General features: G+C 46.5%; 37 protein-coding genes (1 of these 37 cut by a window edge). 11 read left to right on the top strand and 26 right to left on the bottom strand.

Annotated elements, in window-relative coordinates:
• Nucleotides 1-123, bottom strand: the beginning of a protein-coding gene (locus DWW23_RS06135; protein ID WP_122352400.1) for a SusC/RagA family TonB-linked outer membrane protein. 3,060 nt of this gene lie to the left of the window's left edge; the window shows 123 of its 3,183 coding nt (coding positions 1-123); its start codon is at nt 121-123; its stop codon lies off the left edge, out of view.
• A gap of 98 nt (nt 124-221) precedes the next feature.
• Nucleotides 222-758, bottom strand: a complete 537-nt coding sequence (locus DWW23_RS06130) for a hypothetical protein (RefSeq protein WP_122352399.1) — start codon at nt 756-758, stop codon at nt 222-224.
• A gap of 569 nt (nt 759-1,327) precedes the next feature.
• Here DWW23_RS06130 and DWW23_RS06125 point away from each other — a divergent pair.
• Nucleotides 1,328-2,599 carry a Gfo/Idh/MocA family protein gene (locus DWW23_RS06125; protein ID WP_122352398.1) on the top strand — a complete coding sequence of 424 codons (1,272 nt, stop codon included), beginning with the start codon at nt 1,328-1,330 and terminating at the stop codon, nt 2,597-2,599.
• A gap of 10 nt (nt 2,600-2,609) precedes the next feature.
• On the opposite strand, the gene DWW23_RS06120 is transcribed toward DWW23_RS06125, so the two are convergent.
• Nucleotides 2,610-3,281 carry a response regulator transcription factor gene (locus DWW23_RS06120; RefSeq protein WP_122352397.1) on the bottom strand — a complete coding sequence of 224 codons (672 nt, stop codon included), beginning with the start codon at nt 3,279-3,281 and terminating at the stop codon, nt 2,610-2,612.
• A gap of 10 nt (nt 3,282-3,291) precedes the next feature.
• On the bottom strand, nt 3,292-4,752 hold the full coding sequence (locus tag DWW23_RS06115) for a HAMP domain-containing sensor histidine kinase (RefSeq protein WP_233564274.1): 1,461 nt from the start codon (nt 4,750-4,752) through the stop codon (nt 3,292-3,294).
• Nucleotides 4,753-4,926: 174 nt separating this feature from the next.
• On the opposite strand from DWW23_RS06115, the gene DWW23_RS06110 reads away from it, so the two are divergent.
• Nucleotides 4,927-7,071, top strand: a complete 2,145-nt coding sequence (locus tag DWW23_RS06110; RefSeq protein ID WP_122352395.1) for an outer membrane beta-barrel family protein — start codon at nt 4,927-4,929, stop codon at nt 7,069-7,071.
• A 639-nt stretch (nt 7,072-7,710) separates the two neighbouring features.
• Nucleotides 7,711-8,199, top strand: a complete 489-nt coding sequence (locus DWW23_RS06105; protein ID WP_122352394.1) for a DNA-binding protein — start codon at nt 7,711-7,713, stop codon at nt 8,197-8,199.
• Nucleotides 8,200-8,346: 147 nt separating this feature from the next.
• On the opposite strand, the gene DWW23_RS06100 is transcribed toward DWW23_RS06105, so the two are convergent.
• The 7 genes from DWW23_RS06100 to DWW23_RS06070 form a co-directional block, all read right to left on the bottom strand.
• Entirely contained in the window at nt 8,347-10,074 is a 1,728-nt protein-coding gene (locus tag DWW23_RS06100; RefSeq protein WP_122352393.1) for an endo-alpha-N-acetylgalactosaminidase family protein, read from the bottom strand.
• A gap of 233 nt (nt 10,075-10,307) precedes the next feature.
• Nucleotides 10,308-13,349 (bottom strand): glycoside hydrolase domain-containing protein, encoded by a 3,042-nt coding sequence (locus DWW23_RS06095; RefSeq protein WP_122352392.1) that lies wholly within the window; start codon nt 13,347-13,349, stop codon nt 10,308-10,310.
• A 20-nt stretch (nt 13,350-13,369) separates the two neighbouring features.
• Nucleotides 13,370-14,878: an endo-alpha-N-acetylgalactosaminidase family protein gene (locus tag DWW23_RS06090; protein WP_122352607.1), complete on the bottom strand. Its 1,509-nt coding sequence runs from the start codon at nt 14,876-14,878 to the stop codon at nt 13,370-13,372.
• A 94-nt stretch (nt 14,879-14,972) separates the two neighbouring features.
• A complete protein-coding gene (locus tag DWW23_RS06085; RefSeq protein WP_122352391.1) occupies nt 14,973-15,461 on the bottom strand; it encodes a hypothetical protein in 489 nt (162 codons plus the stop codon).
• Between the two features lie 30 nt (nt 15,462-15,491).
• Nucleotides 15,492-17,351: a RagB/SusD family nutrient uptake outer membrane protein gene (locus DWW23_RS06080; protein WP_122352390.1), complete on the bottom strand. Its 1,860-nt coding sequence runs from the start codon at nt 17,349-17,351 to the stop codon at nt 15,492-15,494.
• Between the two features lie 22 nt (nt 17,352-17,373).
• A complete protein-coding gene (locus DWW23_RS06075; RefSeq protein WP_233564273.1) occupies nt 17,374-20,742 on the bottom strand; it encodes a TonB-dependent receptor in 3,369 nt (1,122 codons plus the stop codon).
• Nucleotides 20,743-20,954: 212 nt separating this feature from the next.
• Nucleotides 20,955-21,839, bottom strand: coding sequence for a FecR family protein (locus tag DWW23_RS06070; RefSeq protein ID WP_122352388.1), 885 nt, complete (start codon nt 21,837-21,839; stop codon nt 20,955-20,957).
• A 661-nt stretch (nt 21,840-22,500) separates the two neighbouring features.
• Between DWW23_RS06070 and DWW23_RS06065 the strand changes: the two genes are divergently transcribed.
• Nucleotides 22,501-23,061: an RNA polymerase sigma factor gene (locus DWW23_RS06065; protein ID WP_183669466.1), complete on the top strand. Its 561-nt coding sequence runs from the start codon at nt 22,501-22,503 to the stop codon at nt 23,059-23,061.
• A gap of 651 nt (nt 23,062-23,712) precedes the next feature.
• Here DWW23_RS06065 and DWW23_RS06060 read toward each other — a convergent pair.
• From DWW23_RS06060 to DWW23_RS06030, 7 genes are all read right to left on the bottom strand, one after another.
• Nucleotides 23,713-25,368, bottom strand: coding sequence for a glycoside hydrolase family protein (locus tag DWW23_RS06060; RefSeq protein ID WP_122352387.1), 1,656 nt, complete (start codon nt 25,366-25,368; stop codon nt 23,713-23,715).
• A gap of 197 nt (nt 25,369-25,565) precedes the next feature.
• A complete protein-coding gene (locus tag DWW23_RS06055) occupies nt 25,566-27,425 on the bottom strand; it encodes an FAD-dependent oxidoreductase (protein WP_122352386.1) in 1,860 nt (619 codons plus the stop codon).
• A 16-nt stretch (nt 27,426-27,441) separates the two neighbouring features.
• Complete coding sequence (locus DWW23_RS06050; protein WP_122352605.1) at nt 27,442-29,349, bottom strand: FAD-dependent oxidoreductase; 1,908 nt, start codon at nt 29,347-29,349, stop codon at nt 27,442-27,444.
• A 38-nt stretch (nt 29,350-29,387) separates the two neighbouring features.
• Nucleotides 29,388-30,785, bottom strand: coding sequence for an FAD-dependent oxidoreductase (locus DWW23_RS06045; protein ID WP_122352385.1), 1,398 nt, complete (start codon nt 30,783-30,785; stop codon nt 29,388-29,390).
• Nucleotides 30,786-30,876: 91 nt separating this feature from the next.
• Complete coding sequence (locus tag DWW23_RS06040; RefSeq protein ID WP_122352384.1) at nt 30,877-32,577, bottom strand: RagB/SusD family nutrient uptake outer membrane protein; 1,701 nt, start codon at nt 32,575-32,577, stop codon at nt 30,877-30,879.
• 12 nt (nt 32,578-32,589) lie between these two features.
• Nucleotides 32,590-35,991 (bottom strand): TonB-dependent receptor, encoded by a 3,402-nt coding sequence (locus DWW23_RS06035; RefSeq protein WP_122352383.1) that lies wholly within the window; start codon nt 35,989-35,991, stop codon nt 32,590-32,592.
• A 160-nt stretch (nt 35,992-36,151) separates the two neighbouring features.
• On the bottom strand, nt 36,152-37,084 hold the full coding sequence (locus tag DWW23_RS06030; RefSeq protein ID WP_122352382.1) for a FecR family protein: 933 nt from the start codon (nt 37,082-37,084) through the stop codon (nt 36,152-36,154).
• A 141-nt stretch (nt 37,085-37,225) separates the two neighbouring features.
• On the opposite strand from DWW23_RS06030, the gene DWW23_RS06025 reads away from it, so the two are divergent.
• Nucleotides 37,226-37,819: an RNA polymerase sigma-70 factor gene (locus tag DWW23_RS06025; protein ID WP_122352604.1), complete on the top strand. Its 594-nt coding sequence runs from the start codon at nt 37,226-37,228 to the stop codon at nt 37,817-37,819.
• A 141-nt stretch (nt 37,820-37,960) separates the two neighbouring features.
• Here the strand turns inward: DWW23_RS06025 and DWW23_RS06020 are convergent, their stop codons facing one another.
• The 5 genes from DWW23_RS06020 to DWW23_RS06000 form a co-directional block, all read right to left on the bottom strand.
• Complete coding sequence (locus DWW23_RS06020) at nt 37,961-40,441, bottom strand: hypothetical protein (RefSeq protein WP_122352603.1); 2,481 nt, start codon at nt 40,439-40,441, stop codon at nt 37,961-37,963.
• 117 nt (nt 40,442-40,558) lie between these two features.
• Nucleotides 40,559-42,259, bottom strand: coding sequence for a RagB/SusD family nutrient uptake outer membrane protein (locus DWW23_RS06015; protein WP_122352381.1), 1,701 nt, complete (start codon nt 42,257-42,259; stop codon nt 40,559-40,561).
• Between the two features lie 12 nt (nt 42,260-42,271).
• Nucleotides 42,272-45,667: a TonB-dependent receptor gene (locus tag DWW23_RS06010; RefSeq protein ID WP_122352380.1), complete on the bottom strand. Its 3,396-nt coding sequence runs from the start codon at nt 45,665-45,667 to the stop codon at nt 42,272-42,274.
• Between the two features lie 169 nt (nt 45,668-45,836).
• On the bottom strand, nt 45,837-46,814 hold the full coding sequence (locus tag DWW23_RS06005; protein ID WP_122352379.1) for a FecR family protein: 978 nt from the start codon (nt 46,812-46,814) through the stop codon (nt 45,837-45,839).
• 105 nt (nt 46,815-46,919) lie between these two features.
• Entirely contained in the window at nt 46,920-47,462 is a 543-nt protein-coding gene (locus DWW23_RS06000) for an RNA polymerase sigma-70 factor (RefSeq protein ID WP_122352378.1), read from the bottom strand.
• A 151-nt stretch (nt 47,463-47,613) separates the two neighbouring features.
• Here DWW23_RS06000 and cysK point away from each other — a divergent pair, with 151 nt between their 5' ends.
• The 5 genes from cysK to DWW23_RS05975 all read left to right on the top strand — a co-directional run bounded on the left by cysK (nt 47,614) and on the right by DWW23_RS05975 (nt 53,399).
• A complete protein-coding gene (cysK, locus tag DWW23_RS05995) occupies nt 47,614-48,561 on the top strand; it encodes a cysteine synthase A (protein WP_122352377.1) in 948 nt (315 codons plus the stop codon).
• Between the two features lie 368 nt (nt 48,562-48,929).
• Nucleotides 48,930-49,370, top strand: coding sequence for a MarR family winged helix-turn-helix transcriptional regulator (locus DWW23_RS05990; protein WP_122352376.1), 441 nt, complete (start codon nt 48,930-48,932; stop codon nt 49,368-49,370).
• Nucleotides 49,348-50,658, top strand: a complete 1,311-nt coding sequence (locus DWW23_RS05985; RefSeq protein WP_122352375.1) for a TolC family protein — start codon at nt 49,348-49,350, stop codon at nt 50,656-50,658. The genes DWW23_RS05990 and DWW23_RS05985 overlap by 23 nt, the downstream gene beginning before the upstream one ends.
• A gap of 18 nt (nt 50,659-50,676) precedes the next feature.
• Nucleotides 50,677-51,747, top strand: a complete 1,071-nt coding sequence (locus tag DWW23_RS05980) for an HlyD family secretion protein (protein ID WP_122352374.1) — start codon at nt 50,677-50,679, stop codon at nt 51,745-51,747.
• Between the two features lie 47 nt (nt 51,748-51,794).
• Nucleotides 51,795-53,399: an MFS transporter gene (locus DWW23_RS05975; protein ID WP_122352373.1), complete on the top strand. Its 1,605-nt coding sequence runs from the start codon at nt 51,795-51,797 to the stop codon at nt 53,397-53,399.
• 32 nt (nt 53,400-53,431) lie between these two features.
• Here DWW23_RS05975 and DWW23_RS05970 read toward each other — a convergent pair whose 3' ends face one another.
• The 3 genes from DWW23_RS05970 to DWW23_RS05960 form a co-directional block, all read right to left on the bottom strand.
• Complete coding sequence (locus DWW23_RS05970) at nt 53,432-54,082, bottom strand: response regulator transcription factor (protein WP_122352372.1); 651 nt, start codon at nt 54,080-54,082, stop codon at nt 53,432-53,434.
• The gene (locus DWW23_RS05965; protein WP_122352371.1) at nt 54,082-55,323 is read right to left on the bottom strand and encodes a PLP-dependent transferase; all 1,242 of its coding nucleotides are present in this window, start codon (nt 55,321-55,323) and stop codon (nt 54,082-54,084) included. Before DWW23_RS05965 ends, DWW23_RS05970 begins: the two co-directional genes overlap by 1 nt.
• An 84-nt stretch (nt 55,324-55,407) precedes the next feature.
• Nucleotides 55,408-57,021 (bottom strand): carbohydrate-binding domain-containing protein, encoded by a 1,614-nt coding sequence (locus DWW23_RS05960; RefSeq protein WP_122352370.1) that lies wholly within the window; start codon nt 57,019-57,021, stop codon nt 55,408-55,410.
• Between the two features lie 283 nt (nt 57,022-57,304).
• Between DWW23_RS05960 and DWW23_RS26525 the strand changes: the two genes are divergently transcribed.
• Nucleotides 57,305-57,671, top strand: a 367-nt coding sequence (locus DWW23_RS26525; protein WP_199664126.1) for a transposase, incomplete at its 3' end; no start/stop codon positions are given.

Genomic DNA, 57,671 nt, shown 5'->3' with positions numbered 1-57,671 from the left:
TGCAGCTCCGATCACAGGACCCAGCTTGTCCGTTACCGTACCGGTCACTTTCACCGATTGTGCAAAAGCCATAAAGGTACAGATAAGGAGTCCGCAAATCATTAAGTAAAATTTGTTCTTCATATCTAAATTAATTGGTGTACATAGAAAGCCGGAGGCAGGAAACAGACCTGCCCTAAAACTTTATTTATCAACAAAACTTATCTGGGGAAAAGGAAGAATTAATAAAGGCTTTTCAGTTTGACGTTGTCGAATATGGCCAGTAGGCGAGATGAATCTTTTTTATTACCCTGGAGGGCTTCTTCAAAGGTGTTGGTATCGGAGTCGATAGCAGCCAGGGCGATCTTCAGGACATTCGCGAACTCGTCTGCTGCAGCTTCCTTCGTCATTTTATTGCTTTTCACATCCTTGTTCAACTGCTTTTCGATGGAACGGACCGCATTGTAGATACCCGGTTTGCGGATCACCGTGCGGCGGGCAGGATCACCCGGAACCACTTCCTCTTTCACCACATACATATCCATAAACGCATTATACAAGCATCCGACCTCCTTACCGAACTTATGATTGTTTGCGTTAGCCAGTTCTTCAGCAGTAGGTTCCTGTTGGGTGGAATAGAACTCCCATGTTTCGACAGGAGCAGCTTCCACATTTGTTTTGCCAGCCTTGTCATTATCTCCATCGGCAACTGTCACGGCATGCAACATGGAGAACGAAGTACCTAATAAAACAACTAATAACACTAAACTCTTTTTCATAACTGTTTTTCTTTTTCTATTAAATTACGCTGCAAATGTAGAGGAGGCATATTACAAAACAGATACAAAGAAATTAAGTTATATTTACCTTTCTATTACAAGGGGGTAGACAAGCCCTGAGTGGCAGCAGGTTGGGTTGTTATCAAAATGAGCTAATCAGCCAATATGCTGATGTGCCAATGAAAATAGCAATAAGTTCTGATCTTATCAATTTCGAGCTATCCCCCTTATCAAAGTGACTTAGCTATTACAGGTCTATTTGCCGTCAGTTTTAACTGACGGGTTACAAGTTTTCTCTCTTTTTTGGCTTCAGCCACATTTCTCGTCACATAAAGAGACTGTTAAAATGGGACTAAAGTCCAAAGAGAGAGAGCATTTACTAATCCGTTGGTTAAAACCAACGGCAAATGAACCTGTAACTAAGCATGTCTTATGTATGACTGATCGCTTGCTCGGATAGTTCAATTATTTCTAAATCACCCCCCTATTTAATGGGGTAGTCCTATAACCGGTTTGTAAAGAAATTATCCTATATTTGAAGAAAATTAATCTTTTATGCTTTTTATACTATGAATACAGAGAAAACTACTCCCGTCACCGCGATCGTACTGGGAGCCAGCGGACGAGGGAAATTGTACGGCGACTACTCACTGGAGCACCCGGACGACCTACGGATAACAGGTATAGCCGAATTAGTCGAACTGCGGCGTAACATATACGGCGACAAATACCATGTCCCTAAGGAGAACCGTGTCGCCACCTGGGAAGAGCTGCTCAGCCGTCCCAAGTTTGCCGACGCCGTGATCATTGCCACCCCCGACCATCTGCACTATGCCCCCTGCATGAGAGCACTCGACCTGGGATACGATATCCTGCTCGAAAAACCGATTGCACAGACCGACGAAGAGTGTCGCCGTCTGGTGGCTTATGCCAGGGAGAAAGGTAAGATCGTAGGTCTTACCCATGTACTCCGTTATTCGCCTTATTTCCTGATGCTGAAAGAAATGATCAGCAGCAAGGTGATCGGCGAGCTGGTCAGCATCCAGCATTTCGAGCCGGTAGAACATGTGCATATGTGCCATTCGTATGTACGCGGTAGCTGGCGCGATTCGGAAAAGAGCACGCCGCTGGTACTGGCGAAATCGAGCCACGACCTCGATATCCTTCATTGGATGATCGGCAAGCCCTGTAAGAAGGTAGTCGCCTTCGGTGAGCTGACGCACTTCAAAGCGGAGAATGCTCCGGAAGGTGCCCCGGCACGTTGTACCGACGGTTGTCCGGCAGAAGCAACCTGCCCCTACTCCGCTCTGAAGATCTATCACCGCGACCGTACCTGGCTGTATGTGTTTGACCTTCCGGAAGACCCGGACAAACAGGGCGATGTCATCCTGGAGAACCTGCAGACGGGCCCATACGGCAAATGCGTTTACCACTGCCAAAACAACCAGCCGGATCATTATATGATGTTGATGGAGTTTGAAGGAGGCGTGACGGTCAACTTCTCGATCGAGGCTTTCACCTCCTATGGCGGACGCCGCACCCGTATCATGGGGACACGGGGTGATATCGTCGGCGATATGGAAGAGTTCACCCATACCGATTTCGCCACCGGCCTGTCCAAAACATACAACGCGAACGCTGAAGATGCCCTCAACTACGAAGGTGTCGGCCACGGAGGAGGCGATACCGGCATGATCCGCGATTGGATAGAGGCCATCCGCCGCCAGGATGCCAGCCTGATGAGCACACCGCTCGACGAGTCGCTGGAAAGCCACCTGATAGCGTTTGCAGCCGAAAGAAGCAGGAAGAAGGGAAAAGTGGTAGCTCTCCCAAACCCTTAGGCAAAAGTCTCTAGCAGATCAATTTATATCCGATCCCCCGTACATTCAATAGTTTGATACGGGGGTCTTTTTCCAGTTTATGCCGGAGTTTGGTGATGAAGACATGCAAGCTGCGGGTATTGTAAAAACTGTCATTTCCCCACAGTTCCAGTAGAATATCCTTGGTATTGACCGGAAAATTCCCGCTCTCGCAAAGCAACCGAAGCAACTCCGACTCTTTGAAGGAAAGCTCGACTGATTCACCCCCTGCCTCCAAGGTCTGTGTAGACGGATAAAACGTGTACAACCCGATTTCGTGATACGCAACGGCGGCAGGTTCAGCCTTGCTTTTGACGATCAAGGCCTTCACACGGACAATCAATTCGCGCAGGCTGAAAGGCTTCCGCAGGTAGTCGTTCGCCCCCAATTCGAACCCTTGCACAATATCGTCTACCGATGAACGGGCACTGAGAAACAGGACAGGCACTTCCTTATCCATCCGGCGGATGCGGTGCACCATCTCGAAACCATCCACCTCCGGCATCATCACATCGGCAATGATTAGTGCCGGATGCTCTTTAAAATAATGCTCTATCCCATCCAGTCCGTCACGGGCTACCGTTACCTCGTAGCCTTCCTCCTCCAATGCGTCTTTGACAATCATGGCCAGGGAGATTTCGTCTTCTACTAATAAAATATCCATAAGCTTGGGGTTATTGCGGTAATGTAACTATAAAACAGGAACCCTGGCCGGACACGCTCTCTACGGTGACCGTCCCGCCATGCTTCTCCACCATTGTCTTCACGTAAAAGAGTCCGATGCCGTAGCCCTTCACCTGCGAATGGCGGCTGGAAGGCAACCGGTAGAACTTATCGAAGAGATGCCGGCGGTACTCTTCGGGAATACCGGGGCCGTTGTCCTGCACACGCAGCTGCACTTTTCCTCCGGCAGCCTCCGCCCGTATCGTTATCTCCGGTTCCTTGTCCGCATATTTGACGGCATTATCCACCAGGTTGCTGATGATACTGTACAAATGTACGCGGTCGGCTTTCAGGGTTATTTCCTCCGGGACAGACTCCACGCGGATGCGGAAAGGGCGTGACGACTTGATCTTCTGCTGTTCCAGAATCTTGCCGATCAGGGCATTCAACGAGATATCCTCCATCACCAGACGGATCTCTTTCCGTTTTTCCAGGCTAAGGGTCAGGATCTGTTCGACCATTCCGCCCAGCCGTTCCAGTTCCTCGTGGCAGAGGTGGAGGTATTTGTCGGCCTTCTCCTTATTTCCCAGGAGGTTATAATGGATGATCGACTCGATGGCGGCATAGGATATGGCGATGGGTGTCTTCAACTCGTGCGTCACGTTATGGGTGAAGTCGTCTTTCAGTTGCTCCACCGTCTTCTGGTGGAGCAGGAACCAGATCATGTAGGCAAACGACAATACCAGGATCAACAGGATCAGGAACGAAGAGACCAGGATACCCGTCATTCCAGCCAGCGAAGCCAGCCGAGTCGGTTCCACATAGACATAATAGGCTTTCGGATGATAGGTGGTATACTCCCAGGTATAACGGTCGTAATGCGCCGGGTCTTCCCCAGTGGGGACGGAAGAGGCGACCACCGTACTGTCGGTAAGCGACCGTATCTCCGTGAAATGGCGGAGGTGCAGGTTTTTCTCCCGGAGACCGGCCGTCAGCAGGCTGTCGAACTTCGCCAGGTCGACGGGAAAGATCGTATCGATCACCTCGTGGAGGCTGCGTTGCATCTGCAACCCCAGTCGACCCAGTGAACTAAAATCATCGCCTACCCTGACTTTGCCGCTTTCGAGTACTTTCTTCATCTCGGCATCCACCTCGGGCATAAGAGGGAGTCCGGCTTCTTTCTCGACGATCCGGACGGTCTCCGGCACCGAGTCCTTACTCCGGAAACGGGTGGTCAGGGCGATACCTCCCCGGTCGTCGGCCTGCGAGAAGGTTTCCCGCCGCTTGTTCGCCAACCGGCTGATGGTGTCGGCACGGCTGAACAGTTCGATATGGTCCGCATTGCGGATTGCTTCAATGATATATTCCCTGTTCTGCTGCTGATGGGAATGATACAGCCGGTTGATCCAGAACAACTGGTAGGCGAATATCCCGGATAACGACACGATTACCAGTGCAATGATATATTTCATGGATGATTTCATGCAAACAAATATAGGGATTCTCCGGCTTGCCGCCTGCCGCTTTAAACCAAAATAACACAGTTTCGGACGAATGTTATTTAGTCTTACCAAATGCAAGCGTTTTTTGGAACTGTTCAGGGCCCTTTCTACCTTTCGTATAAAAATCACGAAAAGCACAAGAACATGAAAAGAATCTATTACCTGTTATTGATAGTCAGCCTGCTTCCACTACCCGCCCGGTTATCGGCACAAAAACAGACTAACGGTAAAGGTACGATCCTGGTGAACGACAGCATCACACTGGAACTGCCGGAGATATTCGTCAAAGCCGAACGCCCGCTGGTGAAGATGACCGAAGGAAAACTCCAGTACGACATTCCCAACCTGATGAAAAGCAAACCGGTGGACAATGCGTTCGATGTCCTGGGCGAACTGCCGGGCGTAGAAAAGAAAGGCGACAATATCTCGCTGCTCGGCACATCGGGCACGACGATCATCATCAACGGCCGGAAAAGCAGCATGACGCCGGAACAGTTGGCCGATATGCTGAAGTCGACCTCTTCCGATAAGGTGAAAAAGGTGGAGGTGATGTACAGTACTCCGCCGCAATACGGTGTACAGGGTGCCTCCATCAACCTGGTCATCGAGAACGACAAGAGCCTGAAAGATATCCTGAAAGGGGAAGTGTCGCTGACGGGGGAACAGGGGTATTATTTCTCACCTTCGGGACGGATGAACCTGTCGTACACGGGAAAGAAATATACGACGGACTTCTCCTACTCGGCGGGCTACCGGCACAGCCGCTCGACGGAAGATATGCATGCGGAACCGACCGTCGACGGACAGAGGTACGATATCCTGCAAAAGAACTGGTCGGAGAACAAAAGCATCGCCCACAACCTGCGGGGTGCTTTCGAATATGACTTCGACAACAAGGACAAACTCTCGGCTTCCTACACGGGACGGTATGTACAGGACGGACCCGCTTCCCACCGGGGAGGACGGACGGAGTTCACAGGCATCGAAACGGTAAACACCGCCAACCGGACAACCGGACCGACCTCCCTCCACAGTGCACGTATCGATTACAACGGCCATAAGAACCTGAACGCGGGTATCGACTATACCTTCTACAAAGATAAATCGTTGCAGGAGCTGGTCAACAATTTTGAAGACAACACCGACCAGGACAGACGCAACGAAAGCCGCCAGCAGACGCAACGGGCCAATATCTACCTGAACCATTTCATCGTTACCGCGAACAAATGGAAACTGTCCTACGGGCTGGAGGCTTCGTTGTCGGGGACGGACAACAAGGCGGAAGCACTGCTCGACAACACGGAAGAACGCGAAGGGACATTCGACCTGACGCAGAGGGAACATTCGGTCGGCGCTTTCGGTGGTTTCTCGCGTTCGTTCGGAAAGAAGCTGACACTGGATGCTTCGCTGACCGTCCGGTATTACAAGGCTTCGATCGACTCGGCGGGAAAGAAAAGTACGTTATGGGACAGGGCGGACCTCTTCCCTGCCCTGTCGCTCGTTTACCGGATCGATCCTTCCAACATGTTGCAGTTCTCCTTATCGAGCAACCGGAAGTATCCTTCTTATTGGGCGACTACGCCGAATACTTATTATATGAATGTTTACAGCGTGATCAAAGGCAATCCGGAACTGAAACCGGAGTTGAACTATTCGATGCAACTGACCTATATCCTCAAAAACAAGTATGTGCTTGGGGCCTTCGCCAATTTCCAGCCGGATAAAATACAACAGATGTCGTACCAGTCGCCCGACCGCCTGCAATCGGTCTTCCATACGATCAACCTGGATACGCACAATATGTTCGGACTGATGGCGGTCGTTCCTTTCCGCGCCGGCGAGGTGCTTAGTTCGCGGCTGACACTGATGGGCTTCGGTATCCACGACAAAGGGACGCTGGTCGATGTCCGTTTCGACCGGAAGAAGCTCTTCGGGCGGGCCATGCTGACTAACACGATCTTCCTGACCCGCGACAAAAACCTCTCCCTCGACCTCACGGGCTATTACTGTACGAAGGTGATACAGGGCCTTTACGATATCGACCCGCTCTACAGCCTGGATGCCGCCCTGGTATGGACGCTTCCCAAACAGAAGCTCCGCCTGACCCTCAAAGGCAACGACCTGCTGAACAGCCAAAAGCCGCTCACCCACATCGACCAGCAGGGTCAGAAGAGCCGCATGGAACTGTTCCAGGACAACCGTTCGATCTTGCTGACAATCCGTTACAGCTTCGGCGGCTACAAGGAAAAGAAGGTAAAGGCGGTGGATACGTCACGGTTCGGAACATAGAAAAAGGTGAAACAAGTATTTAGGCACGGATTTCACGGTTTTAGAAATATTTGAGCCTATCCGCCTATAAGCTATCAGTCATAAATAAGGCCTGCTTAGTTACAGGTTCATTTGCCGTCAGTTTTAACTGACGAATTAGTAAATGATCTATCTCTTTGGACTTTAGTCCCATTTTGAAACAGTCTCTCTCTATATAAGAGAAATGTGGCTAAAGCCCAAAAAGGAAAAACAACTTGTAATCCGTCAGTTAAAACTGACGGCAAATAAACCTGCAATGGCTAAGTAACTTTGATGAGGGCATGCAAGGATGCATGCGGAATATACCCGCCATTTCATCCATGTGGAATATCTTTTGAAGCAAATGGGGAATGAGAAAAAAATTAATAAGTAACGGAAACACTTTCAGGGATGAAATATAATCCTACCTTTGTGAATAAACAGGCAAGATATTTCGCATGAAAATAACCAGATGCGCATCCGGGCAAAACGGGATGCGCATGTAGGCAAAATTAGATGCGCATCCATTTATAACCGGATGCGCATGTAGCCGAAAATAGATGCGCATCCGGTTATAAATGGATGCGCATCTGGTTGAAAAAGGATATTTTTCTCATTGTTTAATCTAAAAACACTAGTATTATGACAAAGTACAGATTAAGAAAAATCAAGAATCCCCAGAAGAAAGACGATCCGGGAAAATGGTATGGTGCCCCCATCACCGATAACCGTTTAAACACACGTGCCGTATGTAAGATCGTGACACGCAACACGACGATTGCTCCCACGGAACTCGAGTCGAGTTTCAACCTCGTTTGCGACGGTATCCCACCTTTGCTCCAGCAAGGCAATTCGGTACAATTAGGGAGCCTGGGTACCATTCGCCTTTCCTATGGTAGCCAGGGCGTAGAGAACATAGACGATTTCAATACCTCGATGATCAAAGACGTGCGCGTCATCTTCACCCCTTCCAAGGAGTTGATGAATGCGATCAAAGACGGGCTGACATTCGAGAATGCAGGCGTGGTAGCAAACAGTTTCACCTTCGCCAGCGTTCAGGATTACAAGAACTACGACGTGACCAAACACGAAGAAGGCGGCGGAGGCAGCGACAGACCGGAGATCGAATAGAAAAGATACACAAGCAGAACACGCAGAAAAACGCAGACTTTTTTATTAATAATCAATATAGTCTGCATTCTTCTGCGCTCCGTCTGCGTAGTCTGCGTTCCTTAATTTCGACTTTTGACATACCTTCAAGGCCGGGATGCAATCAGTTTATCTGGTAAGCGACTGTCCTGCCGGAACGATCGAAACAGCCTCTCCTTTCCCTAACGCCAGCTTGAGAAGTCCGTTGTTCACAGGTATTGCCGATAGTTTCCGTGCCGGTTCGTTCATGGAGATGGAATAAACATCTACGGCACCGACCTTCTCCCACCCTTCCGGCATCAGCCAGCTATGGCTTTCGTATCCGTCGCCGGAATAGGCGATGATCTCGTTGTCGTTCCAAAGTGCCGGAACGAACAGGTTGTCGTTCTCACGCAGGATGAAATCGCCTTTACGGATGATGTTCTTTCCGTCTTCCACACGGGCAACGACTCCCTCACTATAATACAGGGCCTCATCGACAAAGGCAACCCGCTCCAGGCGGCTCAGGTAATACCAGGGCAATGTCATGGTACAGAACTGGGACAGGAAGCCGGGTAGATTGGCCAGATCTTTCTGGAAAATCTCCTCTCCCTGCATGCTGGAACCGAAACGGAAATCGCCCTGCCCTTCCCGGTGGGTACGCCCCCTTGCCGACAAACGTTCGGGAATCTCCATCTGGAAGTTCTTACCATCCGGAAACCACCACGACATCGGTTGAAGACCGACAAAGCCTTCGCCGGCAGGATGAGCCCAGAAAATGCCCTCGCCCGTCACGTCGAAGCCCTTTTCCCGCCAGTATTTGAATATCTTCCGTTGTGTTTCCACCTCTTTGTAGATGTCGATGCCTCCGTTTTCGGGCTTGGCATGCCAGGGACTAAGCGGACGGTTCTCCGGTTGCCAGTACGCCATAAAGGCGTCGATATGGATGGTATGGCCGTCTTTCAGTTCGGGAATCATGTCGATCAGATGGTCGATACGGGGTTTGGCAAAGCCTTTCTCCCACTCTTTCGTATAGCTCAGATGATAAGCTTTATGGCCTTTGACGTATTCCCAGATAGATTTCAGGTTGCCGTTGGCATCGCGGGCGATAATATCGTTCTTGATGTAGGTATCCCACAGGGGGCTTTCCTCAAAAGCATCGACCATATTGATGTGCAGGCTGATCGTTGTGTTATAGGCACGCGCTTCACGGATCAGCCAGCGGAGGCTTTCAAGGGCGGTGGCATCTTCTTCCCGTTTCAGCTTGGGGTTGACGATACTCCAGTCAGGATAGAGATGGTCGTGACCACCCCGTTGCCAACCGACCAGGTAGATGATCTTGGGAATACCGCGTGTCAGATTATCCACTCGTTTCACGACATCGAGCGCGTGGCCGAATGTACAAAGGCGGGACGGGTCTTCATGCTGGAAAATCACGTTGTTCGGATCGGGTTCGTTCAGTTCGCCGTCGTACCCCATAAAGAGCTTCAATACCAGTGTCTGGTGATAGTCGCGGTAATACGGAGCGACAACGACTCTTTTCTTCGCCTGGTAAGTCGCGCCGTCTTTCTGGTAGACGGCAGTCACTTCTGCCAGTCCGCCGTCCTTCGGGATCAACTGATCGCCGGATAAAGCGATAACTTCGACATTTCCGCTGGCACTGACCGTACGTACGGACAAAGCAATATCGGACAAAGGAAGATCGGTGGTCTTTCCATTGGAATAACGACCGGTAACATGAAGAGTTCCCCGTTCACCCGGATTACGGACAGGGTTCAGGGTTTCCTTATCCAGCCGGATAGTAATCTCCTCCAGTTTGTTCTGCATACTACAGGACAGACAGAACAGGGTTGTTAGAATATAAAATAGTGTCTTCATAAAATAATTTGTTTACACAGAGTTATATAATAAAAGAGAAAGATATGAGCTATATATCCAGTTTGTATTAAAGAACGCAGATGACGCAGACGAGCGCAGATAAACGCAGATAATATATTGTTTTAAAGAAAATAAAAAGTCTGCGAGCATCTGCGTATTCTGCGTCCCCTAATGCGATCTGAATAGACTCACATCTGACAATATCTGAACCGATTGGCATTCCTATTGATACCTTATTCAGATACAATGATCAGCCATCCGTGTTTCGGATCGACCGGGATCAGATCGGCTGGCGTAAACTCCTGTGCTTCCTGAAAGTCGGTAACAGCCGGAGCCTGCATACGGACAGACGACGGATTCAGACCTAATTGCTTCCAGTCGATATTCAGTTTAACTTGCTTCTTTGCTCCGGAATAGTTACCGATCGAGAGAAGCGTTTTGCCTTTATTCACGTACGCCGTTACTTTCACCTCTTTATCCGAAGTGGTTACAGCTGGATTCTTTTCCCAGAAACCGATCATCTGTGCATCCATGATCCCGAAGTCATCCCATAACCTCCAGATATATTGAGGATCGCAGGATACCCCTTCCGTCAGCCAGGGTTGACGAACGGTCATGCCGTACTGCATGCCCAGCCATTTATTACCGCCGCCATGCAACATATCCCCCATCAGACCGAACGGGATACCGGAGACTTCCACCAGCCAGTTTGCCGGAGACATCTCGTCATACATAAAGCTTTCGCCGAACCAAACCTTATCCACATAAGGGAAATATTCCGCATACTGGGTAGCCGGTCCGCGTGAGAAACCTGTATTTGAATGCAGGTCGATGATACAACCCGGCTTCACTTCTTCCATCGCATGACGCATCCGTTTCAGCATATCTCGACCGAAAGCGACATCATCCAGGTACAGCCCGTCGATACCGGTATGCTCCACCAGCCAGGCTAGTCCTTCCACATAATAATTATACCAGCGGGAATCGCCCGTTGCTGTCAGGACGGAAGCATCGGCTGCCACGCCCAGCTGCTGGTCTTCCAGATGCTGATACCATTGAGGAGTATAATCGGTTACATAATGCTCCCGGCACCAGGGGAAACCGCCACCGTTACCACCTTGCAGTATCTCGTCTCCCAGACTGCGTAAGGCCCATATCTCAGGGACTACATTCGTCAGTTCACGGATCGTATAATAAAGTTTCACCTTACAACCTTTGCCGTGCCATTCATCCACAAAGTCTTTTATCTTGTCGGCCGTAATGAACGGATAGTTGATGAACGGGTTCAGCGCGTTGGCATGGTGTACGTTGATGATCTTAATACCGGCGTCGAGGTTCTCCTGTCCCGGGGTCGGTGCTCCGCCATTATGGTAATAACGGTCGATAAACTGGCCATGGCTATTCACTTTCTTTACCGGGGTGATCAATAAGGCAAAATCGAACGTCAGGTTCTCGCCGGCTTTGAGGGTACGCTCGCCGCTGTATGCAGTAGCCGTTGTCCGGTTTCCGCTACGGTTGATGCGGAAACCGCCCTTGCCGTTGTTATACCAGCTTTCGGGATAAGCAGGACGATAGAGGTTCAGCAAAGGGCCGGTATAACTCGCTCCGCGTAATTCGCAATGAATACCGGCTTTTTCGGAACCACACCAGAAACTGTCGAAAGGCCATAACCAGGAAGTATTTTTGGAGGTAGGGATAGATACGGCGTAATCATGTACCGTCTTTCCCTGTGTCTCCCAGCCTCCGGAATAGTTGGCAGGAGTCTCCTGTCCAGGTAGGCCCAATCCCATAAAATAAGGGGCTGCTTCGCTTTTCATCGGTATCTCCAGCCGGATATCTTCGATCTGTAAATCCTTTTTGGGAGTGACGGAATAAACGTAGTTGATCCAGCCGTCAAACTCCATCGTACCGTTGCAGATCAGTGTCAGATCATCGTCTTCAGCTTTCCAGCTACCCGACATTTTTCCTTCGGATTGTCCGGTCAGGTCGACGGTTCCGTTCAGTTTCTTTTCTCCCGAAGAAGTACGGATGATAAAGCGTACGGGAGAAGCCAGCAGTTCATGCCCCCAGGAGTCGACGGAGGTCGGCAGGGCGGTCTGCATATCGAGCGATACCGTACGCCCCAGACAGGAAATACGATTGTCGGACAGAGACATATCGGTATATCCCTCTGTCGGTTTGTCACTGATTCCTCGGGTAGAATTGAGCCAGCGCAGGCGGCTATGACGCCAGAGTTCGTTATCTCCGCGGTCTGCCAGCATTTTACCGGACACTTTCAACTCGATATCCACAGGGACGACATATCCTGTTTCGTCTGAAACAACAATAACGCCTTTATAAGTGCCGCCGGGTTGGTCTGCTTTCAGGTCCACCCCGAACCACAACGGCTGAACTGCATCGGGTGCTACGCTCACCTTTTTGGTAAAAGGTTTTCCCAACGGATTCACTCCGTTTATATTAAAACAGGTAATAGCTTCCGCCGGGATCACATTGTTTCCGCTTTTTAGGCCGGATGTTTCATAAGTAATGCTTTTCAGTTCCTGGTTTCCCGCCCATATACCCAACTGGAACGCATAATATTCGTTGGGCATGGCAGCTCCTTTAAACAAAGAACGGTCCTGACCTTGCAGCCATTTGTAAGGTACATTCGTTTTCATCCGCACAGGGAAAGAACGATCCTCCGGAAAGACCAGGAAACGGCCGGGATTGGCTTGCCTGTATTGCTCTTTCTCGCCTGCTGAGGCCGTTACTTCCATCGGGAAGAAGCTGTCGAACTGCGTACGCGATTCCACGCGGGCGATCGTAGCTTCCGGAAACTGTCCGTCAGAAGAGGCGGACGATGTAGCAGACAGCCATTGCCGGTCAGGTGCTTCTTCCTTCGGATAGTATCCCCGGTGATAGTTCCCCCAGCCTTCCTGTACGCGGTAAGGCAGATAATAGAAAAAATAGGTTCCCTTCTTGCTGACGGGACCGAACAAGAGTTCACATTGCTCGTTATCCACTTTCAGCCTCTGGATATTTGGGATCGTATCCCCTGTCTCCGCATCGATTATCAGAAAACAGCGATCCTCCACCTCTTTATCCGGACGCCGCCAGTCGAAAGAAAGTCTGACGGCATCGGCCGGGGCGGCAACAGTCAATACTGCACGGTGATTACCCAGAGCCTCGCTCCACGGAGTCTCTGCTACGGCATAAGAGTATGGAGCCTGAACGGTATTCCCACCACAGGAAAATCCGAGACAGGCAAATAAGATAGACAGTAATATATGTTTCATGTTATTAGAATTTTAATAGGCTAAAAACCTGATTTATGACATCCGGTAGAAGGAAACACAGAGACAGCCTCATCCGGTTCGAGCGACAGGCGGACAGATCCGTCGGTACAGACCTCGCTGGTTTTATAAAAGATACCGGAAGGCGTTATCTTATAAATATCCACGCTGTGTACGTCCGACCAGTCGGGTGGCAACTGCCAGGACTTACCGGAGTAGCCTTTTACGGAATAAGCCATATACTCACGACCGTCACGCCAGAGAACCGGCATAAAGAGATCGTCCTTATCCCTTAACAAACGTTTGTGATGAATGATAGTCGAATCTTTAAGCGAAGCGGTCAGGTCATCGTTATAATAAACGACACGATTCTCGCCTTTCCCTGTCAGTTTTTCCCGTTTGTAACGGTTCAGATAGACATAAGGTAACGTTCCCGTATAAAACTGGTAACGGTATTTGTCTATCCAGTTGACGTCAGGTAAAGAACCGTTTTCCAGATTACCGAAGCAATCTTCGCCGCGTCCGCTCATACCGAAGAGGAAGCCCAGTTGGAGCTGTTCTTTCGTCAGGTCCGGGAATTGTTTGGCAAAGAGATAAGATGCACCGCCGGTTGTCAGATAAGCTGGATATTTCATATAGTCTGCTTCGGTCGCTTCAAACCACAGATACCACGGGGTCAGCCCGATGAACAGGTCTTTGCCTTCCCGCAGGCGGTTAAAACTTTCGTGAGTGACGTCGATACCTTTTCCCCTGAAATAACGGAATATTCTTCGCTGATAGCTCTCTTCCTCTTCCCACGAGATCTTTTCATACGGGTTGTCCCGCACGAAGAAAGCATCGATCATGATCGAACCGGCCTCCCCGATACAAGGCAGTAATTCCAGTAAGACATCGATCCGCCTGACAGCATAGCCGCTCTCCCACTCGTTTTTATAACAGATCTGGTAGGCTTTACGGTTGTTCCATACCCCGATCTGCATCGGTGTCCCGTCGGTATTCCGGGAGATAAAACCCTTGGAGAGGTATTCATGCCAAAGCGGACTGTCATCGTAAGCGTCCGTCATATTCACATGGACACTGATACAGGTATTATATTTCTTTGCCTCTTCAGCCAGCCAAAGCAAAGATTCCCGCCCGGTAGCATCGCATTCCCTTTTCAGTGCGTTATTCACTTCAAACCAGGCCGGATATTTATCGTCGTGCCCGTTATATTGCCATCCTACCAGGTAGAGCGTCTTCGGGAGTCCCCGTGTGACAGCATCCATCTGTTTTACCAAGGACAGGACCTGTTCAAAGGTATAACAAATAACCGGATTGCCTTTCTCATCCGGATAAGACAGCATGATCTTCATTAGCTGCATCTGATGATAGGCATGCATATAAGGCTGTTCGGGACGCATCGTTTTCGTCCAATCATATTTCTCTCCGGAAATATTCCGCCACGATTCCGGGGAAGTGCCCTGGGAGAACAAAGAGTGCGTGGCCAACAAAAAGGCTAAACACAATAATCCGAAATGAGTTTTCTTCTTCATATTCATTTTACATTAGTTGATAGAGAAAAGGCTGTCCGTCCCCATACAGGTAGCGGACAGCCTCAGGATTTCAGATCTAAGGGTATAAATATAGTTACTTATTCAATGCAGTAACCTGGATTGTCCAATCTTTTTTCGTACCGTTGGCAGCTGTCACCAGATACCTGCGTGTGGCAGAAAAATCACCGGGTGTACCTAATGTCGGGGCACCGTCCTGCGGAGCAATAACTGCCGCAGTGGAAAGGTTGAACTTTCCGACCAGGTTAGTCAGGGTAACCGTGTTACGGATCGCTTCCGTAAAAGGACCGTCGGCTGGAGGTACCGTGACCGTACAGGTGATCGTACCGGTTTCGGCGTTGATAACCTTATCGGATACAGTCAGAGTGACTACTTTCACGATCGGTTCTCCGTTGATCCATTCATCTGTCGGATCTTTATAACGAAAGTCGAACTTCACATCCGTGATATTGGCCTCTTCAAAAGCAGGCAGATCATCCAGGTTGCCTTTCAGACAGGAAGAACATACCAGGACAAGCATTAACAACAGACTACTCTTCATCAGTTTTATCATATTCTTTTTCATACTTCATTTGTATTAATGATTAATCATCTATTACCAACCCGGATTCTGAGGACCTAAATTAGCGTTACGGTCGATCTGTCCTTGTGGGATAGGAAGGAGATAACGACGGTCTTCACGGAACTCGCGGATATCATTGTCACCATGAGTCACCTTACCAACATAGAATGATTTACGGTCATTCTTAATTTCAACATAAGTCGGTATTTCTGTAAATCCGGCAATCTTACCACCCGGTGCCACACCGTTATTGGCATATCCTCCGTGTTTACCCCAACGTAGCAGGGTCCAGTAATAATCGTTTTCCATCGTCAGCTCACAACGACGTTCCTGTTTGTAGAACTTCCAGGCCTCTTCCAGGCTATTCACCTGTTTAGCCGGTAATTTACCATGAACGGTACGGGTCTGGTTGCAGATAGCTACAGCATCGGCATAGTTGCCCTCTCCCATTCCTGCCAGCCACAAGATGGCCTCGGCTTTGTTCAGCAGGACGCGACCATAGCGGGTTACCACATAATGGTAATTAGTCGGGGTTCCGGCCAGAACACGAGGTTCCACATTATACACGCCTTTACGCCAGTAATAATTGGTCAATCCCATATGAGGCCCTAAACCACCGTTCACCTTACGCCACAAGTTACCATTCACAGTCAAATGAATATCTTCATTCCACCAGGTCGTCCCATCGTACACGAAAGTATCATAGAAACGGGCATCACGGTTGCTATACATAATCTCGTTGATAAGCTTATCACTTTTCGTATTTCCATAAAACAATACTTCTGCCTTTTCCTGATCGATCGCCCAATCAGGAGCTGAACCCTGAACAAGCGTCACATTATTTTTGAACTGGGTCGATTCGTTCCAAACCACCCCCTGTCCGGTCGCTTCATCAATAACATCATAGCCGTCCACCAAATTTTGTGTAGGAGCCCACCATAACCAACCGATAAAGGGCTGTCCGCCATTTGTCTGGAACAACGGACCGCAGCCGTTCTTTACAAGGTTGTCATTATTGGTATTAGGCATCACATTCTGTAGCGGTGCTATGGCATCCGTATTTGTATTAGCTTTATCCCGGTAGATAGCAAAAATGATCTCACTGGAATAAGGATCTTTTTCATTGAAGATATTTCCATAACTGGTTCCTAAAGAAGCACCTTCCACAGCATCAGCTGCAGCAATGGAGGCTTTCAGCCATTCCTTCTTTTTTGCAGCGTCTGCTTCGTAAGCGGCAGCCTGCAACGCTATTTCCGACTTAAAGGCATAAGCCATATTACGAGACAATTCCCCTGCTTTTACAGAAGTAGGTAAATCAGGAATAGCAGCATCCAGATCGTTCAAGATATAAGTATAACTTTCCGTTGTTGTTTTTGTAGTAGGCATCATCATTCCATTACTAGCCGTATCAGCCGGAGCCAATACGCGATCGACCCATACAAAACGTCCCATCGTACGAGCCTGACGGTAATAGAGCAATGCACGTAATAACTTGCCTTTCGCTATCAGATCTTTAGAATCTGCATCCGAAAGACCTTGCCCTATATATTCAGTCGCTTTCTCGATAATCAGATTGCAACGGCGAATATTCCCGAAGTCCCCTAATCCTCCATCACCACTGTACCGGTCCATCTGTTCACGAACGAAACCTATTCCTCCGTTGGAATGAACAGCATTACCTGTACGTTCTTCCCAAGTTGTCTGGTTTCCGTTCACATAACCATACATCACATTACTTATCGTTCCCGTAACAAAAGCATCGGCTGTCGATTTAGATCCCCATACGGTTGCTTCATCATACGTTTCAAAGGGTTGAGTATCCAACACATTACAAGAAGCAACTCCCAGTAAAAGCGATAAGGATGCCAATGATACTATATTCTTTAGTTTCATAAGTCTATTCTTTATTTAATGATTAAAATCCAAGGTTCAAACTAATGGCATATACACGTTGCATCGGATAATCATAGTTGTTTGTACTACCATTTTCCGGGTCAAAGCCATATTTCGTAGCAGGTGAAATCGTAAATAAATTCTGACCACTCAACACAACCTGACATTTATAAAGCCATTTGATGTTCTTCAACAATACTGAACGAAAATCATAACCCAACTGAAGCGATTTCAAACGGATATAACGTCCGTTGACCAACCAAAAGTCGGAGGTAACATAGTTATTATTTCCATTCACACTCGAGTTCATCGCTATTCTTGGAAATTTAGCATTCGTATTATCCGGCATCCAATAATCCATCTGATAAGGATACACCATAGTATAACCACCGGTTGATTGTCCGCGTACCACATCTTCAATATACATGTCACGTGAAGTTGCTCCCTGGAATAAGATATTGGCAGAAAATCCCTTCCAGGAAAGATTGGCATATATACCATAGTTGCCGCGCGGAAAACTATTTTTCCCGATACGCCACTGGTCGGCACCGTCAATGAATCCGTCACCATTCATATCTTTATAAATGATATCACCGGCAACCAGATTGGAAGAACCGTCGCGACGGGGTAAATTCAATGTCTGATCAGAGTTCTGGTAATATCCCTGGTTCGTATAACCCGTACCATAATATCCGGTCTGCTGAACAGCTCTCAGATAGGGATTCTTCTGATTTGCCAGGTCTTCGTCCCAGGCAACGGCTACCAACTGATCGAAATAAGTAAAGTTAGCACCTACCTCATAATTGAAATCACCCGCATGGTCTTTCCAGGAAAGATTAAATTCATAACCGGCACGGCGGTGTTCGCCATTAGACTTCACTTTCGGAAGAGATAATCCCAACGGATCTGCATAGCCGACATTAGAAGGTGATGTTAGAAAACCTGTCGTTTTCATATAAAAATAGTCAAAGCTACCAGACAGACGTTCTCCCAATGTATTAAAGTCGAAACCAATATCTGTAGAGTTAATCGTATACCAGGTTATATCGTCACTGATCAAAGCTCCCTCGCTGAAAGTCGGAACAATTTTACCATCCAATACATAACCGCGTTCTGTCAAACCATAAGATGTCAAATAGCTAAACCGGCTTACATCTGCCATCCCGACCTGGCCATAACTGGCACGAAGTTTCAGGAAATTCAATATATTACGTTCTTTCAACGGCCTGAAAAAATTCTCTTCCGATACAGCCCAGGCTGCAGATCCGGAAAAGAAATTACCCCAGCGGCGATCTTTCGGAAACAAGTCACTGCCATCATGGCGTAAAGAACCTTCTATATAATATTTTTTCTTATAATTATAAGAAGCCCTGGCCACCAAGCCGGCACTTCCTCTTTCCCATTCATTACCACCGTTTTCCATTGTATCAGAAGGTCCGGCCCCCATCTGGTCGATCATAAAAACATAATTTTTACGTTTGGCATCGAAACCTCGTCCAAAAGCGTAACTTTGCTCATATCCCAATGTGGCTGATACGTTATGCGTTTCGCCCAAAAAGGAACGATTGTAATCTACAAAGTACTGCATTGTCCACATACGATTGTTGGAAGTTGTATATTGCAAGCTAACAGGAAAATCCGGCCCTTTATTTCCCTCTAAATCATATTGGGGAGCAGTCTTGTTCCATTCTTTGGTATCATACATTCCAAAACGGTAATTACCTCCCACTTTTACCTTCAATCCTTCCACACCGTATACATTCCATTCGGCATTAAAAAGACCGGTAATCATCTTGTTATCAAACTTAAAATAACCGGATTCAGAAGAGACTTCAGCAACGGGATTGTCGTATCCTACATAGATCTGTCCGTCTTTATTATATGCTAATCCCATAGGTCCCTGATTCTGGATGTGTCCCCAGGTTTGCCAGTAGCCGGTTGAATATTGGGAACGTGGAGTTTGCATAGTCGAAATATAACCATCCAAACCAAACGTCAGTTTCAATCCCAGATCCTTAAACTCCGATACTTCATTCATTCTGACATTGTATCTTTTAAACCATTCCGTATCGGCTTTGTACATCGACTTCTGGTCGTATGCCTGAAAAGAAACATAATACTTATTAAATTCCGAACCACCACGTACAGCCAGCGAATGCTTAGTTTCCGGAGTTAAATTACGCAGCATGATCTTTTGCCAGTCCGTATTCGGATAATTATACGGATCAGATCCCGTACGGTATTTTTCGATTTCCTCATCTGTCCAGCGAGGTTCCAAACCATACAGATTACGTACAGTATTATCGAATGATGCCCGTTCGTATGAATCCAGTTTCTTTTCCAAATAAGTCGGTTCACTCCAACTCTGGTTAAAACTATAATCTACACGAAGACCTTTCAAACCATTCTTCGTCTTCACCACTAATACGCCATTTCCGGCACGTTGTCCGTATACGGCAGCAGCAGCGGCATCTTTCAAAATAGACATTGATTCGATATCGTCTGAGTTCAAATTAACAAAGTCATTATACTCTGAAACAAATCCGTCGATAACAACAATAGGCGTTCCGCCACCACGAATAGAAACCGTGGATTGTTTATTCAAACCACCACCGGCTGAAGTAACGATCAAACCTGTAGCACGCCCCGCCAACGCATCTGTTACGTTAGCAACCGGTACGTTTTTCATTTTCTCAGCATTCACAGTCGAAACCGCTGAAGTAAGATTACGTTTTGAGTTGGTACCGTAACCGATCACAACAACTTCTTCCAGTGCTTTCGAGTCTTCCTTTAGTGTGATATTCAATGTTGTTTTATTACCTACAACCACTTCCTGTGTCGTGTAACCGATAAAAGAAATGACTAAAACCGGAGACTTTAGATCTCTCAGATCCAGGGAGAATTTTCCGTTCATATCGGTCGTTGTACCTATACCTGCCTGATCTTTTACCAGGACATTGGCACCGATAACTGGCTCGCCGAAGTCGTCGAGAATCGTTCCGGTAACAATCGTATTAGGTTGTGACTGTTGCTTTACTTCTTCTTTCTTAAATAAAACGATATGTCTGTCCGTTATTTTGTATCCCAACGATTTGTTACGGAGCAGTACTTCCAATACTTCATCTATGGATTTGTTCTTCAGATCGACGGAGACTTTCTCATCCAGGTTCACCTCATTCAGTTTATACACGAAGGTAAACTCTGACTGGCTCTCTATGGAATTTAACACCTGAAGGATCGTTCCATTCATTTCAAGGTTCAATTTTGTTACCTGGGAATAGGATAAGGCGGCTGTGGCTTCCCATAAACAAACAAAGAGGAACAATAAGGCTAATTTCGTTACTTTTAAAACTTGATCGCGTGTCTTATGAGAAATATTTCCCTCATTCATAGAGCTTTTTGCCCCATGAAACACTCTAATTAAATGTTTATTCATACATTTGCAAAATCTAGTTGATTATTTATGGCAATTGGTAGTTGCCGTTTACTTAAATGATCTGCGCTTAGAGCATAAATTGGGGATGTTGGTAGCATTCCCAATTTTTTAAACTGTTTTACGTACTGTTCATGGTCTTCAATTAATTTTTAAGGTTCAACAATCGTTTATCTGATATACACATCCCTATCCTTTATCTCAAATTTATATCTCATCGAGATTTGAAGGATAGACAATATTTCCTCCAGCGACTCCTTATGCGTAAATTGTGCCGTCAGGAATACATCTTTCATTGATTCGTTTTTCAAATGAAACTTCACACTAAAAGAACGTTCCAGTACACTGAGGATCTCTCCGAATGTGATTTTTTCGAAAAAGAAGTCACCTGTCATCCACGAAGTATAGGAAGAGGTCCTTACCGGACGTACTTCGATACTTCCACTCTGCTTATCGAACAGTGCCTGTTCACCCGGAATCAAAATCTCATCGGGTGTCGGGGTACTGTTTGTATCAGTATATAATGCAACCGAGCCTTCAACCAGCGTCGTTTCGATCAAATCCGAATCCGGATCTGCCCAGATATTGAATTCTGTTCCCAGAACTCTCACATGCATGCCATCCAGGTTTACAATAAAAGGTTTCTCTTTATTCTCAGTTACATCAAAGAACGCTTCACCCGTCAACTCAATCTGCCTTGTTTTACTATCAAACACTTCAGGATACCGGATATGTGAATTTCCATTCAGCCAGACAACGGTACTATCCGGCAACAAAACCTGTGTCTTTGAACCTATCATGGAAGTAACCTCCAGATAAGCCAGCGGCCTCGGTTCCGTATACATCTTATATAAGAAAGAAGAAACGATCAGCAAAGCAACCGAAGCAGCGATCGATGCATATTTCCAGACGGAAGAAACACCCATTATGATCGTATCCGAATTCATTACCCGCTGCCATAGTCTATCGTAGACAACATCCGGTTCTGTTTTAACCGGTTTAAACCGAATGCGTCCTATAATCTCTTCGTCTCTTCTATTTTTTATATCCGACATCTTTTTTTATTATGATAATTATCCTGTTCACTTATATAGATGACAGCTTCCGGAAAAAACCCTAATAAAGAATTTCATTTTTAACATTTTAATGAAAGGGGCAGAAAATTATATATACGGATATACACCTTTCGGCTTTTTTATATATATTTGTTTCGTGCTTAAAAAGCAAAGCGTTGCGGCACATTCACATGTTAAAAACATAAGCGTTAATGATATTATCCTAAATACGAAATCTAGACAATTTCATAGTAACCGGGTAGTAGACAACAAACGCTCATGTTCTTTATCTTGTTATATACGTACGTATACCCATGGGTGTACCTATATATCAAATAAAGAGCGTGGGTATGTTGTTTGTATCGGTTACTAAGGTAGTCTAGAACCTCGTATTTAGGTACATTCAACAGTTCCCACGCTTTCTTTATGTTCAATCCGGACAGGGAATTTTCGGATAAGCAAATAAGGTCTACCTTATGAAAAGCAAACGTCCATCATTGATTCATCCTATATATCCATTTGATTTACAGGAATATTACTCTGCCATTTATTTTATTAAAAACACAGAGAACAAACTGCACGTAAAAGAAAAGCCGTATATTTACTCCTGTAAAAACTGCTTTTTCCTTTGTATCGAGATAAACCACTGAACGCAGTACGTATGAAATTCAAAATGAGCGGATACACGAAATCATCCTTGATTGATAAAATCACCAAGGGGGACGAAAAAGCCTTTCGTCTGCTTTTTGACATGTACTATCAGCAGTTGTTCCATCAAGCTTTTTACTACCTGTCATCCAAGGAACAAGCTGAAGAAGCGGTATCCGACGTATTCTTTATTATATGGAAGAAAAGAGAGACGCTGGATAAAATAGAAAATATTGAAAGCTACCTGTATACCTCCGTAAAACATCAGGCATTACATTATATCCGCCGGACGAACGAGCCGGAAAAAGCTCCGTTGGATCTGTACCATATCGAAGTAATACCGGACAACAATAATCCTGAATCCAAACTACTGGATGAGGAGCAACGGGAACTGATACAGAAAGCGATCAACTCTTTACCGGAAAAGTGCAGGGAAGTATTCAGATTGTTTCTTTCCGATAAACTTAAACAGAAAGAAATCGCCACTTTGCTGGAAATATCACAAAAAACGGTGGAAGCCCATATTGCTACCGGCTATAAGAAAATACATGCTTATCTGAAGAAAAGGTATTGACTTATGAAATATAATATACATACAACTCTCATTCATTCCGACAGGCAAAATGTCAAATGTGTCAAAATGCTATTTCAACCTATGTCTGGAACGATTATACCAGCAAAGGATGGAGCTGATGAATTTTACTGTATTCTCCGAGGGTTTAGGTTTATCAAACAGGATGCTTTATGACAAAACAACAGAACAGATAGATAACATTTACCCCTATATTATATCCATTTATTTTACAAATCAGATATTTCCATTACTTATAACACTCTATTTTCTAACTTTTTCACAGACACTCCAGAGATAAATACTGCTAGAAAACATACTATTCAAGCTAAAAAAAGCATCAGTCTATCCTTCGCGCAACTACTTTTAACACTTTTTTCGTCTTAAACGAATCACCTACTCATTTAAAATGAAAAAAAATTCGTTTTAAACGAACTGACTATTTTTCCAAAATTTGTTTAAGAAAACGATTCCGGGGAATATTTGTTAATTATTGTAACCGAAAAAATTCTAAAAGCATTCTTCCGGAAGATCACCCGTAACCCATTCAGCAATATATCTGACATATTAATACAGAAATAGGAAATACGAAATCATTTTGCCAAGATCAATTTTCAGTAAATAGAATAACCTATGGCTATATTCAAAATAAACTCATTCAACCGGGGTAGTCTGAAAAGTGAAAGTGGATACGACATCGTCCGACGTACGGATAGTCAGGACAAAATCGTATGCTTTTCCTTTCTCAAACTTTATTTTAGGGGTTAGTGTCACATTTGTTTTGCCATAAGGGGACAGAGAGGTCAGTTTTGTTTGCCCGATCTCCTTCCTGTTTCCATCCTGAAGCTGTTCCAGTTTCAGAACGGCAGGTCCGGAGGCTACCTGGCCAAAATTCTCCACAACTACATTTATATTTTGGCTGTCAGAAGCAAATACCGGTAGACGGGCAGAAAGGATCGGGTCGTTATAGCTGATCCAGGGCAAACGGGCATATCCGTAAAGTAATTTGCCGGAAGTCGTTTTTCCCAATAATTTAGGGGCGAACTCTTCGGCCGTTATGCCGTTACCCTTTGCATCGAAAGTGACGATCAGGTCTTTCCCGTCATTCTTCGTGCTCTGTACCCGGCAACCTCTGCCATGATTGACCTCGGTAGATGCACCGAAACGCAAAGAAGCCAGGTCGATATCCGTCTGCGGGTTAAAACCTTCCTCGGCAGTGATCTTTACACGGATCGTTTTTGTTTTATCCGTAATCGGTTTCGTATCGAGAACAGTCAGTAAGACACCCGGATTCAAGGGAATGCTGATATTCTTGGAACTGTGGTTATCGTTCGGCAGATCTTCGTTCTTCAATGTATCGATAACTGCAAAATTTGCCTGGATAGCACGGCCGTACTTATCCTGAAAAATTTTGATTCGTTCGTATTTGAACCAGTTCTCCACTTTTCCATCTTCATGGAAAGAGACTCCCGGCAGATAAGCTTCTCCCGGATCGGTTATCCAATTGACACCATCTTTCGAACGTTGATAAAAGGCGATACGGCCCAGCCAGTCGTTTACGATCAGGTGATACTGGATATGGTCGCGCCACACGACAGGATCTTCAAACTCACCCTTTACCGGAGGATATACTCGTTTATCCGTAATCTGGTTGTAAGGGGAAAGTCCGGTTTGGCTGATCCATACGCCCCCTCCCCGGCAAACCATCAGAAAAGAGCCGTCCTCACGCCGGGCGAATGTCAGGTTTGAAAGGCCCTCTATGATCCGGCGGTCGCGGTTGTCGAAATCAAACTTCTTACGGGTCCACGGACCGTTCAGGTCATCCGCCAGATAATAACCGTCGATGACATAGACGACCACACGCCCGTCTTTCAGGCGGAAGGCTTCCGGATTATGTCCCGGTCCGATCGTATCTTTGATGGTGAAAGGGCCTGTCGAATTGTCGCATACAGCATGATAGACTGTCGAGTTAGGCCAAAACATATGCCCTTTCGGCGAGTTCTCCGGCCATCCGCAGACATACAGATGGTATTTGTTATCCTTCTCTTTCAGGATATTACCACCCCAATAGGAACGAACATTGTCTTCAATCCCGTTATCCACATAACGCGGAACCACCTCTTTGGCTCCCCAGACATCGGCACTCAGTTTTCCGGCAGGCATGGGAAGAAAGCGGTCTATGAACCGGGCACCTTCCACCAGGTTATCCCATTCGGCAGGACGCGGCCTTTCGGTTATCTGCGCAGTCAGACTTTGCGTTCCGATACAGAGAGCGGCAGATGTACACAATAATAAAGAATAGAGTTTCATAGTATTAATTATTAAGCTTTTAATACCTCAAATGTATAACTTTTATATATTGTATACAGCCGGTTATATGAAAAAAAACTACGCAAAGGTTTGCGTAGTTCCTTCTCCCGGCAGACCTGAGACAGGTGAGCAGCATAACTAAGCCAGCCACCTGACAGAATTATATCAGGTGGCTGGGAATATATAGCTAAGAAATACTATTTGACAACCGGTTTCTCCTTCAATGTTCCTCCTTCATTATACGTTTGGTTATTAGGCAAACCTTTCTTTCCGGTACCGTCTTCCATCAGTTTCTTCAACTCGTCCAAATGGGATTGATAGACGTTTCTGGGCTTGACACCATATTTTTTGCAGATAGAGGTAGCCATTCCGACCACTTCCCCCATCATTCCCGTTGTACGCATAACACGGACAGTTCCCAAAGCAACATGAGTCACGCTTATATTACGGCCTGCCATAAACAGATTGTCGATATTCCGGGAATACAGGCAGCGGTAAGGAATCGGATACGGATAAATATTGATGTGTTTGGCAATCGATTTGAATTCCTGCCCCGGGAAGTTCTTCGTGTTAGCGGGGTCGGGATAGTGTAAATCGATACTCCAGGTCGTAGCGGCTGTCCCGTCTTCATGCATCACGTATTTACGGAGGTCGTCTTCCTTCAATATATAATCTCCCATCAGACGGCGGGACTCACGTTTGCCGGACACATAGGCGACCCAACCCAACTTACGGTTACGGTATTGGGAGTTATCCTTCATACGGTTTTTCAGGTAGTTCCAGTTGGAATATACGACCAATAATCCGTAGTCACGTATGCGTTCGAAATCTTTTATCTGGTCATAATTCATTCCTGTCTCCCAGGTCCATTCTCCCATCATCACCTTTTCGCAATTCTCTTCATTAAATTCCACACCGTAGTTGAAGTGAGAAAATGCAGAAGGCTTTTTATTATCGACCGAATACCATTGGACCGATGCACCCATTGTCATTTTATCCGGCTTCTCCGGTGCGGTATTTTCACCGAATTCTTCCCGGCTCTCACGGCCCATACGATAATCGGCACCTGCCAGGTAACCGATCGTTCCGTCACCTGTACAATCCGAGAATAAAGGAGCCTTAAATTCGAGTTCTGCGCCGCTTTCAATATGTTTGGCCACAACCGAAGTAATATTATTGCCATCCTTCGCGACACCGATAGCACGATAATTGAGGTAAAGAGTTATATTCTTTTCGTTTGCCAGCCAGTCCAGCTTCTTCCGGTCTTCGTAATAATCCGCCGGTTGTGCATTTCCTCCGCGAGTCGGTCCAAATTCTTTCTGCAGGTTTCCCAGTTCTTTGTAAGGACCTGCCTCGATACGGCCACCCAGATGTACACGTATCTCCGAACTGTTGTTACCTCCGACAACGGGACGGTCGTTGATCAACGCGACCTTGCATCCGAGTCGGGCAGCAGATACCGCCGCACTCATCCCGGCAATCCCGGCCCCTATGACAACCAGGTCATACTGTCCTGCGAGAGCCGGGGTATCAGGCAGACCCAATGCCTCGCGCCGGAAAGCTTCCAGCTCTTTTACATCTGAAGGCGGCACTTTCCCCTCTTCCGTCGTAAAATAGATTGCATCGCAACGGCCGTCGAAACCGGTCAGGTCCTGCAGCTTCAGGACAGTCTTCCGATCCTTGACGGATATTTTCCCGGCAACCTGCCACATCCAGGCTGAACCTTCGGCTCCCAGGGGAGAAATCAACTTTTTGTTTCCGACAGACAGGCAGAACTTGCCGGGGCCTTCCCCGTCTTTCCAGGGAGAAGTCCAGTTATACGTCCGGACATAAGCATAATAGGTTCCTGTTTCGGGGAAAGTCACTTCCGTATAAGCATCCTCCACCGGTTCACCCATGCCATGTGCCAGCAGGTAAGGCGACCCCATCAGGTCCATGAACTGCTGGTCGACAACCCAACCGCCTTTATGAGTGAAGCTCTCGGCTTCGACGAACAGATCGGCGGCACGTATCGTTCCAAAACTCAATAATAAAAAGAATGTCAGTACTGTTTTCATGATACATATATTTACATTAGTCTAATTTATCAGCATCGGGAAAGCCGGGTTTACCCACACCCTGCCGCATCAACGTCTGCAAATCCGGCAAATACATTTCATATATCCCTCTGGGATACGTGTCGAACTTTTTACACAACGAAGCCGCCATGCCAACCACTTCTCCCATCATTCCACCGGTACGCATCACCCGTACCGTTCCGAGTGCGACATGGGTCACGCTTATATTCCGGCCTGCCATGAACAAATTTCCGACATTTCTCGAATACAGGCAACGGTACGGAACTGCATAGGGTTTTATCTCCTGCACATCACAATAGGACAGGAACGGTTCTTCGTCCATTCCCGCAATCGGTTTAGGATAATGCAGGTCTACTCCCCAGGTCGTCGTAAAGGTTGCATCTTCATAAGAAATATTCTCCAGCAAATCCTGTTCACGCAAAACGATATCTCCCAGCAAACGACGGGACTCACGTTTTCCGCCGATATAAGCGACCCATGCCAATTTCTTTCCGGCAAACTGTTCTTTCTTACTGCTTTGATTTTTCAGAAAGGCCCAATTACCGTAAACGGCACGAAGAGCATGGTCTCTGATATATTCAATCTCCGTGATCTGATCTCTGTCGAGACCGGCTTCCCAATCCCAGTCGCCCCGCATGGCGGGAACACAGGTTTCCTCTGTGAAGCGGATAGCCCACGGGCAATCAGGGAACCCGGAACGGTCAGGCGCATCCTCCGCATACCATTGCACAGACGTTCCCATGACCAACCGGTCGGCTTTTAAGGGAGCTCTGGCTTCACCCGTTTCATCCTTGCTTTCCCTGCCTACCCGATAATCGGCTCCGGCAAGGAATCCTACTTCACCATCCCCCGTACAATCAGCAAATAATCGTCCTCTAAAGATATATTCTTTTCCGGAAATAATGCTTTTCCCGATCACAAAAGTAATCCTATCCCCTTCTTTTCTAAGATCATACACCTGCATATTCAGGAATAAGCTGAGGTTTTCCTGCCCCTGCAACAAAGATTGTTTTTTCTCATCCTCATAATTTGTCGCCGGGCCTGCATTATGGATTTTCTTTTCCGGGTGACGCTGTAAAATCTCCCGGATCTGTTTACTTCTTGTCGACGATGGATCTTGTTTCGCTTCCCAGTCGTTCCAATGCCCCACAACGCCGAACTCATCAAGCAAATTGCCCAGGTTAGGGTACGGCTGGCTGGCAATCAGGCCGGAAAGACCGACACGGACTTCCGAGCTATTGTTCCCGCCCAACACCGGACGATTCTGTATCAATGCGACCTTACAACCCAGACGAGCAGCACTGAGAGCTGCACAGCATCCGGCCATACCGCCGCCAACGACAACCAGGTCATATTCACCGGCCTCTTCCGGTTCAGCAGGCAACCCCGACATCTTCCGGCGAAAATCAGCCAATTCATTTCCTCCGTCCGGGGGGAGTAAATCCTGCGAAGATGTCAGAAAAACAGCATCGCACCTGCCTTCAAAACCTGTCAGGTCATGAAGTTCCAGACTGTTTTCACCGGCCTTCAGCAGGACCGTTCCTCCATCCTGCCAATGCCAGACCGCCTTTTCCGTCCCGAAGGTCGTACGCAAGGCTTTTCCATTCAACAGCACTTCAAAACGTCCCGGAGAACCGGGCTTATCCCATTGCTTCACCCAATCCCTGGTTCGTACCCAGACACGATACTCACCAGCCTCCCGGACCTGCAGGAGAGTCGAGGCATTTTCCACCGGGACTCCCATTCCGTGTGCCAGCAGATAGGGAGACCCCATTTGTCCCATAGACTGGTTATCCAGAACCCATCCGCCTTTTTTGTCAAAGCTTTCCGCTTCTATGAAGAGGTTATCCGCTTTTAAACAAGGAGAGAGTATCAAGCATATTATAATCCACCATTGTTTCATAAAAATCGACATTTATTATTACTAATAACATAAGAAGACTATAAGATCAACTGTCCTTCTTCTTTCAATCTTTTCCTCAGATACGAAGTATCTATCTTATGGACGTCATTCCCGGTCTGCTTAACGGCATGTACGGCAGCCATACCGGCAGCTTCTCCGGTCACCAGGCAGCAGGGCATCACGCGGGTACTACCAAAAGCCTGCTCATCGGTCGAGATACAGCGCCCCGCCGTCAGCAGGTTCTTAATGCCTTTAGGGGTCAGACAACGGTAAGGTATGCCGTGCGATTCTCCTTTTTTATAATGCTCGGGGGTATGTTTGCCACTATGAATATCTATATAGTAGCAATTACGCCCTATTTCATCTTCAAAAGATTTCCGATCCCTCCAGTCATCGACCGTAAAGATATAATCGCCCTCGATCCGGCGACTGTCCCTCACTCCCAACAAAGAGGCGGTCTTTACCACAAAGGCATTGGCAAACGTCGTAGGACGCACATCTTTCATCGCTTCCAGGTACTCCACTGCTTTCCGGCGGCCTAGTACCATCGCTTCCGAGACAGCCCACGGATCGGTCGTATCGACATCCATATGCCCGGCATTGCATTGAATGACATCCGGACCTGCCAGGTTATTACAAAAATGGGTATCCACCAACGGATATTTACCCGAACGGACCGCTACATAAAGCGGTGTTTTCTCATCCTTCCACCGATAGAGGGTCGGACCGTTCATATAGTCATAAGAATCTATATTCGCGAAAGAAAAACACAGGCTGGACTTCTGAACAGCACCATCATCGCCATATCCGCGCCTGAACGGAGCACCTGCCCAGGCTGCCAGGTCCCCATCTCCCGTCGCATCTATATAGACCTTGCTTTTAAAAGCGACAAGCCCCGCCTTATTCGACACGACGATCGCATCGACCGTATCATCCGACGACATTTCCACTGCTGCCAGGCGGGAAAAAAACAGAACCTTAGCTCCGGCCTCCATGACCATCCTGTCATAAACGGTCATCAAATATTCGGGATTAATGCTCACCCAGTCGAGTTTATCCGCCGGTTCATGGGGTACTCCTTTCCGGGAAGCTTCGAATATTTTCTCTGCCAGTCCCCTGTATATGATCTTTTCTCCGTCGGAAAACGGGCACCAGGCAGGGACCATACCTGATGTTCCCATTCCTCCCAACTGCCCCATCGCTTCTATCAATAGAGTCTTCGCTCCTTCGCGGGCGGCGGAAATAGCAGCCGTACATCCGGCCGGTCCTCCTCCCACGACGATCACATCCCACCGGTCATCGACCTTTATTTTCGGACGTTTCAAAGACAAACTCTTTTCTTTTGAAACCTCTGATGCCGGGTACGCAATAGCAGGGACAGCCATTGCCATAGCCATCGCACCTGCCTTTTTTACAAAATCTCTTCTATTACTCATCATTCGATCCTGTTTTTCCGTTTTTGTATCAGGAAAGAAAAGGTATTTTATCTTCCTTTTACGAAAAATAAAATACCTTTTACCTTTCTGATCAATAATCCGGATTTTGTTTCATATTCGGATTGATCAGAATCTCAGTCGTAGGTATCGGCCACAAATACTGGCGATTGTCCCACTTCTTCTGTGCCACAACAGCAATCTTACCCGCTGCCTCTATTTTGGAAAAATCGGCCAGGCCATTCTCGTCGATCTCCGGAGCAAAAGGCCAGAACCAGTCACCCTGGCTGACTACTTTCTCTATCAGCAGTGAAGCCGGATAAAGCATCATATAGACCTTCTTGCTCATTACTTTATCCATCAGCTTCCAACGCATCAGGTCCATGTAACGAAGTCCTTCCTTGGCAAACTCCACCCGTCTTTCCATACGCAACTGAGACCTCAACGTATTCCGGTCGGTAGAAGTAAACGCCGGATATTGACCTACGGCAGATTTATCGACACCGTAGGCTCTTGCCCGAACTTCATTCATGGCATCCAGTACAGACTGATCGATCTGATTCAATTCGATCTTTGCTTCCGCATACATCAACAAGACATCCGCATAGCGAACGATAATCTTATCAGGATCAATATTATAAGCATTTTCCAGGCAACTTTCATCCATTCCCTTTTTCCATACCAGGCCATTGTAGGAAGCATACTGAGCGACTGCACGGCTATCGTTGTTCTTGATCATCGTACCTGTGTTATAATTCATTACTTCCAACGCTTCCGGATGGGGGTTGAACTCTATCCCCAGAAAAGTCTCACCAAACGGAACGATCGTCATGGACAAGCGGGGATCACGGTTCTTAAACGGGTCATGGGGATCGAACAACGGAGATTCATCGATCGGCAATCCGTCCGTACAGGTATACGAAGCGAACAATTCCCAGGTCGGATTCGGGACCGCATATCCGCCGGAATTCCGGGGCAACCAGCCTCTCACATTCATTACGACATTATATTCAACGGAACGGGGAATCAGGAAAACAGACTCTTCCGCATTTTTAGTACTTGTCAGGAATAAGTTCCTGTAATCTTTATGCAAAGAATACACTCCTAAATCCATAACAGCCTTCGTTGCAGCAACGACCACTTCGTAATCGCCCATATAAAGTGCATACCTGGCCTTCATTGCCAGAGCCGCGCCTTTCGTGGCCCGCTGGACTCCGGAATAGGAAACGGGCAAGGTTTCCGCAGCGGTATCGAACTCGTCATACACAAATTGTTTTACAAGGGCAATATCCGTGCGTCCCATCGCCATCCCTTCCTCTATGTCGATATCGGTCTCTACCAGAGGGATATCTCCGAACTTCGAGGACAATTTCGCATAGGCACATGCCCTGTGAAAATGGGCTTCAGCAACAAAACCATTGATCTTCGATTCAGAAGCTCCGGCCTCGACGGCACGGTGTGCTTTCAGAATAACCCCGTTGGCACGGGAAACGACTTTATATTGTTTGGACCACAAGTCCGTCACCTTATCCGTCTGCCCGTTCAAGGTCGCATTCTGAAAAGGAGTCAGGGACTCGCGATAGATATTATCGTCAGACCAATCGGTATTACCCTCTTCATCCAACGGCCAGAATGCATCTCTATACAATTCGTTGACAGCCATTTCTATCTCTATCTCATTGGAATACCAGGTTTCTGTCGAACCATAAGACAACGGGTTCAAATCCAAATCATGGCAGGCAGTAAGCAGCGTGATACCGCTGAATAAGCAAACTATTATATTATTTCGTTTCATGGTCTTTTTCATTTAAAAATTAACAGATACACCTAACAGCACCGACATCGTAATAGGATAGCCCGTCGTACTTACTTCAGGGTCCCAGCCGTGAGGGTATTTACTCAGGCAGAACAGATCATTGCCGGAGAGATAGAACCGGACAGACTCCATGCTTATCTTCTTCGTCCATACGCCAGGAAGCGTATAACCTACCGTCAGGTTCTTCATTCTCAAATAACGTCCGTTGAACATCCAATAATCTGACATGCTCATATTGGCATCCACGCTATTACGTGTCAGGCGGGGATACTTCACCCCTGCATTTTCCGCAGCCGTATTGTTCGTACTCCAATAATCACCTTCCAGGATGGAGGGGAATCCGCCCCAGTTCGTATTCAAGCCTTCGATCATATTTCTGCTGATACGGGAATTCTGACTGCCTACTCCCTGGAACATCATTGAAAAATCAAAGCCTTTATAGGAAGCCGAGAAATTCACGCCGAACATGTAGCGGGGAAGAGAACCTCCCAACAATACGCGGTCGTATTCAGAAGATATTTTACCATCGGGCACGCCGTCCGGACCGGAAATATCTTTATATTTGATATCGCCAACCGTCACGTTATTATTCAGTTTCGGTGAATTATCCACCTCTTCCTGTGTCTGGAACAATCCGTCGCTGATATAACCATACCATTCGTCGAACTGGCTGCCTTCCATCTTCACCTTCTCTCCCAGAAATTCAGTACCTCCCAGATTACCCATCTTCGAGATGAAATCAGATAAATTGGCCGAAACGGAATATCTGAAATCGCCCACCTGGTCACGCCATCCTATTTCCAGATCATAACCGGTCGTATGCATATTGCCCGTATTCACACTCGGGTTGTCGTATCCGATGAACTTGGGTATTTCGAGGGCCAACAGCATGTCTTTGGTCTTTTTCTTATAGAAGTCTCCGGAAAAATGTAAACGTCCATCCAGGAAATTAGCGTCCAGACCGATGTCCCATGTCTCTGTCGTTTCCCAGGAGATATTGCGGACAGCATAATATTGCTGGGCGGCACTCAACAGGGAATTCAGGGAATTTCCGCTATAGAACAAGGCTGAACCAAAATTCAGAGCAGACTGATACGGATAATAATTCTGTACGGTGCTGCTGTTTTTAGTCATCGTGATACGTTCGTTGCCCAACGTACCCCACGAACCTCTTAACTTCAGGAACGAGAGCCAGTTCCAGTTCAGGTTCTTCATAAACTGTTCTTCGCTGACAACCCATCCTGCCGAAAGCGAAGGGAAGTTAGCCCACCGGCTGTCAGGGGCAAAGCGGGACGAACCGTCACGACGGAAATTCACCTGCAACAGGTAACGGCTCGCATAACTATATGCTATACGGCCAAAGAAAGAACGATAGGCATATTCTTCGGCGTTGCCTCCATTGTCTCTCAAATTCTCCGGACCAATATCCAGATAAGGGAAATTCATCAGTTCATACTGGTCGCGGGATGCGCTCAGGTTTTCCCAGAATGCGTAATAATCTTCATAACCAATCATGGCGGAAAGATCATGTTGTCCGAATGATTTATTATAATTAGCGAAAAACTGGGTGGTTACATCGTAACTGTCATTCCTGTTCTCGGTCAACTTGGTCGTCGTAAAACCATTCATATATCCCTTTACTGTATTAGGATCGTTGGCATAAGTAAAAGGAACCTGTTTACGGAAACTTTTTACTTTATCGAAGTTATAGGTCGGGGCGATCACGCCAGATATCTTCAGTCCTTCGATCGGAGAGATATCGATAGCCGCCTTACCGCCCAAACGGTTATACCAGGAAGTCTTCAGACCTCCGTCGGTGATCATAGCCAATGTGTTCTCGCCGTCTTTCACATCTCCCCACATCCCGTTGCTCCACCGGGCCGCATAAATAGGCGGAGTAGCACGATATTGCAGGTCCATCGGGTTTCTATGCGGTTCCTCTGACTTGGAGCGTTTGAAATTCACATCTAAATGAGCTTCTATATATTTGTTGATCTTAAAGTCGTTATTGACCCGGATCATGTAACGCTCATAGTTCCGGTTCACATAGATACCGTCTGTTTTATCATACCGGAAAGAGGCTTTTGTCTGGACGACTTTACTACCACCGGCGATATTGATCGAATGCGTCTGGCGGGGTGCTGAGTTCTTCAGGATCTCATCCTGCCAGTCGGTGATTGGATAGGCATCCGGATCGGTCGCATTGTTTTTTATCCAGTTGTTGACCTGGTCTTCCGAATAGGTCTGATACCAACCTCCTGCATTATTATCGTTATAACGCAGTTCATTGACCATTTCCATAAACCTTTGGGCACCTACATATTCAGGTAGCCGCGTAGGCATCTCCCAGCCATATTCAAAATTATAATTGAGTGACAGGTCGTTTTCTTTTGCCCGTTTCGTCGTGATCACAATCACACCTGCCGCAGCCCGCGAACCGTAAATAGAAGCGGAAGCCGCATCCTTCAATACGGACATGCTTTCCACGTCATCCGGATTTACCTGGTTGATATCGCCGGGAACCCCGTCGACAATGACCAACGGACTCGATTCGCCGATAGTTGTCACACCACGTATCTTGATAGATGCCGTAGCTCCCGGAGCACTGTTGTCACGCGTAACCAGAACGCCAGAGGTCGCCCCTTGCAAAGCGGTGGACAACTGCGTTGTCTTCCGTGCAGACAAGGACTCTCCCTTCAGGGTTCCGACAGCTCCCGTCAGGTCTTTCTTTTTCATGGTTCCATATCCGACAACGACAACCTCATCCAATAATTCGGAGTCTTCCTCCAGAGAGATAGTAAAGCTGGATCTGTCTTTCACCTGAATATCTTTTGAGACATACCCTATATAGGAAACGCTCAACACGGCATTCGGGTTAACGGACAAAACAAAATTACCGCTCATATCGGTAATCGTACCGTTCGTTGTTTCCTTTTCTACGACGTTCGCCCCAATGACCGGGTCACCGTTTGCATCGATCACTTTTCCGCTGATCTTCTTTTGCTGGTTCACATTTTCCGCCAATAACGGCCTATTGGATAACACGATCTGTTTATCGACAATACGGTATTGCACGTTGGTCCCTCCAAATAAGATATCTAATAGTTCATTTATATTCTTATCGTGCACATCTACATTCACTTTCCAGTCAATATCCACAGACTTATCCGTGAACAGGAACGAGAAATCCGTTTCTTTTTCTATCTTGTCCAACACTTGCTCTACAGTAGCATTCTCCAGCTTCAGATTGATAACCGTATTCTGTGAATACAAATTTTCTGCATGTAGCTGGGCGATCATGACAAATAACAAGAACAGACCGATTCTCATAACACGCATTGATTTAGGTATACATCGGGGGATATCCCCATTGGATTGTTTTAGAATTTTCATAACTTTGTACTTGGATTTTTAATTAAACTAATTAGGCCCGATTGGTCTCGGACTTAATTTTTTGATTTGGGGACAGGTATAAGTTGGCGCTTATGCTTGTCCTTTTTTTTACATGGATCTTTTTCTTATACAACCTCCTTTCTTTAATCGGTTTATAGCTTCATTTTAACCAAATATCTATACGCTGACGCGGATAGGTTGAGTCCAGCAACTGTTTTGTTTCCGCTATTTTCCATTTCATCGGAGCAACCAGTTTCAGGTAATCGAGTATCTGGGTTATACTTTCCGTAGAGAACGATGCCCGGCATTTATAATCGATATTCGTTCTCTTATGCATAACTATATCTACATTATAACGGCGTGAGAGCTGTTTCACCACCTCATCCAGCGAAGTGTTCCGGAATATCAGACGTCCGTCTTTCCAGGCCGTCTTTTCATCCACATTGACCGGGCGGATCGATAACTTCTGGTTCGATCTGTCATAATAGGCCAACTCACTCGGTTCCAGCAATACGGATTGCTTATTCATAATGACATCGACCAATCCCGTCTCGAGCGTCGTTTCAATCCACTGTTCATCGCCATAGGCATTTACATTGAACTTCGTCCCGTGTGCCATTATTTTCATATTGTCATTTACAGATACATAAAAAGGGTTCTGTTTATCCGACTGTACTTCAAAATATCCTTCTCCCGACAAATAAACATTTCGCTCATTTCCCGTGAAACGGGACGGATAACGGAGTGAACTACCGGCATTGAGCCATACCTTCGATTTATCCGGCAATTCCATTTTTGTTATAACTCCCGGAGCAGAAACGACCTCCAGGAAAGAAACCTCTTTATCATTTTGCATCTGGCCGATATACAAATAAGATAATATCCCCGTCGACAAAATAAAGGGTAATAACAAGACTGCTGCAATCCGTAAGGCACTCCTGACAAGTCTTTGTTTTCGGGAACCGGAGGCTATTCTTCGCTGATTCCTCAGAAAGGCCCTTCCTATATTATAGTTCTCATAATCAACAATATCGTCATTGATCGCTTTTGCGAGAAGGAGGTATTCTTTTATATCTTTGTTATCTGGTTCCATTTTATTTCTGTTTATTACTAGACACACCAAAAAGGAAAAGAGGACACCCGAATTCTATTTTTCTTTCAAAAAAGTAAGGTTTATATTTTCTCATTGCTATCTTTGTTTGACAAAAGAAAGAGATTCAACGCATATTTATCCGTGGAAAAAGCTGTAACTGAAAACATAGACTATCTCTTATGGAGTATCTCCAATAACGATGACCAGGTCGCATACCGTTCATTATTCGAACAGTATTACGTTTCGTTATGCCAGTTCGCCAGACGATATATCGACGATCAGGAAACACGGGAGGATATTGTACAGGATGTGTTTTTCACCATCTGGGATAAAAGAAAAACGATCACGCCTTCTGTTTCCGCCAAGAACTTTCTGATAACATGTGTCAAGAACCACAGCCTGAACTACCTGCGTAACCAGGGATACAAACGGGAATATGAAACAGTTATCCAAAAGAACATCCCTATATATTTCGAGAATCAGGATGATCTTTATACATTGCAGGAACTGCAGCACCTGCTGAACAAAACGCTCGAAAAACTTCCTCCCGAATACAGACTGGCTTTCGAGCTGAATCGTTTCGAGAATAAAAACATTGAAGAAATAGCAGAAATAATGGGCGTCTCCACCCGGACTGTAAAAAGATATAAGAGCAAGGCGATAGAAATACTGAAGGAAGAGTTAAAAGATTATTTGCCCTTGTTCATGTTGTTCACTTCTATTTTCGACAAATAGCCGGGAACCGGACTCAATAATTTACTGAGACTATACTCATGCATTCACTGGCACTGACTACATACATTCCCTACCGGTAACTCCATACCGGAGTTAACAGCAGGGAATATAAAAGACCAAACTGATTTTTAGATTATACGTTTATTTATACTCCAGCCAGGCCGTAGCTTTCGTATCCGCATCCGTGGAGAAGCGAATCCAACGCCCCTGGAACTCTTCCGGAAATTCATACGCCCATTTTTCTCCAGCCTTCACCTGCTGTAATTTATATTCCATCCAGTCTCCATTTCCTGTCGGGTCTACCTCGATAGAAAACGTCACATCCTTATCAGATTGATGGGATAAAACTAACTGCTTCCTGTCATAGAGGCCGATCAGATAAGGATCGGACGGGATACCGGCCTTTACTTCCGTATCTTTCCACGGGCCACCTTTACCTACCGGTTTACCCAGCTGCCACAGATCGTCGATAACTCCAACCCATACGGCAGCCTTACCGTCATCGGAAACGATAATGTGTTCATTGTCTTTTCCTTCTTCCGGCTTTACTCCTGTAAGAATAAGCATTCCGCGATAAGAGGCGTAGTCGTTGATGCGATAGTTATGAGTCGATACCGGGCGTATTTTGGCATAGCCATCCGCATTCTCGGCCGGAAGTTCATAGAACGTTCCCATACAGGAGAACAGGTCACGCTCAGTAGCCACTTCCCGGCAAACACGGAGTTCTCCCCGATTAGTCAACGGTGCATAGGCTTCATCACCCAAAGGCAAACGCCATCTGCGTCCTAAATCGTCGACAATTAAAACGGAACTGTTCTCTATTGAAACGACCTGTTGCGGAATGGCAAATTTAGTCCGGATGAAATCAGCAACAACAGGATCGTCCTTACGGACCAGTTCGAGCTTCTCCCCCATTTCATAATAACCGGTTTCCGCAACCCGGCCATTCGTAACGGTATTTGCCAATACTCCCAGGGCACGACGGTTATCTCCCAGACCGTACAATAATCCGCCCGTCAGGTTTGTTTCCGCAGCAGAAGCCAGGCCCTTATACATAGCAGCAGGTTGCGAAGAACGGGTATCGGGTGTGGTATATGAGAAACTTACCGTCGCCAATGTATTCTTATCCGCTTTTACACGGATCCATTCTCCTTTATCTGTAGCGGTAAATAGTACACAGGCCGCTTTACCCGGCTTCACGGTTACAGCCCTTAACCTTTTCCATTCGTTCGTACCTGTTTCATCGACTTCATAGGTAAAGGTCGCCGGTTCTTTTCCTTCATTTTTGATCCAACCGGTACGATTCGCCCAACCGGCAAACAGGAAGGGTTCGGAAGCTTCATTCGCTTTGATACTTTCTTTGGCCCAGACCGCCCCTTCAGCCGTAGCCGGACCCAGTTCATCCGGTTTTGTGAAAGAGGTAAACCATAAATTGGAGTTGGATTGTCCCGGTCCTTCTATATTTCCTTTTGCTTTTCGTTTATTCAGAAATTCCTTTTGAGCAGAGTCGTCGCAACCAAATACCAACCGGTCATTCCATCGGGTAAAATCGCCGATTACTTTGAGATAGGCTGACCGCGGACGGATACCGGCACTGTTTTCCGCAGTAAACTGTCCGGGAAAACGCCAGAACAGACCATGCATCGTCATCAGGTAATCCGGATTGGTTTCCGTCCCGACATTGCGGATTCGCGGCCATTCCGTATTCCATCCGTGAGCCCCGTCATAACTATGGCTTGCTTTCGGAAGACGGTAGAACGACCAGCCTTTCTTCACATCGCGTACTCCCAGTATAACTGATTTATGATCCCAGCCGGTCGCCCATAACGGATCGGTCTCCGGATTCGTATTTCCGTAAATGCCGCCCGGTCCCGTCACTTCCACGAACTGATTCCGGCGAACTGTTTTCCAGTCTTTGCCATCCCATTCCGCCAGGACACCGGCTTCCACGTCAAACTTTTTCAACGCTTCCTGGGTGCCTTCCCCGTTATTGGTAAAGAGCATGACACCCTGGCCGGAATAGAGCCCTTTCCCATGCACTCCGGGTAATAAGGCGTTGATCGGACCGGCATCCGTATCATTCTTTTTCTGTTTCTTGTTATTTCCGTCCTGATACAGTTCTTTTACCTCCAGCGTATTGACATCTACTTCATAAAAGCCTTCTTCCATCGTCCCGTAATAGATTTTACCTGCCGGGTCCGTCAAATGACGGGCATTTCCGGTATGGCGTCCCGGCATCGTCTGGTAAGGTATCACACGAACTTTTCCGGTTTTATCAATGGCATACGGACCTATGAATAACTGATCGCTTTCTTTATGTATCATACGGTTCGCCGGGGTTCCCCCTATGCTCTCGTCACGTACGATCTGCCGGAAATCCGGTGTCACTTCATACAATTTGTCGGATGATCCGTTCGGCAAATGAGGTCCATAGGTTATGACCCACAGCCGGTCTGCCCAGGGAACAACCGCCCCGGTTCCACACTCTCCCTCATTGTTATAATATGCCAGACGCGGATAAATGCCGGAAACGGAATCCGGGATTCTTTTGGTTTCTTTCTGCGCTGAACAACTCATCACCGATAGTACAGCCATCAGACCTATCGTACTGTTTAATTTCATCTTCATCTTCTTTTAATTATTTCTGAAAATAATGTTTATACAGAGGCTCTCCGGCCAGGTTTTCATTTGAAAAGCAGAGAAGAGCCTCTGGTATTTAATAGTGCTAACCTATTCTTATCAATATCCCGGATTCTGTTTCAGGTTTTCATTGATCAGAACCTCTTTCGTCGGGATCGGCCAGAGATACTGGCGGTCGTTCCACATACGCTGAGACATCGGGGCTATCAATCCGGCTTTCTCCATAGCGGAAAAGTCTGGGATTCCATCTTCGTCTACCTGTGGAATGCCGGGCCAGAACCACAAACCTTTATTCACCACTTTCTCCTGTAACAGATTAACAGGATATAACATGCCATAATTCGGCCGTGTCAAAGCCTTGCCTGCAATCTTCCATCTGACCAGGTCCATATAACGCAATCCTTCTTTTGCAAACTCCACACGCCGTTCCGTGCGCAGGATCGTCCGTAGTTTCTGCTGGCTGGTCGTAGTTACTGCCGGGTAGGCACTTATATTGGTATAGTCGACACCATACGCTCTTGCACGTACCCGGTTGATCGCATCCAGAACCGATTGATCGATCTGATTCAATTCGATCTTTGCCTCCGCATACATTAACAGAACGTCCGCATAACGGATAATAATCTTATCCGGGGCCACATCCTTCCCGTTTTCCAGCCATGTTTCATCAATTCCTTTTTTCCATAATAATCCGTTGAAAGAGGCGAACTGGGCATTCACACGGGCATCATTGTTCTTTTGCATTTTGCCGGTATTATAGTTCATTACTTCCACGGCATCCGGATGAGGGTTATATTCAAATCCCAGATGCGGAGTTCCAAATTCGACAATAGTAGCCGTACAACGGGGATCACGATTCTTGAACGGATCATGCGGATCGAATAAAGGAGATTCATCGACAGGCAACCCGTCCGTACAATCATACGCTGCAAGCAAATCCCATGAAGGGGCGAAAGCTCCCCAGCCTCCGGTATTTCTCGATACCTCATTCATCACCGTCCAGTTACCCAATGTTACTTTATATTCGATAGAACGGGGAAGTAAGAATATGGATTCCTCCGCATTTTTTGTCGAGGTCAGGAAAAGGCCGGCATAATCCGGATACAACTTGTAAATATTCAAATCCATACATTTCTTTGTAGCGTCTGCTACAATATCCCAGTCCCCCATATACAAGGCAAAGCGGGCTTTCAATGCCAATGCAGCCCCTTTTGTGGCACGTTGGGAAGAGACACCTGTATATTTTTCAGGTAATCCCTCGATCGCCTTATCATAATCGGCATAAATCTTCGGTATAATTTCTGATTTCGGAGTACGTCCGAGCTTGAATGCCTCCTCTATATCGACCACTTCCGTCACATAAACAACATCTCCGAAATAAGTGACCAGCCTCGCATAACAGGAAGCCCGCTGGAATAAGGCTTCGGCTTCGTATTGTTTCAGCTTTACCTCCGATATTCCCATACTTGCCGCCTTATCCATATTTGCCAGGATCGTATTTGCCCGGGCAATCGATTTATACTGGTTGGCCCATAAGGTCGTTACGTCGCCACTCTGCCCGTTAAAAGTACCTTTTATGATCTCCGAAGGAGTTTCCCGATAAATGAAATTGTCCGTTTTATCTTCATTGTCCAACGGCCAGAAGTCATCGCGGTAGAACCCCTTGACAGACATTTCTATTTCCGTTTCATTGGAATACCAATTTTCACTGGAAGCCTGTGAAAGAGGATTCAGATCCAGGTCATTGCAAGAGTTTAATCCCAAACAACATCCTAATAATATAATCAATGTATGTTTCATCTTTTTATTCTTTTAAAATTTAACGGATAATCCAAACAACACAGATGTAGTGATCGGATAGGAAGAACTGCCCATTTCAGGATCCCATCCTTTCGGATACTTACTTATACAGAACAGGTCGTTCGCTGCAACATAAACACGGGCCCGTTTAATCATCACCTTTTCTGTCCAGGCAGCAGGCAACGTGTATCCCAAAGTCAGATTCTTCAGACGGAAATAACGCCCATTGAACATCCAAAAGTCTGACATGGCATAATTAATAGCGTTATTGGCATACGATAAACGAGGATAAAGAGCCTGTGCATTCTGAGCTTCCGTATTTTTCTCCGACCAATAATTACCATCGATAATAGCCGGAGTATTTCCCCAATTGGACTGAAGAGGCTGTACCATAGCCGGAGACAAACGTGTATTTCTCCGACCGATTCCCTGGAAGGCAACAGAAAAATCAATTCCTTTATACCCCAGGTTCAATGTCCCGCCATACTGGAAACGGGGTAAAGAGCCACCCAACAGAACACGGTCATACTCCGGTGAAATCTTTCCGTCGGGAACGCCGTCCGGTCCGGATATGTCTTTATATTTAATGTCTCCCAACTGAACATTATCGTTCAGCTTCGGGCCTTTCAAATCCTCATCCGTCAACATCAGGCCGTCACTCAGGTAACCATACCATTCGTTGAATTCACTGCCTTTGATCTTCACCTGATCACCCAGGAATTCGGTACCGCCCAGATCTCCCATTTTAGAAACAAAGTCTGAGAAGTTAACCGATATACCATAGGTCAGATCACCGATCCGGTCATTCCATGCCAACTCGAGATCGTAGCCGTTCGTATACATCTTTCCTGTATTTCTCTGAGGGTTATCGAATCCTACATAATCAGGAATTTCCAACGCCAGTAACATATCTTTGGTTTGCTTGTTGTAATAATCGCCGCTAAAGCGCAGACGGTTATTAAAGAAAGTAGCATCCAGACCGACATCGACAGAACGGGTAGTCTCCCAGGAAATATTCTCGACGGCATAAGCCCATTGTGCAGCCGATAACTCCGGCACAACATTTCCATTCTGATAAAACAGCACGTCACTAAAGTTAATAAATGCCTGATACGGATAATAAAGGGCATTTCCGTCCTTATCGGTAATCCGCTCATTTCCCAGAGTACCGTAAGAAGCTCTCAACTTGAGGAAAGATAACCAATCGATGTCCGCATTTTTCATAAAAGCCTCTTCACTCATCACCCAACCGGCGGAGAAAGAAGGGAAAAATCCCCAGCGATAATCGGAATGGAACCGTGAAGATCCGTCGTAGCGGACATTCGCCTGCAACAAATACCTGTTATCAAAATTATAGGCTACCCGTCCAAACCACGAACGATAAGATAATTCCGTAGCACTACCGCTGTTATCACGGAGGTCTAACGGACCGACATTCAGATAAGGGAAGTTTATCAACTCATACTGATCACGGGAAGCTCCCAGGTTTTCCGCAAAAGAGTTATACATTTCATAACCTGCCATCAGGTTCAGATCGTGCTTGCCGAAGGTTTTCATATAATTCGCTATGCCCTGAATGGTCACATTGTAACTGTCATTTCTATCTTCAGACAATTTTGTCGTATTATAACCTTCCATATAACCACCAACCGTATTCGGATCGTCGGCCAAAGAATAAGAGACTGCCTTACGGAAATGTTTCTTTTTCTCAAACGTATAATTCGGAGCAATTACACCCGAGATCTTTAAACCGTCGAGCGGAGTAATATTGATTGCAGCACGTCCTCCAAGCTGGTTATACCATTCATCCTTAAAACCTCCCGAATTTACATTTGCGTAAGGGTTGTTGCCATTCTTTCCGTCTGCATATTCCCCATTGGCCCATACAGCCGGATAGATCATAGGAGCCAGACGCATGTTAGCGAAAGGAGAGTAATGGGGCTGGTGATTCTTGGTCCGTTTAAAATTAAAGTCCAACGTTGCCCCCAGATATTTATTTACCGTAAAGTCATTATTGGAACGAATCATAAAACGTTCGTAATAACGATCGGCATACAGGCCATCCACTTTGTCATAAACAAACGAAGCATTCGATTTTACAGCTTTGGAACCTCCCGCCACGCTGATCGTATGGGTCTGGCGCGGAGCCGATCCTTTCAGGATCATCCCTACCCAATCCGTCATCGGATATTTATCAGGGTTCGTCAGATAATTTTTCTCCCAGTTGTTTATGTCTTCTTCCGAATAGGCCTGGTTCCAACCTCCGGATTTGTTGTCGTTATAACGCAGTTCATTGGTTGTTTCCAGAAAACGTTTGACACCGACATATTCAGGTTGTTTTGTCGGGATCTCCAACCCGTATTCAAAATTGTAATCAATCGACAGGCTCTTTTCCTGGGCACGTTTGGTTGTGATCAAAATAACACCGGCAGCGGCACGTGAACCGTAAATAGAAGCGGATGCAGCATCTTTCAAGACCGACATACTTTCTACATCATTCGGGTTCACGTCATTAATGCCACCCGGAACACCATCTATTATCACCAGCGGACTGGTATCGCCGATAGTCGTAATACCACGGACCCTGATACTACCGGCAGCAGCTCCCGGTGCACTATTATCGCGGGTCACCATCACTCCGGCAACAGAACCTTGCAAAGCCGTCGATAACTGTGTGGTTTTACGGGATGCCAGGTCATCACCCTTCACGGCAGCAACCGCTCCCGTCAAATCTCTCTTTTTCATTGTACCATACCCAACGACAACAACCTCATCCAACATTTCCGAATCTTCTTTCAAAGTAACGGTTACCGTATTTTTACCGGCTACGGATATTTCATTTGTCACATATCCTATATAAGTAATCACTAATGTTGCGTCTGACGCAACATTAAGGGAGAAGCTCCCTTCGGCATTGGTAATGGTACCATTGGTCGTTCCTTTCTCCACGACATTCGCACCGATAACCGGCAGTCCTTCTTCGTCGTAAATGACACCGGAAACCGACTTTGTATTTTGCTGGTCCACAAGAGCATTCAAACGCCCCCCGGCAGCCACTTTGATCAGCACCTGGCGATCTATGATCTGATACTCATATCCGGTATTCCTGAAAACTTGTGCAAGCACCTCTTCCAAAGAAACATCTTTCGCTTTTACGCTCACTTTCCTGTTTACATTTACATGGTTATCATTGAAAAAGAATGTAAACTCACTGTTTTTTTCAATCTCTTTCAGAATCTCAATTATACTACTGTTCTGTTTGTTTATTGAGACTTTGTAATCCTGCGCGTAGGTAGAAGCAGAAATACAACAGGCTACAGCCAGTGAAAATAAAACTGTGATCCTCATAATACGAATTGTTTTTCTGAATAACGGGACACAACAATCCCTGTCATTGTTTTTTTTCATAACTTTGTATTGTTTTTGATAAATAATGAATGCAAGTCATCGGCTTGGACTCCTTAAGACATGCATTTGGTCTAAAACATTCTGATTGGAAGGTACTTGCAGGTATCTTCCAATTTTTTAGGTTAACTGTTTATCCATCCATACGTATTCGTTTTAAGTTATTAATTATTTACTTGAGAATCAATTGATAATTCCCGTTACTTGTTTCCTTGTACTTTAACGGGGATGAGGCTCCCATCATAAAAAGAATTCTTTCAAGAGATTCATCCCTGATCTTAAATGTAAACCGGTATTTATCAGCCAGATCCTGCTGGCACATGATCTTACGCCCATACCATTGTTCCAGACGGGGAATGATCATCGATAACTTTTCATTCTCGAAACTCAGTATCCGTTGCTTTCGCCAGGCTGTATATTTATCCGCATCGACATCCTGCACGGAGGCTGAATTATCTCGTTTGTCAAATACTATTTTCTCATCCGGCGACAGAAGGTATCCGCCATTCTTATTATTCAGAGAGCTGTTGCAATTCACCCTTATCTTTCCATTCAACAGAATGGCCTCTGACTTATTCTCTATACCATAACTAAAAACCTCAAATGCAGTGCCCAGAGCTTCTATATCCATATCAGCAGTATGGACAACAAACGGCTTCTGAGGATTCTTATAAACATCGAAGAATGCCTGTCCATCCAGGCTGACTTCCCGCTTTCCGGAAGAAAACTCCGACGGGTAGGTCAATTTACTGCCCGGACCCAACTGGACCTCCGTTCCATCCGGCAATGACACCGATTGCATATTCTGAATACCCGAACTGACAATATACATCGGAGGATCATTCCTCTTTTCCAGGAAAAGGTAAGTCATTCCTCCCAACACCAGTAACAGCAGTATGGAGGCGACGGCACTATAGATTTTATAGAACTGCGTTTTCCCCGGTCTGTCACCCTCTATCCGCCTGCGTATGTACTGCCATATATGCATCCCGTCCGTCCGGTCAAAGGTTGCCGCATCCGGGGCATTTTCCCATTGATCGCCCATCCGTTCCTTTATAGCCACCCGATCGTTCAGGGCGGCGACCTCTTCCTCTGCCAATGCATCCTGCATCAGTTTCTTCAGTATATATTTCTTATCATTCTGATTCATTTCTTCTATGCGCTTTATAATAAATACACCTAACCCGAGGGTGTCCCCCTATCCGGCCATAGATTTTTTTCGATTTTCTGAAATAAAAGAGAAGAGATAACCTCTTTACAGGAAAAGAGCAAGCATCGATATGTTCTTTCTCAAATACTTTAAAGCTTCACTGATCTGATTTTCTACAGTTTTTTCTGAAATATGCAATAGTTCGGCTATTTCCTTATAACTCTTATTTTCTTTCCGGCTCAGGTTAAATATTTCGCGACGACGCGGAGGGAGTTCATTGATCAGCAGATCGATATAGTCACTCAGGTTCTTAGCCTCTATCTCTTCTTCTATATCATACGAACTTTCCATAGCCGAGATAACGGTCATTTTATAGAAGTCTTCGTTCAGGCTCTTACGGTGTTGGTTAAAGATCAGGTTACGGGTTATAATAAATAATAGTCCTTTGAAATTATCTTCCTGGCGCATAAAGTCACGCGATTCCCAGATTTTGATAAAAACTTCCTGTACGACCTCCTCTGCCGCATCCTTACCGGTCAGATAAAGCCGACTGAAGTTGTATACTTGCCTCCAGTACTTTTTATACAAAGCAGTAAAAGCATCTTTATCACTTTGTTTTAACAATAATATGAGTTCATTATCCTCCATCTCGTTCGTCCAGAATACTGCAAATATAAGAGAATTATTTTATTGTTAATAAATAAAAACAAAATATACCCTGTTTATGGTATATATCATAATCAATCCGATACCTATCTTTGTTGCATAGATAAGAAACAACTTAAAAACATAAAAGAATATGGGAAAAGTAGCAAAATCATTGACAGACCTGGTCGGTAACACACCGTTACTGGAGTTCTCGAATTTCAATGCAAGCAAGGGAGTAAAAGCGAAACTGATCGGCAAATTGGAATATTTCAATCCGGCTGGAAGTGTGAAAGACCGCATTGCTCTGGCAATGATCGAAGACGCAGAAAAGAAAGGACTGCTGAAACCGGGAGCGACCATCATCGAACCGACAAGCGGAAATACCGGAGTCGGACTGGCTTTCGTTTCGGCTGCCAAAGGATATAAATTAGTCCTGACGATGCCTGAAACGATGAGTATAGAACGTCGTAACCTGTTAAAAGCACTTGGAGCCCACCTAGTATTAACTCCCGGAGCCGACGGCATGAAGGGAGCCATCGCCAAAGCCGAATCATTACGTGACGAAACACCTGGTTCCATCATCCTGCAACAATTCGAAAATCCGGCTAATCCGGCCAAACATGTGGAAACGACTGCCCAGGAGATCTGGCGTGATACGGACGGCAAAGTCGATATTTTCGTGGCAGGTGTCGGCACAGGTGGCACGGTCAGCGGTGTCGGAGAAGGTTTGAAAGCACATAATCCGGATATAAAGATCGTAGCGGTAGAGCCGAGCGACTCCCCCGTCCTCTCGGGAGGAAAACCGGGACCGCATAAGATACAAGGTATCGGAGCCGGCTTCATCCCTAAAACATATAACGGCAAGTTTGTCGATGAGATCATTCAGGTTGAAAACGACGATGCTATCCGGACCAGCCGCGAACTGGCACAGACAGAAGGTTTGCTTGTCGGCATCTCTTCGGGTGCAGCAGTGTATGCGGCATTGAAACTGGCAGAACTGCCGGAGAATGCCGGAAAGACAATCGTCGCCTTACTGCCGGATACAGGGGAACGGTATCTTTCTACGGTACTGTACGCGTTTGAAGAGTATCCGTTGTAAGTGAAGAGTATTCATTGTAAGTGAATATCAGAAATGAACTGTACCATTATAAAAGAGGCTTAGCTGTTACAGGTTCATTTGCCGTCAGTTTTAACTGACGGTTTGCAGATAGTTTATCTCTTTTGGCTTTAGCCAGATTTCTCTTTAATGGGGATATATTTTAAAATGGAACTAAAGTTCAAAGAAATAGCTATTTACAAATCCGTCAGTTAAAACTGACGGCAAATGGACCTCTAACAAATAAACCTTACTTGAAATGAACCTGTAACAAGCAAGCCTTACTTGTTATCTCTTCCCCAACAAATAATAGTCAAATATTAAACTAATATCAAAGAAATTCCTATCTTTGCATCCCAAAAACAGCAAGTATGACGGATAGTGAATTAGCGCACGAACTTAATTTATTGATATTAAAAACCCGGATGACATTCCGGCAAACGATTCAACGATTACTTAAAAGAAACAATGTCGATATGACCTTCGAGATGCTTCAGGTCATGCATTGCCTATGGAAAGAACAGGGTGTCAGCCAACAAACGCTGGCGGAAAAGACGGCGAAGGACAAGGCATGCCTCACCAACCTGATCAACAACCTGGAGAAAAAAGGATGGGTCGTACGCCGGGAAGACACCAACGACCGGCGTAACAAACTCATATTTCTTACGCCGGAAGGAGAAAAAGTGGCGGAAAAGATAAAGTCACTCCTAAAAGATATGTACACACAGATAGGCAACCAAATGAATACCCGCCACATGGAAGCCTGCATGAAGCATCTGAATAAATTGAATGAGATATTTGATCAGATATAGTTTATTAATGTTACTGTTTATTTGTAAGCCTGTTGCGACTTATTCCCAACAGGCTTACTCGCTTTCTCTCGACGAGTTATTCCGTCTGGGGACAGAGAACAGTTTGCGCCTGCAAGCCTCCCGCATGGAGGAAGTCATCGCGGGCGACAAGGAAAAGACAGCAAAGACCTCACGCCTACCCGGTATCAGTATCGGTGCGACGACCGGATATATCGGACAGTCTACCGTCTTCCGCAAAGGATTAGCGCAGCCCGTGCATCCCGACCTGCCCGACTGGTCGCACAATTATAATGTAGAGGTGACCCAACCCGTCTACCGCGGAGGGAAAATCCATTATAACATCAAGCGGGCTTCCCTGGAAAAAGAGATTGCCACACTGAACTCGACCAACAGCGAGGCAGAGATCAAACTCCTTTTGCTCCGCCGGTATATGGACCTTTTCAGCCTTTATAAACAAAGAGACGTATTCGCCCGCAACGTGGAAGAATCCACACGCAGGCTGGACGATATCCGCAGGTTGAAGAAGGAAGGCGTCGTCACCCGTAACGATGAATTGCGCAGCGAACTGCAACTGACCAACGACCAGCTAGCCTGCCGTGAAGCTGACGACGATATTTCCATTGTTTCGCAACAGCTCGACGTCCTGCTCGGACTGGACGAGTCGTTACTTCTGCAACCCGATACGACACTGCTTTATACAGCTGTTTCGCTGGAAGACTACGAGATATACGTCCTGCAGGCTTACAGCAACTATCCGGAGTTGCAAATCGCCCGCTATAACACGAAACTGGCGGAAAACGACATTCGCCTGTCGCAAGCAGATTATCTGCCTTCCCTTTCCATCCGGGCCGCCAATACACTGTCACGCCCGTTGAGCACAACGATGGAAGATCTGTTTTCCAATAACTGGAATATAGCGTTAAGCCTGTCTTACAACCTGTCTTCCCTCTATCAGAACAAGCATAAAATGCACGAGGCCAAACAATACGTCCGCCTCCGAAAAAACAGGGAAGACCAGATACGGCAGGATATCCGTATCAATGTCAGAAGTGCCTGGATCAGGCATCACGAAGCACTCGACCGTGTACAGGCACTCCTGTTATCGGTCAGGCAGGCCGAAGAGAACTATCGCATCGTGCGGAACCGTTATCTGAACCAGTTATCCATCCTGACCGACCTGCTCGATGCCAGCAGTGTCAGGCTCGAAGCCGAACTGCAACTAACGAATGCCCGTACCGAGGCCGTTTACAGCTACTACGAACTGATGCGTTCGTGCGGCAATTTATAACCGATAAAACAATTCTGTATGTCAGCATTACATAAGAAAAGAAAACAATTACTACGGTTGAAGATCAGGAACATCACGCTCAACACGGTCTGTATCCTGCTTGCCTTCGGCGGAATATCGTGGACTGTGAACTATTTCTGGAAATACGTGAACTACGAGATCACCAACGATGCCGTAGTCGACCAGTATATCATCCCCGTCAATATCCGTGTAGCGGGATACATCAGAGAAGTCCGTTTCACCGAACATCAGCAAGTCAAGGTAGGCGACACGCTTCTTATCCTCGACGACCGTGAATACCGCATCAAACTAAAAGATGCTGAGGCGGCCCTTCTGGATGCACATGCGTCTAAAGACATCTTAAGCTCCGGTATCGAAACCTCGCAGGTGAATATCGGTATCCAGGAAGCGAACATCGCGGAGACGAAAGCTCGTTTGTGGCAACTCGAACAGGATTATCAACGGTATGCCAACCTGCTGGCGGAAGAATCCGTCTCACAACAGCAATATGAACAGGTCAAAGCAAACTACGAAGCAATGAAAGCCCGTTACGATGCTTTGTTGCGCCAAAAGAATGCCGCCCAGTCCCAATACACGGAAACGAGCAAGAAAAGCGGCAGCGTCGAAGCCACGATTCTTCGCAAGGAGGCTGATCTGGAGATGGCGCAACTGAACCTCTCCTATACGGTTGTCACCGCCCCTTTCGACGGATACATGGGACGGCGTACACTGGAAACCGGGCAACTGGTGCAGGCAGGGCAAACCCTCAGCTATCTCGTCCGCGGCAACGACAAATGGATCACTGCCAATTACAAAGAGACACAAATCAGCCACATCTACATCGGGCAGCAGGTCCGTATCAAGGTGGATGCCATCGACAACCGTATCTTCCACGGCACGGTAACGGCTATCTCCGAGGCGACAGGATCTAAATATTCGCTGGTCCCGACCGATAATTCGGCCGGTAATTTTGTCAAGATACAGCAACGTATCCCCGTGCGGATCGACCTCACAGATGTTTCGCCCGAAGATATGAATCTGCTCCGTGCCGGAATGATGGTGGAGACGGAAGCATTAAAGAAACAGTGAAAGATACGTATTACACGGATTTTCTTATTTAAAGCAAATAGAAGCATATGGCTCAACAGGTTTTACTGAATGTCCCGATACGCCCCTGGGTTCCCCGGTGGCTTGGGATTGTCACGGCCTTCGTCGTCATGCTGCCGATCATCCTCATCAACGGAGCTTATACGGGGAATATCACCGAAGTTTCGGGAACGCTCGGCGTATTGAGCGAGGATATCAGTATGGCCTACTATGCGACATCGGCAGGCATGGCAGTCTCCTACCCGCTTATCCCCAAGGTCCGCCCGGTGGTAACAACCAAGACGATCCTGTTGATCGACCTGCTTTTGCAGGTTATATTGAGCTTTATTTGTGCGCAGGTGAACCAGATGGATATCATCATTGTCTGTAGTTTCTTTATCGGTTTCCTGAAAGGGTTTGCCATGCTGGAAATCATCCTGATGATCCGCCCGCTTTTCAGTCCGCAGAATGTCCGCAGCGAGTTTTATGCCTATTTCTACCCTATCGTCTTTTCGGCGGGGCAGATATCGATGGCAATCACGGCACAGCTCGCCTACTACTATCAATGGCAGTATATGTATTATTTCGTTATCCTGCTGTTGCTGGTCGCCATCTCTTTTATCCTGATGTTTTTCCGGTATGCGAAGCGCCCCGTTCATTTTCCTTTTAAGGAGATAGACTGGAAAAGCATCCTGATCATAGCCTCTATCCTGCTCTTCACGATCTGGTCGGCCACATACGGCAAAACGCTCGACTGGTTCTCGTCCGCCAAGATCACCCTGTACGTATTGTCATTGCCGGTATTGGCCTGGTTGTTCGTTTCACGGCAAAAGACACAAAAGAATCCTTATATCCGGCTGGAAATACTGAATAGCAGCAAAGCATTGATCGGTTATTTCTTTATGATGCTGGTCATGTTCTTTTCGGCTACGAGTTCGCTGATCACAAGCTATATGAATAACATCATACGGGTCGACAGCGTGCATGCCAACTTTCTGAACCTCTGGATGCTGCCGGGCTTTATCGGCGGGGCGGTAGTTTGCTTCTGGTGGTTCCGCTGGCAGCGGTGGCGTTTCCGTATACTGATAGCCTCGGGAATGGCGTGTTATGTGGTTTATCTTGCTATCCTTTATTTCGGGATCACGCCGGACGGGACATATGAAATGTTGTATCTTCCGATGTTCCTCCGGGGTATGGGGATGATGATCCTGTTTATCGCTTTCGGGGTGTATGCGGTGGAGGATATGAATCCGAAGTTGATGATATATAATGCTTTCTTCCTGATCAGTTGCCGTTCGGTGATAGCTCCTGCCCTGTCGTCGGCATTCTTTAACAATATACTTTACCGCCTGCAATTACGGGGTATGACAACCCTTTCGGAAAATATGGACCTGCAAAACCCACTGGCGGCACAGCAATATAATCAGTCTCTCAACAATGCGCTGGCACAGGGGCATAATATTACCGATGCCACCCAGCTTGCAACCAATAGCTTGTATGCAACGCTGCAATCGCAAAGTTTACTGCTTGCGCTGAAAACGATTATCGGTTATGTGTTGATATTCGCCATCGTAATAATGGTTATTTCTCGCTTTACTCCTTTCCATAAGACACTAAAAGTGGAGATTGTGAAGACGGGAGATGATATGGTGTAATATGTTACTTTTCTCTGGATGGAAAAGTAGATTCAAATATAATATTCCGTCGTATCGACAATCCCGGCACGCAACGCATACTTGGTTGCTTCATGCACATTGTTGACTTCCAGTTTTCGGAAGATATTCTTTCGGTGGGTGGTGATGGTATGGATACTGGAGAAACGTTCGGAAGCTATCTCTTTGGTCGTTTTTCCCAAAGCGATGGACTTTAATATCTCTTTTTCCGTGGAGGTCAGTACCGGGTGCTCTTTCGGTTCACGAACAGAGTTCTTATTCGAAAGCAGGTGATGGATTCGCTGGCAGATAAAACGCCGGGAATGCAAAGCCGATCGTAAGGCTTCCTGTATCTCATCCGATGAAGCATCTTTCAGGACAATACCGAATGCCTCGCTGCTGAAAAGGATGCGGCGGATAAAATCTTCACTCAGCTCGTCGCTGAAAAGTATCCAGGATACCTGCTTGAAACGTTCCTGCACGATCAGCAGTTCGTCGTCACTCGCCAGGTCGAAAAGCGTATAATCGAGCAGGACTACAGCTTGCGGATATTGTTGCAGAAGTTGGAGCAGTTCACGTTTACCGGCAGCCTCGGTTACAAGCGAGAAGTCCGGCATCTTATCAGTCAGATATAAGATGCCGGCTTTCGTGATATCCTGATTATCGGCTATGATCAACGTTCGCATCAGCAGGTTACGGATAAGGCTTGTTCAATATCATTGTACAGATCATCGACCGGTTCAAGGCCGACCGACAGGCGGACCGTCTGCTGACTGATATCCATATCCCGACGCTGCTCCTCCGTGAAACTGCCGTAGATGGTACTGGCAGGATGGATAGCCAATGTCTTGTTATCAAACAGATTCGTAGCCCTGCGAATCAACTTCAGGCGATTCATAAAGGCAAAACAGGCTTCGCGGGCAGGCAGGTCGAACGTCAGCATCGCTCCGGGATAACGACCGAACTGGGAAGTGCTTAATTGGTAATACGGATTATCTTCCAGCCCGGTATAATTGACGGACATGATGCCATGCAGGCTTTGCAAACGTTTTGCCAACTCCAGGCAGGTGGAAGCCTGCCGTTCAAAACGGAGCTGCATAGTTTCCAGGCCCAATGTCTGCATATAAGCGACCTGCGGCGTCATATAGGCTCCCAGATTCCGGTGGATCTCTTTACGCAGGCGACCTGTGAATGCACGTTCGCCATATTGCTCATACCAATGTTTCAGGATGAATGAACGGCTCCAGTCGAATGTTCCGTTGTCGAGGATCAGCCCTCCTACACTCGTTGCACCTCCGGAAATATATTTGGTACTGGATACGATCTCGATGTCTATCCCGAAATCCTTTCCGTGGAAAACCGTGAAAGGGACGATCGTCGTATCTGCGATCAAGGGAACTTTGGCCTCTCCGGCGATAGACGATAATAGCTTTAAATCGACCACTTCCAATTGAGGATTGGTGATCACTTCCACAAATACAGCGCAGGTATTGTAATCGACATTTGCACGAACCTCATCCGGATTTGTCAGATCACAGAAACGTGCTTCGACTCCGAATGCGGCCAATGTCGTTTTCATCAGCGAATAGGTATTACCGAAGAGATGGGGAGAAGTCACGATATTCGCCCCGGAGAAGCCGATCGCCATCAAGGTATTGCAGATGGCAGCCATTCCGGAGTTGAGCGCAGTCACACTCATCGCTCCGGTGATAGCCTGTATGCGATCTTCAAAATATTGCACGGTCGGATTCGTTATCCGCGAATAAGCATGGTCGGTCGTGCGGCCGCAGAAAGCGGCTTCCATGGCTTCGGCGGAATCAAATTCGTAGGCCGCTGTGTGATAGACCGGCATAGACAACGCGTTGTAGGCATCCGGCCTTTCGTAAGGAGTATGAAGCAAACGGGCTTCAATGCTATTTTCTTTCATTTTGTACTATCCTTGAGTAATTTTCTTTTTGCCGGTACAAATGTATGATTCATTTACATTCGGAGTATACAAAATGAGATTTTTTTACCATCCTCCCGGTCTTCCGCCACCGCCGATATTCCCTCCGCCGCCCGGTCCGCCGGAGTAAGAACCGACGGTCGTGACTATCGAACTAACGGTAAAGGTGGCGGCCTGTGTACCGCCGGAATAGGTCGATCCGGTATATAAGCCATAAAAATCAGAGCCACCCGTAGCTGTTCCTCCGGTATAGATGGTATAGCCCGAACCGGATGTAAGGGCAGGACTACTGAATAATAATGTCATTTGCTGGAGCGTACGCGGTATCTTGAAAGTCAGGATATCGGCACCATCATCCGAGCTTATATGGAATAATGTATTTTGAGTACCGCTTCCACCGTAGATCAGGGAAGATTGAGTGCATGCGTTAGTGGTCGGTGTGCTGGTGCTTCCTCCTACTCCGATGATTGTGCCGCCGGTGATCTTGAATGTATTCTGGTCACAGTCAAAACCATCTTCCGGCGAAGATGTACCGATGGAGATGACAGTGCCTCCGGTAATCGTCAACGTGCCGTTAGAGTCGATGCCGTCGTTTGCGGTGCTGTAACAATAAATGTCTCCGCCATTAATGACAATGGAAGTGGCGGCATTGATACAGTCGTCGTAAGCCTCGACGATGATATAGCCGTCGTTAATGACCAGTTCGCGCTTGCTCTCGATACCTTCCGCTTCCGAACGGGAGGTTTTTACCGTTATATTTCCTCCGTTGATAGTCAGGTTGCCCAGGCTTTTTATTCCTTTGGCGGAAGTGCCCGTTGTCGTTATACGAATCGTTCCTCCGTTGATATCCATGTAGGGATTAATAGATGAATCGGAGCCTTCGTAGGAGGTGGTGATTCCTTCATCACCGCTGACGATCGTAATATCGCCGTCCTGGATAAGGATATAGCCTTCTTCACATTCTATGGCGTCGGTTGCCGCATGGATCGTCAGGGTTCCTCCGTCTATTATGACGGCATCGTTCGTGTGGATACCGTCGGAGACTTTACTGGTAAGCATGAAATTTCCTTCATAAATACGAACATAGTCGTCACTGCAAATGGCATGCTTGTTATTGCCGTTGACCGTCAGCGAGCCATTACCGTTGAAGATCAGCTGGCCTTCACTGAAAAAGGCTGCTTTCTGGTCTTCGCTGCCATTGGTTGCATAGGAGGAACCATCCGTCAATATATTCTGCGTGTTATCATTTAGCTGGACAAATACCCGTTTATGTGATTGGATATTAACAGCCGGACCGGAAGGGTTGGTGATGGATACACCATCCAGTGTCAGCTTGAATTTATAGTCGCTGTAAATCTTAACCATTCCGTTGGTCGTCGAACCGGAGAGAACATATTCTATTTCTTCGGCTGTCGAAACGATCGTCACTTGTCCGTCACTAATCTGAACAGATACGCCGTTGTCCGACATCGGGTTGGAGACTGTGACCGTGTTATCAAAAGAAACCGTGACCGTACTGGAAAAAGAAGAGTTATCTACCTGATCATTCTCATCGTCCGGGACAGCCTTTGTTTCCTCACCGGAAGAAATGTCGTCTGCACTGCATGCCGGTAAAGACGATACCAGTATGAACAGGGAAACAGCAAACAGATAGCTCTTTACAATGGTATATTTTATCATATCCTTTTGTTTTTTGATCTCCAAAAATAGCGTTCCCTCCTATCTTCTAAAAAAAGAATCTGTAAACGGGATGTTTTTATCAATGAAATAAATCTTATATCGTATTATTTCATTTATTATCAGATTATCGATAACCTCACAAAAGTAAGTACAACTGAAAAGTGACTACCGGATAGGAGCAGATAGGGATGGTTAGTGCTGGATAAAGACAGTTAGTCTTTATTGGAAAAAGAGCTGACAACTGACTTGTACTGAAAAAAGTTTACACAATCACAAAAAGAAAATGTGTAAACCAAAGGTAAGTTATCAAAAATATACGGACGAGTTTCGTATAGCAGTCGTCAAAGAGTATTTGGCAGGTGGAATCAGTAAACACGCACTGAGTAAAAAATATTCTATCCCTCAGCAGTGTACTGTAAGCAATTGGATTCGTAAATTTGTGGGCGAAGAAAATGAAGAAGTACCCATGAAGAAAAACGAATCCCCAAGAACGGAAAGTGAAGAAATAAGCCGCCTCAAACGGGAACTGAAAGAGTCGAAACTGGCTATTTATCAGGAAAGAATGCGTGCAGATGCCTATGACACGATGATTGATGTGGCAGAAGAAATGTTCAAGATTCCGATCAGAAAAAAAGCTGGCACCAAACAGT

This window comes from Parabacteroides sp. AF14-59 (genome assembly GCF_003479515.1).
In the GTDB taxonomy this organism is placed as follows: Bacteria; Bacteroidota; Bacteroidia; order Bacteroidales; family Tannerellaceae; genus Parabacteroides; species Parabacteroides faecis.
This window is presented reverse-complemented; position numbering and strand designations above follow the sequence as displayed.

Excerpts from the sequence above, each read along its gene's own strand:
- DWW23_RS06085 (WP_122352391.1), bottom strand. The coding sequence starts at position 15,461 with ATGAAAAAGAATATGATAAAACTGATGAAGAGTAGTCTGTTGTTAATG.
- DWW23_RS05990 (WP_122352376.1), top strand. The coding sequence starts at position 48,930 with ATGACGGATAGTGAATTAGCGCACGAACTTAATTTATTGATATTAAAA.
- DWW23_RS05960 (WP_122352370.1), bottom strand. The coding sequence starts at position 57,021 with ATGATAAAATATACCATTGTAAAGAGCTATCTGTTTGCTGTTTCCCTG.
- DWW23_RS06100 (WP_122352393.1), bottom strand. The coding sequence starts at position 10,074 with ATGAAGACACTATTTTATATTCTAACAACCCTGTTCTGTCTGTCCTGT.
- DWW23_RS06115 (WP_233564274.1), bottom strand. The coding sequence starts at position 4,752 with ATGAAATATATCATTGCACTGGTAATCGTGTCGTTATCCGGGATATTC.
- DWW23_RS06055 (WP_122352386.1), bottom strand. The coding sequence starts at position 27,425 with ATGAAAACAGTACTGACATTCTTTTTATTATTGAGTTTTGGAACGATA.
- DWW23_RS06105 (WP_122352394.1), top strand. The coding sequence starts at position 7,711 with ATGACAAAGTACAGATTAAGAAAAATCAAGAATCCCCAGAAGAAAGAC.
- DWW23_RS06130 (WP_122352399.1), bottom strand. The coding sequence starts at position 758 with ATGAAAAAGAGTTTAGTGTTATTAGTTGTTTTATTAGGTACTTCGTTC.
- DWW23_RS06015 (WP_122352381.1), bottom strand. The coding sequence starts at position 42,259 with ATGAAACATACATTGATTATATTATTAGGATGTTGTTTGGGATTAAAC.
- DWW23_RS06125 (WP_122352398.1), top strand. The coding sequence starts at position 1,328 with ATGAATACAGAGAAAACTACTCCCGTCACCGCGATCGTACTGGGAGCC.
- DWW23_RS05985 (WP_122352375.1), top strand. The coding sequence starts at position 49,348 with ATGAGATATTTGATCAGATATAGTTTATTAATGTTACTGTTTATTTGT.
- DWW23_RS06095 (WP_122352392.1), bottom strand. The coding sequence starts at position 13,349 with ATGAAACATATATTACTGTCTATCTTATTTGCCTGTCTCGGATTTTCC.
- DWW23_RS06090 (WP_122352607.1), bottom strand. The coding sequence starts at position 14,878 with ATGAAGAAGAAAACTCATTTCGGATTATTGTGTTTAGCCTTTTTGTTG.
- DWW23_RS06060 (WP_122352387.1), bottom strand. The coding sequence starts at position 25,368 with ATGAAACTCTATTCTTTATTATTGTGTACATCTGCCGCTCTCTGTATC.
- DWW23_RS06120 (WP_122352397.1), bottom strand. The coding sequence starts at position 3,281 with ATGGATATTTTATTAGTAGAAGACGAAATCTCCCTGGCCATGATTGTC.
- DWW23_RS05970 (WP_122352372.1), bottom strand. The coding sequence starts at position 54,082 with ATGCGAACGTTGATCATAGCCGATAATCAGGATATCACGAAAGCCGGC.
- DWW23_RS06070 (WP_122352388.1), bottom strand. The coding sequence starts at position 21,839 with ATGTCGGATATAAAAAATAGAAGAGACGAAGAGATTATAGGACGCATT.
- DWW23_RS06110 (WP_122352395.1), top strand. The coding sequence starts at position 4,927 with ATGAAAAGAATCTATTACCTGTTATTGATAGTCAGCCTGCTTCCACTA.
- DWW23_RS06080 (WP_122352390.1), bottom strand. The coding sequence starts at position 17,351 with ATGAAACTAAAGAATATAGTATCATTGGCATCCTTATCGCTTTTACTG.
- DWW23_RS06075 (WP_233564273.1), bottom strand. The coding sequence starts at position 20,742 with ATGAATGAGGGAAATATTTCTCATAAGACACGCGATCAAGTTTTAAAA.
- DWW23_RS05965 (WP_122352371.1), bottom strand. The coding sequence starts at position 55,323 with ATGAAAGAAAATAGCATTGAAGCCCGTTTGCTTCATACTCCTTACGAA.
- DWW23_RS06050 (WP_122352605.1), bottom strand. The coding sequence starts at position 29,349 with ATGAAACAATGGTGGATTATAATATGCTTGATACTCTCTCCTTGTTTA.
- DWW23_RS06040 (WP_122352384.1), bottom strand. The coding sequence starts at position 32,577 with ATGAAACGAAATAATATAATAGTTTGCTTATTCAGCGGTATCACGCTG.
- DWW23_RS06010 (WP_122352380.1), bottom strand. The coding sequence starts at position 45,667 with ATGAAAAAAAACAATGACAGGGATTGTTGTGTCCCGTTATTCAGAAAA.
- DWW23_RS06030 (WP_122352382.1), bottom strand. The coding sequence starts at position 37,084 with ATGGAACCAGATAACAAAGATATAAAAGAATACCTCCTTCTCGCAAAA.
- DWW23_RS06065 (WP_183669466.1), top strand. The coding sequence starts at position 22,501 with ATGAAATTCAAAATGAGCGGATACACGAAATCATCCTTGATTGATAAA.
- DWW23_RS05975 (WP_122352373.1), top strand. The coding sequence starts at position 51,795 with ATGGCTCAACAGGTTTTACTGAATGTCCCGATACGCCCCTGGGTTCCC.
- DWW23_RS06000 (WP_122352378.1), bottom strand. The coding sequence starts at position 47,462 with ATGGAGGATAATGAACTCATATTATTGTTAAAACAAAGTGATAAAGAT.
- DWW23_RS06045 (WP_122352385.1), bottom strand. The coding sequence starts at position 30,785 with ATGAGTAATAGAAGAGATTTTGTAAAAAAGGCAGGTGCGATGGCTATG.
- DWW23_RS06020 (WP_122352603.1), bottom strand. The coding sequence starts at position 40,441 with ATGAAATTAAACAGTACGATAGGTCTGATGGCTGTACTATCGGTGATG.
- DWW23_RS05980 (WP_122352374.1), top strand. The coding sequence starts at position 50,677 with ATGTCAGCATTACATAAGAAAAGAAAACAATTACTACGGTTGAAGATC.
- DWW23_RS06005 (WP_122352379.1), bottom strand. The coding sequence starts at position 46,814 with ATGAATCAGAATGATAAGAAATATATACTGAAGAAACTGATGCAGGAT.
- cysK (WP_122352377.1), top strand. The coding sequence starts at position 47,614 with ATGGGAAAAGTAGCAAAATCATTGACAGACCTGGTCGGTAACACACCG.
- DWW23_RS06035 (WP_122352383.1), bottom strand. The coding sequence starts at position 35,991 with ATGAAAATTCTAAAACAATCCAATGGGGATATCCCCCGATGTATACCT.